Consider the following 46,806-nt stretch of genomic DNA (forward strand, 5'->3'; position numbering starts at 1 on the left):
TACCGCTTCATGTACTTGCTTCCCACCTGGTGCTACTTCCTCTGGAACCTCAGGTCCCAGTCTCCAGGTGTCCACGATCAAGGGGAAGGTTCATCAAGGACGGAGGCAGCGACTTCGCCAACTGCGAGACGTGCGGCGGCGACGCCGTCGTCGGCGTGCGCACGGCCGCCTCCCCCGATACGGACTCCTACATCTGCTTCAGCTGCGGCGCTGACTGCGACGGGATCTGCGGGTACTGCGGGAGCGGGGGGCACCTCGTCATGGAGGACATGTGCGACAACTGCTACGAGATACGTCTCGCAAAGTTCTGACTCGCGGTCCTGCCGTGAGTAGCCAGCAAATCCCAGATCAGCGCCCGTGGGCTGCCATTCGACTGGTACGAGAGGAATCGCAGTGAGTAGCGGATACAGCCCCCAGGGATACCGGCTGGAGCCGACTACGGCTCCCCCTGCGCCCTCGCCGATCTCGCTGCCCCCGGCACACGGCGAGAATCGGCCCTTCCTCAGCAGGCGGTCGGGCGGTCACCATCAACGGTGCGATCGTCGGCCTCGTCCGCGACGACCGCGACCTGATCGAATTCCTGAGGTGGGCTGGCCTCGACGACGCTTGGGACATTCTCAACGACCCGCACTGGATCGAATGGCGCGGCGGACGGGCCCACCGGTACGAAGCGGCGTAAGAGCGGGCATACCCCGACCCTCCCGCGGGGCGTTCGGGAGGGGCGGCGGGCCGCGCCAAGTACGCAGCTCCTGGCGGGACCCCGAGCGGGGGCCTCGGCCTGGGGGCTTCGGGGATCCCGCGCGATCAACGATGCACCTGTTTCGGCCACTGGGGTAGAGGTCTGACCGGAAAAAGCTGGCTGGTGAGCTCAGTACTGTCCCGTCGCCCGGGTTTCCGCAGTGACCTGGTCGCGGAACTCGGGACAGCCAGGAGTCTTCCGTGCTGGCGAACCGACCGCCGGGGGTGTGCAATTCACGGTTCTTCGGGCCGATTTCCCAGGTCACTGTCTCGAACCAGCGCTTGGCGCCCCGGCGGCGCTTGGTCACCACGACCTCGACGGCGCGGTCTTCCAGAATCCGGTGACTGGCAGGAAGCTCCTTGATCGTCTCGCCATTGCGTTCGGTGACCGCGGCCAGCAACACCATCAGGGGGACCAGGTCGTTCCAGACGCGACTCCGATTCCCTCGACGCCGCGACCCGCGTGGCCGCCGTCACCAGGCCGAGCGAGCAGATCGAACTGTCCACGGTGTTCGTCGCCCCTCAGCGCGAAGACCCAGGAATGCACGCTCCTGGAGAACAAAGTCAAGGCCGCCCACACCGCGATCGCCGCCCACTTTCACGACAACGAAGGGCTACGGCAGCAGCTCGACAAGACCACCACAACCGTGATCACGCCCATCCGCCCCCGCGGCCCCGGCAGCGGCAGTGACCGACTATGGCCTCAGCAGACCGATCAACATTTCTCGGGGATGTGTCACTTGAGGACGTCTTCAAATACTTTGCGGTACTCGGCGGTGTGTTCGTGCTCACGCCAGGACCAGGCGATGCGATACGAGATCTGCTGGGCAGTGGCTTCGACGGCCTTGGAGCCGGCCTGCACCTCCGCCCAGAAACGGGCATTGCAGGCCTGCCGTTCCAGCATCGCGTCGACGAGCACAGCCCGCTCAGTACCAGCCAGGCCATAGGCGTCGGCCAGCACGCGCACCTGAGTCGCCTGAGCGTCCACGGAGGGAGCCCCGGCCTTCGAGGAAACACACCACAGCCAGGACATATAACCGACATCCTCCAGCGGACTGCCCGGCGCAGCCATGTCGAAGTCGATGAAGGCGACCGGGATCTTGTCCTGAAAGACGGCGTTGTTCGGCCCCAGGTCGTGGTGGCACACCACCTGATGCTGACCAGCAAGATCACTGCCCCGGGTGGCCTCATGCATGGCACGCGCCAGGACACCGGCCGCAGCAACCTGCGCGTCGGTCAACGGCCGGAACTTGGCCGGGACCCAGCCCGGCACATAGCTGAAGGTGTCCCGGCCTTCCTGATCCCGACCGAGATATCGCGGGGCCCCCGTGAATCCTCGACTCTCCAACAGACCAAGCAGGGAGGCGACGAACGGAGAGGCAGCCGAGGCCGGTCTCCGGACCGTGTCACCGATACGGACGACGCCGTGGGTGATGCGGCCTCCCGTCAACGGGACGGCCTCATCAGAAATCTCGGGCATACCACTCGTTCCTTACGTAGTCCATGAAACGGCGGCCGCATCGACCGTTGCCTCGGCAGGTCGCCCACGCGCGATGGGGACTCGCGTCTCGAAGCGATTGCTCCAGCTGTGTCAGGCGGCTGCTGAGGCGTGATGTTCCCTGGGGCTTCGCGAGCGACAGCACTTCCCAGGTCCAGCGCTTGGCTCGTGATCGACAGACGCGGCCGGTTTCCGCGGGGTGGGTCCGGCCGGTTCGTCCCCGGCGTCGGCTTCGGTCAGGCGGAGCTGCAGTGTCATGACTGCGTGGTCGGACAGGCCGCTCTCGCGGGGTTCCTGGTGGTAGTCGCAGGCGGTGACCTGGGCGGCATGGGAGCAGGTGACGTAGATGTGGTCGAAGCGGAAGCCGTTGCCGCTACAGCCGTACCAGGAGTGGGCGGCTTCGTCGCGGTGCAGATGACGGAAGGCGTCGGCGAGGCCAGCGGCCAGGAAGGAGTCGTAGAAGCCGTGCGGTAGGTGTTCAGAGCAGGACGGACGGGAGGGTGTCAGGTGTTGAGGACGGTGAAGGCGACGGAGGGGAAGCGGCGGCCGTTGACCTGGAGGGCGAGGGAGTAGGAGCCCGGTGAGACCTTCCACCGTGCGGTCGAGCGCAGCGGGTGCGCCTTGGCGAGCCGCAGTTCCTGGCCTGGCTCTGCTGTGGCGCGGCGTAGGAAGGAGACCTTCTCGCGCGGCTGGCCGTTCTGCCCCGCGGTGGCGATCACGATCATCACGTGGACTGGTGCCGTGGTGGTGGCGGTGAGAGAGGCGGAGAAGTTCAGGGCGTCGCCGTCGCGGAGTTCGGTGCGCTCCAGGGTGAGGGGGGTGAGCGCGATGGGCGCGTCGTGGGCGTAGCCGAGGATGGCGTAGGCGGGCGGCCAGCCCTTCTTCAGCCAGTTGCGCAGGGAGCCCCGGGCGATGAAGGCGAAGTGCTCGTCTGCGAGTCGGCCCGACTGCTTCCACCGCTGAAGGGTGGTCAGCACGAGGTCGGGCTGGCTGGCGGCGATGTCGCTGAGGTGGTTGGCGACGGAGGTGCGGACATAGAGGTGAGTGTCGTCGTAGAGCTGCTCGAGGACGGGCAGTGCCGCATCGACGGGTAGCTGGATTCGTGGGGCCCACGGCAGCAGGGGTCGGGTGGCCTCGCTCGCCAGTCTGCGTACCCGGAAGTCCTCGTCGCGGGTCCACGCGCCGACCGCCTTCATTGTCTCGTCGGGGAAGTCGGCGAGAAAGTGCCGCACCGGGAGCTCGGCGGAGAAGTATCCGGTCATGCGCGCAAGCGCTGCGAGCGCCTGATCCAGGTGCTCAGCGGTACGCAGGTAGCGGGAGACGTAGTCGGAGTGGGGCGAGTAGAGGTGCAGGCCGAAGTCGTTGGTCACGCCGGCGGCCTCGGGCGTTGGCGGGAGGGAGCGCAGCAGGATGTTGAGCGCGTCGGGGCCGGTGACCGGAAGGTGGGCGTGCAGGCCCTCGCTGGTGCGGGCGATCCGGGCGCTGAGCTCCAGCCGGGGAAGGTCGGCCGTCACCGACTTCACGAAGCTGTTGGCGTCGAACTCGGGGCAGGCCGAATGGACTTCGCGGCCGATACGTTCGATGCGCTCGGCGTTGAGGGCGGTCTCTTTCAGGGGAACTTTCACGGTCATGGGCAAACCCTAGGGCTGGCTACGGGGCCGACGTCGTGTTCTCGCCGCGGGTTATCGGGCGGTGTGAACACGAGGTTTTCGGCTATCGGACGGCGGCGCGGTACAGCAGCCGGCGGTGGCGGGAGCTGTCACAAGGGGAGGCGGTGTGGAGGGTGGCGAGGTTGTCCCACACGACCAGGTCACCCTGGCTCCAGCGGTGGCTGTAGACGTACGGCGCGCTGATCGTGTGCTCCAGCAGCTCGTCGAGCAGGGTGCAGCTCTCCTTCTCGGAGTGTCCGGTGATGCCGCTGATCACCATGGAGCCGAGCAGCAGCGACCGAGCGCCGGTGACGGGGTGGGTCAGGACGAGCGGGTGCTCGACCCCTGGATGGTCGGCCAGGCTTCCGGCCGCGATCGACGACTGGCCGCCGCTGGCCTCGCTCTGCAGGACGCCGAGCTGCTCGATGGAGTGCACGGCGCGCATCCCCTCGATCCGCTGCCGCATCGCCGTGGGCAGGCCGGAGTAGGCGCGGGTCGCGTCGGCGAAGCGGGTCTCGCCGCCCTGGCCGGGGGTGATGACCGAGTACAGCAGGGTCGCCGAGGTCAGCTCCGACTTGAAGCTGTTGTCGGCATGCCACTCCTCCTCGTTGTCCCCGTCGTAGATGCCGACGTGCTCGCCGTCCTCGACGATGTTGCTGATGACGGTCAGGCCGGGAAAGCCGCCGACGGCGTACCGGCGGTCGACGCTGGTGTCCACCGTTCCGAAGCAGGAGGCGACGGTCAGGAGATCGGCGTGGGTCAGATGCTGGCGGGGCACGATCAGCATCCGATGGTGATGCAGGGCTAGCGCCAGCTGGGGCGCGAGGTCTTTGGCTTCGGTCGCGAGGTTGCAGTCGACGACGGCCCCGAAGCCGCTGTCGTCGAGCGGGCGCAGCGACAAGGACATGGCGGCTCCATTCCAGACGGTGGTGTCAGCGGTCAGAACTGGGGGGACTGCTGGAAGACGGTGATGTCCTTGATGCCGGAGGCGGCCATGCACAGCCGCTCGATGCCGATGCCGAGTCCGACGCTACGGGCCGGCACGCGCCCGGCGTCGATCGCCTTCCACGCCAGGGCCTGCTCGTCGTCGTACAGGTCCACCGCGCGAGCTCGTTCGACGAACGCGGTCCGGTCGGGCTCGTCCTCGTAGCCGTGCACGACCTCGATGCCGTCGACCAGGAGCTCGAAGCGGTTGAGGACGGCGGCCGTGCCGGGCGCGAGGCGGGCGCACGGCTCGTCCCCGCCGACCGGGTACTCGGTCAGGAACAGCGCGGCGCCGGTGCTCTGGGCCTCCAGCTCGCGCTCCACGAACTGCCCGAGCACCGTCTTGAACGGCACGTCGCCCCCCATGTTCAGGTGTGCGGCCATCTGCGCAGGCAGGTCGCCGAGAGGTTCGCGGCGCAGGTCGATGCCGAACTGGTCGCGGATGTGGCCAGCGACGGAGACCCGCTGGGGGGTGTAGCGGATGTGCGGGCCGATCAGCTTCTCGCCGAGCGCGATGAGGAACTCAAAGTTCTCGTTGGCGGCGTAGAGGTCGAGCATCTGGAACTCGGGCGCGTGCAGCTCGTCCGGCTTCTCGGGCCGAAAGCACGGACCGATCTCGAAGACCCGCCGGTGGTGCTCCAGGTTCACCCGCAGGGCCGGGCCGATCATCGCCCGCAGGAACCGCCCGCCGTCATGGTCCACCGGGAGACGGCGTCCCGGGCCGAGGTCGGCCCTCCGCATCGTCGGGGTGGCCACCTCGACGAAGGTCTCTGCGCGGAGCGTGTCCCGCAGGCTGAACAGCAGGTCGGACTTCATGACGACGGGGTTGAGCACAGATGCTCCTCAAGGTCGTTGTTTCCGCCGGAAGTTGGAAGGAAGCCGGGCCCACGGCGATCTCGTGCGCGGCTCCTCGGCGGGGCCACAAACTAGCCGCGCCCACGCGAGCAGCAGAAGCCCTCCCACCGGCCCCGCTGGGTCCAACGGGCCTGATATGCCGCCCATTCAGGACCAGACTTCGGCGTTTTCGCAGCTCACCCAGTATGTGCGCGCAACGGGCACGCAACGGTCCAGTGCAAACGGCGCAACGCCCAGAGCCGTTGCGGCCCTCTTCGGCGCAGCCCTAGCGTGACTGGCCAAGCGCCCGGCGCGACCGCGCCACGCAACGCTCCTCCACGGATGGGCAGGACGCGCTCCGGCGCGGCCTTCTCCACCGGCGTGCGCCTGCGCCCACGGCGTGCCGAGCCGATGGTTCAGCACCTCACCGGAACCGCTGCCCGGCAGCTCCACAGCCCGATCACCCGGAATCGCGGATCACCCGCGACCGAAGAGGGAGAACTCGATGACCGCTACCGCCGGAATGACCCTGGACACTGGCGTGAAGGCCGGGATGCGCCCGGATGCCGCCGACCTGAAGCTCGGGATGCGCCCCGACGCCCCCGCGCTGAAGGCCGGGATGCGCCCGGATGCCGCCGACCTGAAGCTCGGGATGCGCCCCGACGCCCCCGCGCTGAAGGCCGGGATGCGCCCCGACGCCCCCGCGCTGAAGGCCGGGATGCGCCCCGACGCCCCCGCGCTGAAGGCCGGGATGCGCCCCGACAGCGCCCTCATCGCCGCCTGACCTGCGGCTGAAGCACCCTCTGTCGTGCTCCGGCGCGCTCGCCCACGGCGGGTCGCCAGTGTTGCTGCCCGCCCGCGGGCGCGCCGGAGCCCGACCCACCCCACCCGCACCGCATCGACTGGAGGACCTGATGGGCAGCCCCGCCGCCAGCAGGACCCGCAACGGCACCGGTGCCTCCGGCCCCGTGCGCAAGGCTCTCGGGCAGCAGCTCATCACCGACCTGGAGAAGCTCTGCGGACGCCCGACCATCGGCCTTTGGGACGTCACTTGGGACCTCCTCGCGATCGCCGTCGCAGCGATCGCCGGCCACCTCATCGGCCACGTCGTCGGCCCACTGCTCGCCGTCTGCTACATCGGGGTGCGCCAGCGCCACCTGTCCAACCTCGGGCACGAGTGCGTGCACTCCAAGCTCATGGCCACCCGCCGCGGCAACCGGTTCATCGGCTACATCCTGACCGGCCTGCTCGGCGAGGGCTTCGAGCCCTACCGCAGCAGCCACTACGTCCACCACGCCAAGCTCGGCTCCGACGACGACCCGATGTTCCAGTCCTACCGCGCCGGCGACATCCGCGCCGCGGGCCAGGCGCCCAGCCGCCGCTCCTTCGTCCTGCGGGTCATCGTGCGCAACGCCCTGTGGCGGCTGCCGAAGACCGCTGTGTTGACCCTGGTCACCCGCGCACCGGGGGAGACCTGGCGGGCCCTCGCCGCCCGGGCGGTGCTGTGGGCAGGCGTCGTTGCCGCGCTGTGGCCCGTGGACGGTGTTCCGTACCTCCTGCTCTACTGGCTGCTCCCCCTCGTTCTGGTGCGGCCCGTCGTCACCTGGATCACCGATCTCGGCAACCACGCCGGGCTGATCGAGAACGACGACGTCCTCCTGCAGACCCGGGGCTGGACCTCCCACTGGCTCACCCGGCACCTGCTCGGCGGCCACCTCGACGACATGTTCCACCCCATCCACCACTGGTGCCCGCAGATCCCCTGGCGGCGCCTGCCCGAGGCCCGCGCCCTCACCGCGCAGCGCCTGTCGCGCTTCGGCGAAGTGCCCTGGTGCTCCGGCTACTTCTTCCGCCGGCGCTCCACCCCCGACCAGCCGTGCGTGATCGAGGACATCATCGCCCGTCTCGCCACCCCCGGCGCCGCCTGCACCCCGCACCGGCACGCCTCGGCCGCCTGACCTCGCCCCGAACCCGCCCACCGAACCCCGTACGGCACCGACCCTCCCGGCACGCACCCGCGCGCCAGGACAGGGCCGTGCCGTCGCCCGCCGCCGAGGAGGCGGCCCACCATGCCCCAGCCCGCTCCTGCCCCGCCGCCGGCCCTGAACAGCTTCGACGAGTTCACCCGGCTCGAAGAAGTCGTCCTCGGACGCGCCGATCACTACAACGCCCACCACACCGACACCTCATGGCGGCTGTTCTTCTACGACAACGTCGCCCCCGTCCTCGGCCGGCACACCAGCCCGTCGCAGGACGAGCTCCTGCCGATCCCCAACCAACTGGTCGACGAACTCAACGAGGACATCGCCGGGCTGGCCGACGCCCTGACCGGCTGCGGGGTGAAGGTCCTGCGGCCCGCGGCGCCGGGCAAGGACGCCGACATCCGCTCCCCCCACTGGGACGCGAGGGCTACCCCGCCGCTCAACGTCCGCGACCAGACCATCATCCTCGGCAACACCATCGTCGAGACCGCGCCCCACGTCCGCGCCAGAATCTTCGAGAACGACCTGCTCAAGCCGATCTTCTACAACTACTACAGGCCCGGGACGAACTGGCTGAGCATGCCGCGGCCCGCCCTGGCACGCGACTCCCTGGACACCGGCTACTTCACCCGCCAGGACCTGGACGTCAGCCGCGCGACCGACCGGGAGATGGCCGGTGCCATCGAGGGTCTGGGCCTGGAGATGGTCTTCGACGGCGCGCAGTGCATGCGCCTGGGCCGCGACGTCCTGGTCAACGTCGCCAACCACAACCACGAACTCGCCCTGCGGTGGCTCAAGCAGAACGTCCCCAGCCAGCGGTTCCACCGCCTGAACGCCATGGCCGACAACCACATCGACAGCGTCCTGGTCGCGCTGCGCCCCGGCCTGATGCTGCTGCGCTCCCCGGCCTACCTGAAGTACCTGCCCAAGGCCATGCAGTCCTGGGACGTGATCTACGCCCCCGAGACCGACGACAGCAACTTCCCGGACTACAGCGACCTCGGCTTCGTCATCCCCATCGGCAGCCGGTACATGGACATCAACCTCCTGTCCGTCGACGAGAACACCGTCGTCGTCAACTCCCTCTACCCGGAGCTGATCGAGGTCCTGGAGTCCCGCGGATTCACCGTCGTCCCGGTCCGCCACCGCCACCGCAGGCTCTTCGGCGGCGGCTTCCACTGCTTCACGCTCGACACCGTCCGGCGCGGCGGCCCCGAGGACTACCTCAGCTGACCATGGCGCCCCGCCACCGCACCCCCGTTCGCCCGCCCCGACGTCAGGAGATCCTTGATGGACACCACCTACACCTGGCCGCCCGACCAGGCCTTCTGGACCGGCACCTTCCCCGACAGCACCACCGGACGGACCACGCCCTTCCTGTTCAAGGGCATCATCCCCGCCACCGCGGCCGGCCCGGAAGACGTCCTGGCCGGGTTCGAGGCCATCCGCCGGGCCCATGCCGCCGACACCGACATCAAGGCGCACGCACGCGTCTACGTCGGTGAGGACCGCCGCGACGACCTCCTGCCCCAGGCGCTGACCGCCCCCACCTGGAGCGGAGGTGTGGACGCCTTTGTGCCGTGGATGCAGGACCTCGCCGATGCCGAGCGGTTCTCCCTGGTCATCAACAACCTGGAAACCGTCAGCCCCGCCCTCGCCGCTGGCCTCGGCACCTTCCTGAAGAGCCTCATCGACGGGTGGGGCCTGCCGCTGGGCGGCGCCGAACAGGTCGCCTTCGCCGGCAACTACGCTGGCACCGCCTTCGGGATCCACGAGGGCTACGAGGACGCCTTCCTCGTCCACCTCGGCCCCAACGCCAAGAACTTCTACTGCTGGCCCGCCGAGCAGTACGAGAAGCTCACCGGCGGCAAACAGCCCACCTACGGCGACTACCAGGCGCTGCTGGAGGAGGCCGAGCACTTCCTGCTGGAGCCGGGCGACGCCCTGTTCCTGCCCCGCCGGGTCTTCCACGTCGGTACCCAGGACACCTTCTCCGTCTCGGTGGCCATGCCGCTGTACACCTACCCGTACGCGCAGCTCCTGCAGAGCCGCATCATCCCGGACATCCTCGCCCGGCTGTCCGGCGACGGACCCGACGACCCGCTCAACGAGCCCTCCACGATGGCGGACACGGCCGCGGGGCCCGGCGCCGTCGCCGACCGGCTGGCCGGCGTCGGCCGCGAACTCCTGAACGTCGCCGCCGACCGCGTCCGCGGCGCGGCCCGCGAGCACGCCGAGCAGCGGTGGGCCACGCTGCTGAGCAACGGCGGCTGGGAACTCGTCGAGGGCGACCTCGCCCGTCAGGAGGCCGCGAACGCCTTCGCCCCGGAGCAGGTGACGCCGGGCGCCGAGATCGCCCTGATCGCCCCGTACCAGGTGACCACCCTCAACGGCGCCGACGTCACCCAGGTCCTGCTGCGCGGCCACCAGCCGGGCGTCGCCCTCGACGGCGCGGGGCTGGACCGGGACACCGTCGCGGCCCTCAACAGCGGCGACACCCTCGTCCTGCCCGACCACGCCGAGCTCCTCGAGGCCGTCCGCGCCCTGGGAGCCACCGGTGGCCTGCGCCTGACCCCCCGCCCCTCCGACACCAAGGACGCCGACGCATGACCCCCGACAACAGCCTCGTCCAAACCTACTTGAAGGCCCACCCCGAGACGCAGAGCGCCGTCAACGGCACCCTGCTGGGCAAGTTCTCCTCCGGCACCGCCCTGGTCACCGCACACCTGGCCCCGATGGTCGACTGGGCGTACGAGCGGATCGCCGAGAAGGTCGGCGCCGCCGACCTCAACGAGCGCCAGGCCCGGATGTACATCGAGGAGCTCTCGGTGTTCGCCCGCTACAACGCCCAGTTCCTCAAGGCGGCCGCCACTGCCGTGGAGGGCTTCTGCCCCGAGCTCGCGCACGAGCTGCGCCGCAACCACCTGGAGGAGGGCGGCGAGCGCGGCAAGGTGCCCGCACACTACGTCCTTTACACCAACGCGCTCCTGTCCGACCTCGGTCTGCTCGTCAACGGCCACGTGCCTGCCCGCGAGACCGAGACGCTGGTCGACCTCCACCAGTGGATGGTCGGCTCGCACATGCCCAGCTTCATCGCCGGCGCCTACTACGCGACCGAGGCCGTGGCGATCGCCGAGACCGAGATCCTGCGGGACATCACCAACCGTTACGGCGAGTTGACCATTCAGCGCAGCGGCAGCGAGCTGAAGAACCTGCACTACTACTACGAGCTCCACCTCGACGAGGGGCACGAGGCCGCCCAGGTCGGCGGCATGAGCGTCGAGGCCGCCCACATCGAGGGCCTGGCCAGGTTCATCAAGGAGAGTGAACTCTTCCACATCGACCTGCCCCAGGCCCTCGACGGCTGGCTGACGATCACCGAGGGGATGACACACTGGTGGGCTCAACTCGCCCACCGCGCCTCGGAGATGAACTGATGAACGCCACACCCGACATCGTCGCCGCATCCCAGGAGCGCTCCGGCGGATGCCTGTGCGGACGGATCCGCTTCACCGTCAAGGGCAAGGCCGTCTACCCGCACACGTGCAGCTGTACGCACTGCCAGAAGCTCGGCGGCGGCCCAATGATGTGGTGGGCCGGCTTCGCCCCCGAGGACGTCACCTGGGCAGGCGGCGTCGAGCCGACCTGGTTCGAGACGTTCGAGGGCGAGGCCAAGCGCGGCTTCTGCCCCCACTGCGGCAGCCGCCTCGCGGCGATCGACAGCGACGTCCCCGAGCTCGGCATCGTCGTCACGGCCCTGGACGACACCAGCGGAGACGACCTCGTCCCGGTCAACCAGTCCTTCCGCGACGACGCCGTGCACTGGCTGCCCCAGGTCCCCGACACCCAGAACAGCCCCGTCGGCTGACACCCGCGAAACCTCCGGGGGCCGACAGCCCTGACCTGCCGGCCCCCGGATCCCGCACCCTCCTGGGACCGTCTACGCCGCGTCCGGCTCGCCGTCTGACCCGTCCCGCACCCCGCCCAGGAGAACCCATCGTGCTCACCCCCCACGTCACCAGCGAATACGGCGCCCTGCGCCACGTCGCCATGCGCTACGCCGGCGACGTCACCCCCGACCTCGAAGGCCCCGACGTCCACCCCGTCCTGACGCGCCAGAAGAGCACCAGTTCCTGGAAGCCGTACGACCCAGCCACCGTCCGCACCCAGCAGGACACCCTGATCGACCTGCTCCGCAGCCGCGGCACCACGGTGACCCTCCTCGACGCCGCGCCGGGCTGCCCGGTCCAGCACTACCCCCGCGACATCGGCTTCGTCATCGACCACGTCCTCGTCACGGCGCGCCTGAACTCCACGCACCGCCTCCCCGAGACCGACGCGCTGGCACCGCTGCTGACCGGCGCCCCACACGTCGCCCACCTGGACGAGGGAACTATCGAGGGCGGTGACGTCATCCTGCACACCGGCACCGTCCTGGTCGGCCTCGGCGAAGAGACGTCCCCCGCGGGCGTGGGGGCGCTGCAGCGGGCGCTGGCTCACCACGGCGTCGACCGCGAGGTCCGCCCGGTCCACTTCGCCGTCGACGGCATCGTCCACCTGGACGACCACTTCACCATCGTTGCTCCCGGCACCGCGCTCATCCACCGCGCCGTCTTCCCGCACGCCGAACTGCGCTGGTTCGAGCAACACTTCGACCTCATCGATGTCACCGACGAGGAGGCGCGTGCCGTCCAGGCCAACGTCCTGGCGATCGCTCCGGAAACCGTGATCGTCGCCGCCGGCAGCGACCGCATCGCTACGCAGCTCGCCGCACGCGGACTCGAGGTCCTCACCGTCGACTACTGCGAGGTCACCCGGATCCCCGGCTCGCTGCGCTGCACCACCCTGCCGCTGACCCGCGCTTGATCCACCCGCGTTCCCGCCCGGCCGCCGCGCCGCCGTGCGGTCCTTCGCCCGCCTCCTGGAGCTGCCGTGTCCGACCCGCTGTTGCCCGTCCTCCTCGCCGTCCCGGTCGTGGTCCTCGCCTGCCAGGCCGGCGGGCGGGCCGTCAGGCTGCTCGGCCAGCCGCCGGTCATCGGCGAGATCCTGGCCGGAATCCTGCTCGGCCCCTCGCTGCTCGGCTGGCTCGCCCCCAGCATCCAGCACCACCTCTTGCCGCCCTCGGTTCTGCCCATTACCTCCGCCCTGGGCAACCTCGGCCTCCTGGCGTTCCTCCTCCTGATCGGACTGGAACTCGACCTCCGCAGCCTGGGCACCACCCGCGGCGCCGTGGCCGCGGTCAGCCTCACCGGGGTCCTGCTCCCCATGGCCCTCGGCGCCGCACTGGCCGCCGCCCTCTACCCGCACTTCGCCCCCGACGGCGTTGGCCGCCTGCCGTTCACCCTGTTCGTCGCCGTCGCCCTGAGCATCACCGCCTTCCCGGTCCTCGCACGGATCCTCGCCGACCGCGGCCTGGAAACCACGCCCCTGGGCACCTTCGCCCTGGCCTGCGCCGCCACCGACGACGCCCTCGCCTGGTGCCTGCTCACTGCCGCCGTCGCCCTGGCCACCTCCAGCACCGCCCTGTCGGCCCTGACCACCCTCGCCCTGACCGCCACCTTTGCCGCCGGCCTCACCCTTGTGCGCCCCCTACTGCGCACCCTGATCGAGCGCGCCAGCCGCACCTCCGACGAACTCGTCCTGGCCCTCCTCTTCGCCGGGCTGTGCCTCAGCGCCTACACCACCGACCAGATCGGCGTGCACCCCGCCTTCGGCGCCTTCCTGTTCGGCGTCACCGCCCCCCGCGGTCTCCCAGCCGTCGAGCGCAGCGCCGCCCGCATCCGCGCCGTCGTCCTGCCGCTCCTGCTTCCGCTGTTCTTCGTCGATACCGGCCTGCACACCGACTTCTCCACGCTGCCGGCCGGACAGTGGGGCTGGGGCGCGGTAATCCTGGCGGTCGCCGTCATCGGCAAGTGGGGCGGCGCGACCGGCGCAGCCCGACTCACCGGCTCTGACTGGCGCTGGTCGGCCGCCGTCGGCACGCTCATGAACTGCCGCGGCCTGACCGAACTCGTCGTGCTCGGCATCGGCCTCCAGACCGGCGTCATCAGCGAGCCATTGTTCACCCTGCTGGTGGTCATGACCGTCATCACCACCGCGGCCACCGCCCCGATACTCAGGCGCGTAGCCGGCGACGACCCGAGAATGACCCCGGCGGCACCGCACGACGATCCGGAGCGCGATCCCGCCCGGGAGGTCACCGGATGACCTCGCCCCCGAACCCGGTTCTGGAAGCGGTCCTCAGCCGGCGCAGCACCCCCCGCCTGACCGAGCCCGCGCCCGGCCGCGAGGACTTGGAGCGCCTCGTCCAGGCCGCGGCCACCGCACCCGACCACGGGCGACTGCGGCCCTGGCGGCTGGTCGCGGTGACCGGGAACGAGCGGGCCCGACTCGGTGACGTACTCGCCGAAGCCGCCGCCTCACCGGAGCAGGCCCGGCGCGCCGCCACGAAGCCACTGCGCGCCCCGCTGCTCCTGTCTATCGTCCACTGCCCCGTGCCCGACCATCCGAAGATTCCCGAGTGGGAGCAGCTGGCCGCTACCGCGGGCATGGTCACCACCCTGTCGCTGCTCCTGCACGGCCACGGCTGGGCGTCGATCTGGCGCACCGGCGCAGCCGTCCAGGCGCCCCAGGTCCGCAAGTACCTCCGCGTCACCAACGGTGAGCAGCTGCTGGGCTGGCTGTACGTCGGCACCCGTTGCACGTCTGGCGCCTCCACTGAACGGCCGCCGTTCGACACCACAGCCAAGATCACCTGGCCCGACGGTGCCGGTGGCTGAAACCTTTGCACAACACGCGATCACACAGACCAGGCCTGACAGCCCCCGCGGGCACCAAGCCAACCCACACTGAGGACCACCGCGAAAGGTGGATCATGTACAACATCAAGAAGATCGAGACACACGGGCGCTCCCTGCGCGTGCGCGTGGACCCCGAACCCGAACGAGAGGGCCGCCCCGCACTGTGGCCGAGCGTCGGGGAGTACCCCATCTACGACCCCTTCCTCTACACGACCATGACCACCGACGACGAACGCAACGAGCGCTTCCGCGCTGCGCTGTCCCAACTGGCCCCGGACAGGAACATCTTGGACATCGGGACCGGCCAAGACCTTCTCTGGGCGCGCGAAGGTGTGCAGGCAGGAGCCCAGCACGCCCTAGCCATCGAGGTCATCGAGGACGCGTTCCACAAGGCGGCCGCAAACCTGTCAGCCTTCTACCCACAGGACCAGATCACGCTCCTGCTCGGCGAGTCGACCAACCTCCAGTTCGCGCCCAGAGCCGATGTCTGCGTAGCGGAGATCATCGGCTCCCTGGCGGGCGCCGAAGGCGCGGCAGCCGTCCTGACCGACGCCCGGAACCGCCACCTGAAGCCCGGGGGATTGGTGGTGCCGCACCGTGCGGTGACCCTGGCCGCAGCGGTCCGCCTGTCCGACCTGCTCCCCGAACAGCCCGTAGCGTTCGCCGAGGCATCCCTCCCGTACCTGCGGAGCATCTTCGACTGGCACGGCATGCCCTTCGACGTGCGACTCAGGGTCGAAAACCCATCTGCGGGCGCGCTGCTCTCCGAGGGCGCGCCCGTCGAGGTGCTCGACTTCAACGGCGATCTGCGCACAGAGCAGCGCCGGACAACGCGCTTGGCCATCACGCGCCCCGGCCACATGGACGGCGTGCTCACCTGGCTCAATCTCTGGTGTCTGCCGGACGAAGAGCCACTTGATGCCCTGCACATGAAGACGAACTGGGCCACCATCTACTTGCCGCTCTTCGAAAGCCCCGTGCCGGTCGCTGCTGGAGACGTCCTGGAGCTCACCTTCGCGGCAACCCTCAGCGACGACGGCATTCATCCGGACTATCAACTCAGCGCCGCCCTGCACACCGCTGACGGGCGAGAGCACCACGGTGCCCTGGCGTCCCCGCACCACGGTGGTTCCTTCAGGGCCTATTCGATCTACCAGCGCCTCTTCCCAACAAGCTGACCGGCTTCCGGTGTAGGCGTTCTCCGGGACTGCGCCGGGCTACGACACAGCGGCCTCGGTCCCAGGCCGGCGGATGTGTCCCCGGCGCGTGCCGAGGAGGTCAGAAATCGCGCAGCGGCTCGCCTGCATTCAGGTGATCGAGGCGTTCGGAGAGCCGCCGGCTCACAAGGTGCTGGGCCGCCTGAGAGGCACGCTTCGCCACCGCTGCGTGCTCGGCCGAGTCACCGCGCAACCGCGCCAGTTCGGCCTCGGTGATCAAGAGTTCTACCGTGTCTCGCATCCGGTCCGACGGAAGGGCCGACGCCTCCTTCAGGGCCTGAATCCCCTGCTCGGCCAGCCCGGCCACAGCGAACGCCCACGCCGCCTGCCCCTCCAGCTCACGGAGATCGAACCACTCCAGCCAGGCCGGGCCAGTACTGCTCCGAGCGCAGGCGAAGAACTCGCGGGCCCGCTTCACCGCCGTCACGACATGGGCCGACTGTCCGTTCAGCGCCCATGCTCGAGCGTCGGTCACGCACGCGTAGGCCCTGACGAGCGGCGGCGTGCCCTCGGCCGCCAGCACAGCACTCCGCGCGTGAGCGAGCACATCCGCCCGCCCGCCCTGCGTCGCCGCCAGTCGGGCTTGGTGGATGTGGACCCGGGTGATGCGGGCGCGGTCGCCGATCGCCTGGGCCAGCCGCATCGCCTGAAGGTCGTAGCGCTGCGCCAGGCCAGGGAGCTGGTCGTCGTAGGCCATCGAGGCCATCGCGAGGACCGCGTCCCCCACGCTGCCGTACAGCCGGCGCCCGGTCCGCGCGGAGAAGCTCCCGTTCAACATCGGTGTGGCGTGCGTGTCCATCATCGACGCGAACACACCGCGGAACTTGCCCCCGCCGTGCTGGGAGTCCAGCTTGCCGTACAACCGCGTCTGTTCGTCCAGCAGGTCGATGTCCGCCGCAGTGACCTTGTGCTGCCCGTGGCCACCGATGACGGCGTCCGCCGGCATCACGAGGGCCTCTCGCGAGGCGGGACCGAACACGCTCGGCGAGAACGCGCTCTTGACGACGTTGCGCCGGCGCATGGCGTCCAGGGCCCACAGCTTCGAGAGCATACGTACGGCGTGGGAGACGTCCAGGTACTCCAACGACTGCGCAGCGACCAGGCCGGTGTCGGACGGCCAGCCCAAGCTCTCCGGCGTCACGGTCCGGTGCAGCGCTGCCGACAGCACGTGGCACGCGGCGGCCGCGAGGTCATCGCCGGGAGTCGCCCCCTTGCACCACCGTGAGACGGTGCTCGGGACCACCGTGTAAGGCAGACGGATTGCCTCGCAGCGCGCGGCGATCCGGCGTGCGAATCCGCTGATCGACCAGTCCAGAGTCTCCAGGTGTTTGAGCAAGACCTCGTTGCGCTCCGCCTTCTCCGATCTCGGACTCATTGTCGCGCCGCCCATCCCGGTGGGGTCAGAGAATGAATCGAAGTGGCACCAACTGGGACCTGTGCGCCCAGGTGCCTCCGCCTGCTCCGGTATCGACGCACCGGAGGATGCGGTGGTCGAAGAGGTCCTCCTCGACTTCGGCCACCTTGAGCTCGCCCATCGCCGACAACAGGTCGGCGATACTGGTTGCCGCGCATAGCCGCGCGGGGTCGGCGGCGCGTCACCTGATGACCTCATCGAGCTGGGCCAGCTGGGAGATTCCAAAGGTCCCGTTTAACAGGTACTCGGGCGCTGCTGTGGTCAGGCGGCGGCCGTCGACCAGGACGGCGCGCATGCCGGAGCTCCACGGCCCGATCACGTACTTGTCCAGCCGGTCGCCGACGAACTCGATCTTGCTCGGAGGTACTCCGGCCGCCGCGATCACCCGCTGGTAGAACCGGTCGAACGGCTTGGCCGCGGCGACCTCCACATAGCCGGAGCAGGCCATGCGCTGACAGCCCAGACCTGCTGCGGCCAGCGTTGCGCTGCGGAACTTCGGGGGACGGCAGGTGTTGCTGGCCAGCATCGCCAGGTAGATGAGCGTTGCGCCGCCCATGCGGGCGACCGTGTCCCGGGGTCGAGGATCAGAGTGACGGTGACTCGCGGGAGCGGTCTGGCCAGGCTCAAGGGTGGTTGTACTCATGCGGTTTCCTTCGTGTCGGGCCGACCGAGTGCCCCTGGGCGCGTGGGGGCGGGGAGGCGGGCGCGCGTTGGCCTGCAGATGGTTGTGCCCGGCAGCTTCACAGCTGGGATGAGATCATCTGGGCGCTGTGTCCTGGCTAAGTGTTGTTGCGTGGGAATCTGCCCCAGGGTGCGCAAGGGAGAGCGGTACAGGACGAGGAATGGCACGATGAGCAGGGCGGCACCGGCCGCGAGCGTGGGTCGTAGGCCGATCCAGGTGCCGAGGGCACCAGCGACCAGTGCGGCCATTGGCCGGGACAAGGCCGTCAGCCAGGTGGTGACCGACTGCATCCGGGCCTGCATGACCACCTCGGTCACGGACTGACGGATCGACCTCTGCGTGATGCCCGTCGCGTTGGTGCATGACGTCTGCGCAAAGAGCGCTGCGCCGATCGCGAACTGCCAGCCGCGTCCCGGTGCAGCGAGCAGCAGCGGAATCTGGGTGAGCGGGACCAGAGCCAGAGCCGCGAGCATCATGGGTCCGGGCCCGTACCGTGCGGACAGTCGGGGGGCTGCCGCGGCCCCGGCGGCCGCCCCGAGCGCGCCCACTCCCAGGATCACACCGAAGGCCGTGGAGCTCAGCGTCAAGATACGCAGGAGGTAGAGCGTCCAGAGTGTGCTGAGCAAGCCCAGGCCGAACGTAAGGGTGGCATTGACCAGCGTCAGTGTGCGCAACGCGTGGTCGCGGAAGACGTACCGGACTCCATCGCTGATCTCGGTGGCTAACCGCCCCGTGGGACTGGTCCGGGTCGGCTCGGGGGCTGTGATGCGAACGGTGCACCATGCACTGACCAGGAAGGACATCACGTCGGCCGTTAAAGCTCGGACCGGCCCGAGCAGTCCAATCAGGCTGGCGCCCACATTGCTGCCAGCGCTAGCGGCGATGGCGAAGAGGAAGCCGAGCTGGCTGTTGGACTTTTGAATCAGCGATCGGTCCACGAGAGTGGGCAGGTAGCTGATGGCTGCTGCGTCATGCAGCATGCCTGCTACTCCCTGCACCGCAGACAGCCATTAGGTGCGTCAGCGTCAAGGTTCCGAATGTACTGACCAGCGGCAACGTGACCATGGCCACCGCGCTGACGAGGTCCCCGGCGATCATCTGACGGCGCTTGGAGTAGCGATCGGCTAGAGCCCCGGCATGCAATGCGAGCAGGGCGGGGGGTAACTGTCCCAATATCGCCAGTAGAGCCACTTGCGCGGTGGAGGCGTCCAGCTCGACCACGGCTAGCACGGGGATGACCACCTGGGACACGGCGCTGCCCGCCACGTTGGCCGTCTGTCCCGTCAGATAGCGCGTGAAGTTACGGTGCCACCACAGTGGCCCTCCATTCCACTTGCGTCCTGGTGGTGGCCCAGGTGCACCGCGGGGCCGAATGAGGTCGGCCGTCATCTTTGCACCTCTATTCCTGGAGTCTGAGCTGACTCATCGACACGGAGTAACCCGGCACCCATCGCGCAGATAGGCGATGTAGGTGCCGGCCTCCGCGGCCAGGGCCGCTTCCACGCGCCTGCGCAGGCGCTCGGGAAACCGAGCGAGGGCCTCCTCGTCTGCGACAAGGGCAGCACCATCGATCTCGTCAGTCTGAAGCGCAAGATCGTCCGTCGTTTGCACGTGCTCAGGCAGCGTGAATTGGTAGATGAAGGTGATCAGCGGCCGGCCGTAGACTGAGGCTGGCGTCGTGTCCACGGCCAGGAGGCGGCCGAGCGGGACACCCGTCACCCCGAGCTCTTCAAAGAGTTCGCGCAGCAGGCCGTCTTCCGGATCCTCGTCGTCGTTCATCCCGCCAGGCAGGTCCCATCCTGCCTTGTAGGGCGGGTCGAGAATGAGCATGCGCCCGTCGGTGGTGCGGACGATGGCGTCGGCCGCGGCCAGAGGTCCCGGATGCTTTGCCAGATAGGCAACGAGATCCGGGGCGGCGTCTGTTGTGTCCGACAGTGGGGGCGGAGCGGTCGTGTTCTCCATGAGTCCGATTTCTGGTGCGGGTTGGAAAGGGTGAGAAGCGGAAACGGCCGGGGAGCGTTGCCCTTGCCCAGACGGCGCGGAGCGGATAGCCAGGGGCAGAACCAGGGGCTATTTACCTGGCCGGGACGAAACGGGTCGAGCCGGTGAGGCCAAGGAAGCGGCGTGACCGTGCGGCGACGGCATGCGGTCCTCAACGAGCGCAGTAAGACTGGAGCTTGGCCTCCGCTCGGCCGGGCGTTGCAGCAGATGCACGGTCCGGCCTTCTGCCAGGTGATGGCTCCGTATGTGTTCCCAGCCGAGAATGGTGCACCAGCGGTCGGCCAGCCGGATGCCCGGCACACAGACACGTACCCACTCGTACTCTGATCGGGCCGCGTAGTCGACGGCCCAGTAGGTGAGGAGCCAGCTGAGACTGTGCTCCGGCGGAGGTGCCGTAATCACCCGGGCCAGGCCGATCGCCTGCTGCGCCATTTCGCGTCGAGTCCAGCCCACGTACTTGGGCTGTTCGATCAGCGTGGTGGTCGCCACGACGTCCCCTTCCCACGTGACAACCAGCGGACGAGCCGTCGTCCTTTCGGCCGCGGTCAGGTCTCGATACCGGATGGGGCCGGTACCCGTCCGGGCCGCCCACCGGGCTCGATTGACCCGCAGGATTTGTAGCGCGGGCAGGTCGGCGAGCTCGGCCGGTCGTATTACGTACACAGGTACTCCTTGCAGGGGTGCGGCCGTCGACAGGCCGATGGATCCCGCCTAGTTCGAGGTCCTGCATACGGCTTATGGGCGCGTCGGGCGGTGCCGGCCTTCGGCCGCAGGACCACACGGCGGCGCGGACGACAAGACGGCGGATGAGTCGACCCCTCAGCACGGTGCTTCTACCACTGCAGGTTTGCTGGCTGCCGACGGGCACTGGGGCGCCAGCGATATGCCTCGCGAATCGGCAAGTCCGAGCTGTGTCGGAAGAGTCAACTCCAGGTGCAGATGCCCGGTTTGGGCCGCCTTGAGGGCGCGCGCGCTTCCGATCAAGGTCAGCATGGAGAAAGCCTGCGGAAAGTTGCCCACCTGCCGCTGCAGCCTGGGATCCCATTCCTCGGCGAGCAGGCCCAGATCATTTCGCAGGGACAGCAGCCGCTCGAAGAGCCGGGTTGCCTCATCACCCCGGCCGATCAACGCCAGAGCATCCACCAGCCAGAACGAGCAGGCCAAGAACGCGCCCTCGTCGCCTGCCAGGCCGTCGACACCGGCGTCCTCGCCCTTGGTCGGGTAACGCAGGAGGAAGCCGTCCTTGGTGGAAAGCTCCCGCTGGACCGCCTCGATCGTGCCGATCACACGCTTGTCTGTAGGCGGAAGGAATCCCAGCAGCAGACCCTGGAGTACGGACGCGTCCAGCTCTCTGGATCCGTAGTACTGGGTGAAGGTGTTGCGCTCCGGGTCGTAGCCCCGGTCGCAGACATCACGGTGGATGCTGTCGCACAGCTCCCGCAGCCGCTCCAGCGGCCCTTCCGCGTCCCCGGACTCGATCAGCTTGATGGTGCGGTCCACGGCGACCCACGCCATCATCTTCGAATGGACGAAGTGGCGGCGCGACCCCCGGACTTCCCAGATACCCTCGTCCGGCTCGGCCCACTTCTTCTCCAGGTACTGGACGAGTGTGAGCTGCAGCTGAGCTGTGGCCGGAGTACCGAGGCCGGCCTGCCAGGCCAGGTGAAGTGCCTCGATCAACTCTCCGTACACGTCGAGTTGCAACTGGCCGGCCGCGCCGTTCCCGATCCGGACCGGGGCAGAATTCTCGTAGCCGGGGAGCCAGGGCACTTCGCGTTCGGGCAGGTCGCGTTCGCCTTGGAGGCCGTACATGATCTGCAGGTTCTCCGGGTCACCGGCGACCGCACGATGTAGCCAGTCGATCCAGGCGCTGGCCTCCTGCCGGTAGCCCGTGCGCAGCAGTTCGGCGACGGTGAGCGCGGAGTCCCGCAGCCAGGCGTAGCGGTAGTCCCAGTTCCGAGCGCCTCCGATGTCCTCGGGAAGTGACGTCGTCGGCGCGGCAATGATGCCGCCGGTTTCCCGGCTGCAGAGCGCCTTGAGGGTGATCTGCGAGCGGACGACCGCGCCTCTGTAGGGGCCGGTGTAGGTGTTCTGGGTGACCCAGTCGGCCCAGTACTGATCTGTGGCAGCCAGCGCACTCTCGGGATCCGGCAGGGCCGCGAGCTTCTGGTGTGAGGGCTGCCAGCTCAGCGTGAACGCGATCCGGTCACCCTTGTTGACTGTGAAGTCCGCGTACGCAGCCCCGTCCGCGCTGACCAGGTCCACTGTGGTGTCCAGCCAGACAGAGTCCGCGTCAGCCACAGCGTAAGTGCGGCCGTCGACCGCCCGTACCCACGGTTTTAACCGGCCGTAGTCAAACCGTGCCTTCAGTTCGCAGCGCATCCGTACGTGGCCGCGGATCCCTTCAAGGATCCGGATCATCTGTGGCGGGCCGTCATGCGGGGGCATGAAATCGGTGACCCGGACAGTTCCGCCGAGAAGCGTGTCCCACTCCGACTCCAGAATGAGGGTGTCCCCGAGATAGCGACGACGGGTAGCGGACGGAGGTTCCGCGCCCCGCACCCACGCCGGTGCCAGCGTCCAGGAGCCATGCTCCGTGGTGCCCAACAGTTCGGCGAAAGCGGCCGGCGAATCGAAGCGCGGCAGGCACATCCAGGCCAGTGATCCGGTCCGGGAGATCAGAGCACTGGTCCTCCCGTCGCCGATCAGTCCATACTCCTCAAGGCGGCTCATTCGACTTTCCATCTCTGTGTGAAGAGCCGGGAACCGGCTCGGCGGGGTCTGCGGCAGGCCCGTAGGGCCTGCGAGAACAGGTGTGCGTCGAAGCTGTCGCCGTCCGGGACAGCCACCGAGCAAGAAGGCGCACGCGGCGCGATGGCGGGTCTCTCATCGGGTCGGCGTCAGATCAGTCCCTGCCGCATGGCGTAGGCCACCGCATGCGTACGGTTCTTCAGCTGAAGGCGGGTCATGACGCCATGCAAGATGTTCTTGATCGTGCGCTCGGAGTAGGCAAGCTTGGCGGCGACGTCCGCCGTGTCGTATCCCTCGGCGATCAGCCGCAGCACATCGACCTCGCGCGCTGCCAGGCCCGTCAAGCGCAGACCGCGTGGGCCCAGCACCGCTCCCTGGAGCCGGCCGACCTCCCCCAGGAGACGCCCGAGGAGGTCAGGGGGCAGAAAGCCGTCTCCTTTGGCCACAGCGCTGATGGCGTCGACGAGGCGATCCGGTGTGGCCTCGCTGCGCCGCACTACTCCGAGGACCTCGCACTCGGCCGCGTTGACGAGCTTCTGCTCGTCGATCTCTGTGATGACCAGGAGAAGCCGGGTTGTTCTGGTGCGCTGGAGACGCCGGAGGGTCCGCAGTGTGTCCTCTTCAACCGCGTCCGCGACCACCAAGGTGACGTCTGAGGGATTCGCATCATCGTGAGTGTGCACGGTGACTTCGGAGCGGGGGCGTAGCTGGCTGGCGACTCCTGTTTGGGAGATGGGGTCGCTGGCGAGGACTGCTACGGATGTCCGCGGGTTTCCGGTTCTGGGGGGAGAGGACATGCCTCCGGGGCCCTTCCTGGGGTAGTCGAGATGCGCTCAGCCGCTGATGCCTGCGCGGCGAGCTCGGAGCAGTGACGCGGCGAGAATCACGGACGGCTGCGTCACGATCCCGAAGAAGATCCGCAACGCCACCAGAACGGTCCGGGGCATCAGGCGGCCCCGGCGTGCACGTACGCCCGGCCGAACTGTTCCTGCGCGGCGTACAGCAGCAATTCGCGCGTGGCCGCGGATGTGGTGAGATCCCACATACCGGACACGAGGGCGGACAGGCGCCCGTTCGGCGGCAGGTAGACGACACCGTCGTGCTCCGGCCGGGCAAAGGCCAGCCCGGCCGCCATCCTCAGCTCGACCAGATGGCCTTGCGGCGCGGCGATCCGGCCGGGCACCACACGCACCTGATCACCCTCCAGGTCGAGGAGGTACCGCAGCTGCTGCGCCATCACCTCGGGGGATACGTGGTGAGTATGGAGGATGCGCTCGTCCAGGACGCAGACCGTCTGCGAGGACGGCAGCGGAGCGCCGGGAAGAGCGGACGGCGGGCATCCGACCGCGCGGGCGTACGCGGCGGTCTGCAGCGGCGGCGGAATCAGGGCGGTCGAGAGCCACCTCACTTCTCTCGCCTGCCGGGCGCACCCGGCCAGTCGGCCGTGATGCCCGGGGGCTGAATCGCGGACTGTCCCCACCTCGACCGCGTCGTGCCGGGTCTGTGCTGCGGGCGTGTGGGCCAGTGTCCGCAGCGCCTTCGCGTCGTCGGGGCAGCGGTAGAGGTGGCACAGGCGGTGGAGGTCCTTCGAGGTAATCCTGCTGTGGCCGGCCTCCATCGCCAGCAGCGTCTCCACGCTCACCGAAAGGAGCTCTGCGGCTTCTTCGGGCAGGATGAAGCGGCGCTTGCGGGCATCCCGCAAGTTCCCGCCGACCACCCGGGCCACCGGGTGTATCTCGCTCGTCATATGCGCCTTCCTTCACCGTGCCAGCCCTTACGCGAGGCAACCTGATGTCCCATAGGGATGAAATGTGAACCGTGTGTCGTATCAGCTCGGGTCGATGCGCAGGCCACTGGCATAGAGCCGGCTGAGCTGTGGCACGTCTGCTCGCTCCGGGGCCAGGGTCTGTGCGGTAGGAGGCGGGGGAGTCATGGAGGTTCCGATCAGAAGGGGCGGAAGGTCGCTGCGGCGATGATCGAGACGAAAACCGCCAGGCCGGTGACGACATACGCGATCAGGAGATTGCGGCTGGGTCTCACAGTGGTCCCGTCGTGTCATGGCCGGTTGAGTGGTGGTGTGGAGCCGCCCGTCCGAGCGCTTCACGGGAGGTCGCAGGATCGGGCACCTCACGCGCTGCATCGATCGTGTGCGCCCAACCGTCGGACCGGTGGTAGTTCACTTCGTCCTCGCATGGGCGGGCTGTTCAGGGAGTACGAGTCGGCACTTGCGGGCATCGCGCAGGATCGCACCCACGACGAGAGCGGCCGGACACGCTTCCTGCCGGGTCATGTCGGCCTCCCGACCACCTGAAGCACACCCTGATCCGTGGCCGGTGAGGGGTCGAGGACCCTCGCGATCAGGTCGTGCTTCCACAACGGCAGGTGCGCGGGCACTGCCCAGTAGGCGCCGTCAGGTGTCGTGCGGCGCCCGGGCTCGGGCAGGCGCACCACACCACCGCGTGCCCACAGCCGGCCCACGGCTCCGTGCCGAGTCGGCCCGTCGGAACCAGCTTCGGTGACCAGCACGGCTGTGCGAGCGGCGGGCAGCCCCAGGACAGGACCCCACCGGTCCTCATCAGTTCGCTCCAGCAGGGTGCGGCATGCCTCGGGAGTGATCCGGACGAAGTCGTAGCAGTCACCGACCAGGTGCCGGCCCGCCAGACCGGTGCAGTCCGCCACGAGTTCGGACTCGGGTTCCCATCGATGGCCGGAGGGGACGAGCTCCAGTGGGTCTTCCGGGTTTCGACCGGAGTGGGCGGCACGGCGGGGGAGCGGAGCGGTGAGACGAGTCTCCAGGCGCGGTGGCGTCAGCCTGGCCTGAGCATCGAGGATCTGGCGCGCCCAGCCTTCGACAATGAGCTGACAGTCGGTCAGGCCACGGGCCCGCAGCTCGCTGAGGCACTCCTGCACGCGGTACTGGGGCAGGCCGGTCACTGACGCGATGTCGCGGACCAGGCGGTCATCGGGCGTGTCCAGGGCCAGTGCCCGCCACACGGTGCGGACGTCGTCCGGCACATCCCGCTCCTCGGGCTGCCCTGAGGGCAGCAGACGCTGCAAGCACGCCTTGTGCGTCAGCGTCCGGACCGAGCGGGCCTTCGCCGACAGCAGGCAGTCGCGCAGATACGTACGTGCGGTACCGGGAGTGACATCCATGCGCGCCCCGGCCTGCTCGACCGTCAGCCCCTCCACGGCCATTAGAGCCAGCAGTTGGCGCTCGCGAACGTGGAGCGTCATCGGGCCGGCCCCTGCGCGGGCCACGACCGACAGGTGCTCCGGCGGGGCCAGCACCGTGGTCTGCTCATCCAGAAACCCGTACTGCCAGCCCGCGACGACCAGACGGCAGTCCGGCATCCCCGTGCTCCGTACACGCTCCAGCTCCAGCTTGACGTCACGCACCGGCAGCCCGGTCTGTCGGCTGATCGCGTCCGCCAGATGACGATCCGGTACGTCAAGTACCAGCCCCCGCCACACTGCGGCCAGGGCCTTGGACTGATCCGGGGCCCGCACTGGTGCTGGCCGGACGAGCACCTCTGCGCGCAGAGCCTCGTGTATGAGCGCACGGTGAGCCTTGACGCCGGCCACTTGCGCACATGCGCGCAAGTGTGTGTACACCGTTGACTTGCTGATGCCTGTCCTTCGTACGGAGCCCTCGGCGCTCAGACCGGAAGCAAGTAGCTCCAGGACCCGGTGGCGGATGGGTTTGAGGCTCCACGGACCGCCGCTGCCACCGTGGCCGGCTCGTGGACCGCCAAGGTCTGCTCCCTCCTTCCCGGACAGGACACCATGGCGGAAGCCGAGCCGGATCAGCCCGTGCCAGGAGGTCTGGTACTGCTCCGTCAGCTGGTCGAGCGCGGAACGGAGCTCGTCCGGATCCACTCGGGCCGAAGCTGCGAGCTCCGGGACCAAGGTCCGGTCCGGCACGTCCAGACGCAGTCCGGCCCACACGAGCTCGGTCAACGGGTCCAGAACGAGCTTCGCGGCCCGTTCCGGACGGTTGGCCAGCTGGCGGGACTCGAGCACATAGACCAACGCTCGGAGGCTTCTCACCTGCATCATGGTGCGCGCTCTGTCGATATGGCGGTTCACCGAAGCGACGCTGATATTGAGCGTCCTGGCGGCCTCGTCGGGTGTGGCGCCGTCGGCGATTGCTTCGCAGACTTCCTGGGTACGGGGCGTCAGAACCCCGCTTTGTGCGTGCATTACGGTTTCCCCTGCTGTACGGCGAGATCAGCGACGAACGCAGGGTCCGCGACGGGGTAACGGTCGTCGCGGCCCGGTGTGCGGTAGGCGATCCACCCGTCCGGGCCCTTCACTAGATCTGGCACCGGAGACTCCTCGTTTGCGGTCATGGCGATGTAGGGCACGTGCCGGGCCTTGAGAGGGCTCGGCGGCACGCCTCGATCGGCCCGGACGTCATGTCCGACGGGCTCGCGAGCCATCAGCGGATGTCTGTGCGCCCGCAGACAGTGCATGGAGCCAGTCGCTTCCTCGGGGTTCATCCGCTTATCGGTCATAGTGCTGGTGCTTCCTCCTGTGCGGTGGTTGGGCCGGCTGTCTCCCGAGACGGGCGGGGGTGGGAGACAGCCGGGGCGCTGGGCTGCAGGCGGAACCGCGGGGGACGGCTCGCCGACAGATGCTGCGCCGCCTTCTCCGGTGCCGGCTTCGTGTACGGCCCTTTCGGCGGCCGCGCCGGTCAGAGAGGCCCCGTGGATGCCGCGTCTGCAAGGACTCTCTCCATTGCGGGCACGGCTGGCTGGGGGCGGTCAGTGACGTCCGAAGTCGGGATGGAGCGCGATGGCCGCGTACGCGCCCGAAGCATGGTCCGGGAGGTGAACATGCGGATTGCCCTGGTGGTACCGGGATATGGGAACGACTCCTGGCTCTCGTAGAGACCATGGGGCGAGCAGCTCCGCGATCTCGTTGCGGGTGCGCGGATGGAAGGGGAGCCCTACATCCGAGAGGTGCCGGGCTGCGGCTGTCGCTTCGCGCGTTCGGAAGTCGGCTGTGACGTGGGTCATGGAAATTGCGCTGCCTGGCGGAGCCCAGGCATTCACCTGGTCGAGCACGAATCGGGCTTCGGCCATGCTCCTCCAGGGCAGGGCATCGAGGGCCAGCACGCCTACCGGTTTCCCGGGGTCCAGACTCTCCACAGCCGGGGCTCTGAGCACGCTGAATGTTGCGGAAGTCCGCGTGAACGAAGGAGTGACTGCGAGGGCTCACCGAAGCGCATGTGCGGGTGCGTCCGGCCATCGTGCTTTCGGTGTCGACGTGGACGAACCTGGCTTCTGGCGCTGCTGCGCAGACTGGTTCGTGTGGTCCGGCGTATCCGTTGCCAATGGGTAGCAGTCCGCAGCCCAGGTCCGGGAACTGTGTGATGCCGTGCTCTTGCGCAAGTGCCGCGACCGTCAGGTGCCCATGAATACGGTTGATCAACAGGGTTGTTTCAAACCATGGCGCTGCTTCCGCTACACGGTTGGCGACCTGCCTGTCGGCGGGGTAGTTGTGCCGTCCGCCCAGAAGATAGTCGGTGATCCGGGCCGAGGACGGGGTACCGGTCCAGTTGCGAGCTGTCCTTTCACGGTCGTGAGGGGCTGCGAGCCTCATGCTGGTGGGGCGCGCACCTGCACGGCCGAGTCCTTGCAACGGTTCCGGCGCCTGGGATGCACGAGCGTGCCTGGTGGGGGTCATGCGGCGGCCCATATCGAAGTCCTGGGCAGCGGTGTCCGGAACCGTGCGGACCATAAGCCGGGGGTGTCGCCCAGCGCCGTTTGCCCCAGACGCAGGATCTGGATGTCACCGGTGCCTGCGGGCGCGCAGGTGTGTTCCGCGTCGCGGAAGAGCCGCTCGACTGGACGGCTGGTCATGAGGCCAGCCGCTCCGTGTACGTCCATGGCGGCGCGGGCGGAGTCGCGCACCGACTCGACGTTGACGAGCTTGGCATTGATGAGGTGATCGTCGCACGGCAGTCCCCGATCCAGGCACGCGACGGCTTCGTACGCGACGCTCTGGGCTGTGGTGAGGCGCGACGTCATCACCCCCAGCTTCTCCCTGATGGTCGGCAGTTCCGAGAGAGGACGGCCGTAGAGCGTGCGCTTTTGCGTGTAGCCGACTGTTTCCTCTACGAGTGCCTGGTGGATACCGAGTGCCACAGCGGTCAGATTCGGCCGTCCGTAGAGCACGCTAGAGGAGTAGGCGACACTGAGGCCGTCTCCCAGATCACCAAGAAGGTTCTCGGCCGGTACCCGGCAGTCCTCCAGGATGAGTTCGCCGAAGGAGAACCCGCGCAGTCCCATGGAGGGTCTGTGCTCGCCAAGGGATAGGCCGGGCCGGTCGGACTCGACCAGGAACGCCGAGAGGCTCTTCGGCCCGGCCTTCTTCGAAGTGCGGACGACAATGCCGTGGAGGTCTCCGATGTGGGAGTTGCCGATGTAGCACTTGCGGCCGTTGAGTATGTACTCGTTGCCTCGGCGCCGTGCCGTGGCCTGCATGCCCAGGACATGGCTGCCGGATTCCGGCTCGGTCACCGCGATGGTGGGAAGGCAGGATCCGTCGGCGATCCGTGGGAGCCACATCTTCTTCTGCTCGTCGTTCCCGAAGTGGATGATCTTCGCCGCCCCGAGCTGCGACGCCTGCACCATCGCACCCACCGCACCGGACACCCGGGACAGCTCTTCGACGATCAGCGTCTTGGCGAGATGGCCTGCACCCATCCCCCCGTACATGGGGTCGATGGTGGCGCCGATCCACCCCCGCTGAGCCATCACGGACGCCAGCTCCCGCTCGACGGTACCGCTCGATTCCATCTCCGCCACCTGCGGAGCAACTTCGGACTCGGCGAAGGCCCGCACCGCCTGGCGAAGCTGCTTGTGCTGCGGTGTCATGTACAAGTTGGACATCGTGTGCTCCCCTCCCTGTTGATCGCTCGTGACGTGCGGTGGCGCGGGTTCGGGCTACGGCTGGATGCCGGCGCGCCGGTACAGGAAGTTCATGACGTCGTCGCGGCGCTGCTTGATCAGGGCGAGGGATTCCCGCCCGGTGCTCAGGCCTCGCTCCACAGGGCCCACGAAGCACACCGTCCCGAGCACCGTGTCGCCGTGAAGGAGTGGAGCGCCGGCGTAGGTGCGGATTCCGATCAGGTCGACGACGGTGTTCCCGGCGAACCGCGGGGAGGAGAAGACGTCGGGCAGGACCAGGGCCTTCTTGCGGTCGACTACCTCGGGGCAGAACCCGTGGCCGAGGGGCATGCTGCGGCCGACAGTCGGCAGCTCGCTGTCGTCCCCGGGCGTGTGGAGTCCGAAGAACTGCTGCTGGTCCCCGAAGATGTTGACCATGGCGTAGGGGACGCCTGCCTCCTGGGCCAACTGCGTGGCGAACGCGTCGAGCTCCGGCTCGGGGCCGGTCAGGCCGAAGGCGCGCAGCACGGGGTCCCGTTCGGTTTGCGGCGTACCCGAGTGGGGGGTGTCGGTGGGGAAGGTCATGCGAGGGCTCCAGAGGTGAGGTGACGGCGGCGCCGGAGGCTGTGTTCGACGAGGCGGATCAGAACGGTCATGGCGGACGTGCGCTCACGGACATCGCAGGTGAGGACCGGGACTTCGGGGTCGAGCTCGAGCGCCTGGCGTACTTCGGCCGGCGTGTAGCGGTAGGCGTCGTCGAACTCGTTGACGGCGACGACGAACGGCGTCTTGAGCTGCTCGAAGTAGCTGACCGCGGCGAAGGAGTCCTGCAGGCGCCGGGTGTCTGTCAGGACGACCGCGCCGACCGCGCCGTACGAGAGATCGGGCCAGGCGAACCAGAAGCGCTCCTGTCCGGGCGTGCCGAAGAGGAAAAGGATCATGGGGCGGGGCGGCTCGTCGAACGTGATCCGGCCGAAGTCCATGGCCACGGTGGTGGTGGTCTTCTCCGCCACGCCGGTCAGGTCGTCGATGTCTCGCCCGGCGTCGGTCAGGACTTCCTCCGTCATCAGCGGCTCTATCTCGCTGACTGTGGCGACCATCGTGGTCTTGCCGACGCCGAAGCCGCCGGCAACCACGATCTTCAGCTCCGCCACAGGGAGCGCCGCGCCCCCAGGTTCAGAGCCGAGTGTGTAGGCCATGAAGAAGTGCCTCCAGTAGGTGTACGTCGGGATCGGCTCCGGCGCCGACGGGGTTGGTCCGAGCCAGCGCATCGCAGTCGAGGAGGTCCCCGACCAGGACCTTCACCACTTGCACGGGCTGGTACGTCCGGGCGGCGAGTTCGGCAACGGAGCAGGGAACGCCACTGCAGTGCAGCAGCAGCGCCTCCCCCTCAGGACTGAGGTGGGCCGCCCCGGGGGCGGCCGGTCGGGTGATCAGGCAGGTGGTGAGATGCAGCGTGTGGTGCGAGCGGGTGCGGCCTCCGGTGATCGTGTAAGGACGGACGTCCGCTAATGAGCTGTCGGCCCATCCGCCAGCCTCCACGTCACAGCCCCTGCCCGCTGAACGAGTTGGGCCGGGCCTCCACGACCAGGTGCTCATCCAGGCCCCCGATGAAGGTCGCCATCACGTAGCCGACCTGGCCGGGGTCCGCGGTGGGCGCGGTCACGACGGCCAGGACGGTGTTCACCGCCTTGTTGTCCGTGAACTCGGCGCCAGCGCTCATCACGAAGAGGCTGCCGTCGTCATGCTCGACGACGACCTGGCGGATCCCGCCCTGCGTGTTCCTGAACTGCTGGCGCCCGAGCGAGTACAGCCCGGAGATGACGGCTGCGAGGTTGTCGGCGTCGTCGATCGGCTGTTCGGTCCACGCCAGCTTCAGTCCGTCACCCGAAGCGAGGAGGGCGCGGGTCGTGCCGGGTGCCTTGTCGAGGAGCCCGGCGAGCAGTCCGCTCAACTGATCTCGGGCGGACGTGACAGGGGTCGGGAAGCCGTCGCTTTGCATGGATTTCTCCTGTTCAGGGATGGGGGGCTGAGCGAGGGGCGTCTCAAACGGCGGGTGGCTGAGACTCGGGGGAGTCTCCAGGCGGTCTGCGGGAGCGGAAGTTCGCCATCAGCCCGCTGGTGGCGCGTCCCGCAGGTGCTTGCTGAACCAGAGGCGGGATACGCGTCTCGGCCGCGCCGCGCCGGGGCAGTTGCGGTCGGCTTCCGTTCTGACTGGGAGAGGCTGCGGGTGCGCTTTCGCCCTGCAGAGCAGGACGGATGCGCCGGGGCAGCTCAGCGGTGTCGTCCAGGTGAGGCACCGTGTGCTCCCGTCGCGCCGGGCCGGGCATGTGCGCGGAAGGACGTGGGCTTTGAGGAGGGGGCTTGGGCGAGTGCTGCCGGTCGGCGGGGACGAGCAGCTCCTTGGGGAGGACCACGACGGCCTGCGTCCCACCGACGATGTTGGGCCCCAACTGAATGGTGATCTTGTGTCGTTTCGCGAGGAGGGCAGCGACCAGGAGGCCGATCTTGCCTTCCCGTAGGCGGGCGCGAGGGTCCTCGCTCTCCGGCGCGGCCAACAGGCGGTTGAGTGATTCCCTCTTCCGCCGCGACATGCCGGCGCCGCGGTCGAGCAGTTCGATGGCTATCCCGTCGGCGGCCTCATGGGTGTGGACCTCTACTCGGTCACTCGAGAAGCCCGTCGCGTTCTCCATCAGGGCTGCGAGCAGGTGCACCACGTTCGGGCTGACGTATCCCGGCAGTGCGGCAGCCGTGTGCTGGGACGAGGCCACGCGCACACGGTGATACTCGGGGATCTCCGCGACGGCGCGCCGGATCGCCGTGGCCAGCACCACAGGTGCACTGTCACGGGGAGGGGCGTTACCGCCCAGGACAGCGAGGCTCTCGACCGCGCGCCGGATCTGGGTCAGCAGGTGATCGACCCGGAACAGCTCGGCCATCAGCTCCGGGTCCTCGATGTCCCTTTCGACCTCGGAGATGACGGTGATGCTGCGGTTGACCAGACTCTGCAAACGCGGCGAGATCGACTTGAAGATCTCGGCGAGCTCCGCCTGCGCGTTGAGGTGCTGGTGCTGGCGGGTCGCGGCCAGCATCACCGTCTTCCACGCCTCGTCGAAGGCCTCGTCCAACAGGACAATGGCGTCAGCGCACAGGTTTCCGGTGCGTGACGGGGCAGCGGTCGGCGAGAAGTTGGTGTGTGCGGTGCCCTGCTCAGCTTGCTCCGCTGCCCAGCGGACGTGCTGTCGGCCTCTACCGATGGCAGTGACGACCTTATCCAGAGCCTGAAGAGCGGCGTCTCGCTCTCCGCGGACTTCCCCCATCCGGGTCAGGCCGCGGCGCGCGTGAAGCGACCGTGCTCCGGTCCACCACAACGTGCAGGCGGCTGCGGCGACAGCTGTCGCGATGCCGAGCGGGGTGGGCAGTACGTCGAATCCATCGAGCAGCCAGCCACCGGCCACCACCGCTCCCGTGAGAGCGCTCCCCGTGAACGCGGGCGGAAGGGCCACGCTGTCACTGGCATGAGCGCGGTGACGCCGGCTGGAAGGCATCGCGACCTCGACTGTGTGATCAGACATGGCACATCTCCCGAGTCCGAAGTCCCATCGGCTGCCGGGCGACGTTCCGCATCCGGGCACGCATGAGGCTGAGGCTGTCGTGCAGTACGACCGCGTCAGTGGTCGGATAGGTCAGCGATTCAGGTGGTGCGACCCAGAAACGGTGGTGGCAGAGCGACTGGGGCCCCTGGGGCGAGCACCGTAGTGACGGCCCGGGCTCGCATGCCGAGTGCGCGGCCCTCCACACGTCGGCGGTACCGCATGTGACCGGCACGAGCAGCCGTCGGTGCGTCATGCAGCACAGCAAGGGGCCGACTCGGTTCCCGCAGTCGATCATCTCGTCGAGTGCGGCCATGCCGAGGCCCATGCTGACGCGTACGACATCGAGCGCGAGCGGCAGCGCCAAAGGCGGCGGGGCCTCGCAGAATTGCAGCCGCCAGGGGTGGCGAGTGCTCAGTAGGGGAGTCATCAGCTCTCCGGTCAGGACGGGACAGGCCCGTCGGGAGGTTTCGGTCACCGCGGCCACCGGGCGGCCGCGGCTGTGAGCAGGGCGTTCGGCCCATCCGGCCGAAGGGAGGGAGGCCGGAACCGAAGCTGGGTGCGGCTGTCGTTTGCTCACCGCTGCGAACCGGGCACGGGCCGGGACCCGCCCATATGATCGAGCACTGACTTCAACTGGAGGGCCAGCCGCCGCAGATGGACGCGCGACTGCAGGAAGTCGTCGGTCGGCGGTGCCTGCGCGGCCAGCTCCCGGACCGCGACCAGCGCCTGTGTCCACGGTCCCGTCCGCGGCCCCTCGGCACCGAGCTCCATGAGATGGCCGCGCAGCCGGAGCAAGAGGTCCTCCACATCCTGCTGCCTCTTCGGAACGGGCGCTTCGTCATCGATTACCAGGCCGATAGTCTCCCCGGCGCGCATGACCATCGACTGGGAAACAACGGGCCGCTGCGCCGCAACGTACACATTCCGCACCACGCCGCTGGCAGCACCGACGGCCGACAGACTGCTTCGCCCGCGCCAGGCCTTCCAATGGGTAGAACGGCAACGAACAGACATGAGAATCCTCAAATGCGACGCGAAGGGAAGCAGGAAGAAGGGGAGGAGGCCACCGGGGCCGGTGAGGCTGGGCCGCAACCCACGGAGGACGGCTTACGGACCGCCACGCACCAGCCCCGGTGGCCGGTCTGAGGGGCTACGGCGTACGGCCGCCGAACAGCCGCAGCGCGTCACGTACGCACCCGACGAGTTCGGTGCCATCGAGCAGCGGACAAGGGGCCTCGGTCCGGGCGTCCCACGGTGGGGTGTCCCATCGCCAGCCGGATGAGGGTGGAAGGATCAGACGTCCCCCTGCCCCGGATTCGACCCGGACGTTCTCCATCCCGGCAAAAACCCTGCCGGTCCCGGCCCGGATCAGGAGTGTGGCCTGGTCCTGAGACGCGATCAGACAGGGCACTGGCCCCATGTCCCGTCGTCCGAGCAGAACCATGGCCTCCATCCCGACCACGCGTGGAACCGTCACGGCATCCATGGCGGAACACGTCGTGCTCAGAAGGCTGCCCCGATTGGTCTTCAGCTCGGCGGCAGCACGGTGCCACGGAAGGAGCGTCGTTTCGACGAGTAGGGGCCAACACAGAACCCGGTCATATGCTTCGATCACCGCCCCCTTATCCGAAGCCTTCGGAGGCCAGCTCGCAACCGCCTTCATGGCGTCCTCCTGCAATCGCCGCCGCTGGACAGGGACCCCATCGGCGACACCTGCGTCTCGATGGCATCCAGGACCGCAGGCGAGCACTGTCCCGACGAACTCTCAGCGGCCAGGGCCGCAGCAGCCGCCGCCCCGCTGTCGGCACCACCGGTACGGAATCCGGGCTGGAGAGGGAATCGAGGTCTCCCCAGGGCGCGCACACACAATCGCGGGCCGCTGAATGCCGCACGGGCATGGAGGTAGCGGTGGTTGTCGATGAGGTAGCCCTGTCCCGGCGAAAGAATGATGGTGTGCCGGTGGGCTGTGATAGCCGCTCTCAGGTCAGCCAGGAAGCGACCCACCACAGGACTGAACTGGGCGAAGTCGTCCTGCCGGTAGCGGATCGAAGCTCGGCCGCCCGGGTGATGTGTGAAAACCTGGCTGGGGCGTCCGCCGCCGCCGCCGTAGAAGGCGGTCCCGGGCCGGCTCAAGAGATCCACGGCCTCCGGGACCATGGCCGTGAGGTGATCGTGAACGGCCTGCCCGTCGGTGAGGAACACCTCGCCTCCGCGCACCGGACGCCGGAGACAGACCAGGAGCATGAGCCGCGGCGGCTCCGGAGCGCTCGATCCCTCGGTATGGGCATACAGCTCGCCAGTACCGAGACCCGCCAGCCCCGGCCGCCGCGCCCCCTGCCCGATGTACTGGATCGTCGTAAGGCTGTCCGGATCGCTGTGACGATGAGGAACCAGCGCCATGACCCGCCGGGCGAACGCGAGGACCGACGCCCGGGATCCCAGCCCGTCCACCATCACCAGGCCACGCTCGCGCACCTGCTCGGCGATCCGCCCGTCGGCATGACCTATCTGCGGCTGGGTAGTGCGCCTTTGGATTCCGGTAGTAGGGGTACACGTCAACATGGATGTGCTCCTCTGCAAATCGGACGCGGTTCGACCAGGGTCCGAAGAGCAGGGCACCTGGTAAAGCGACAGATTGTCGACCCGGACAATTCGGGTAAGAAGTCCGAGGGTCGGTAGCCGGCTGCTACGGTCCGGGAACCCGGTCCACCCGTCGCACCCTGGGAAATTGCATGTCGTATCAACCGTCGCTGTGGCCGGTCTCGGTCAAGACCGTGGCTCTGGACCACAAGTCGCGTGTTCTCCTGCTGCGCAACGAGCGCCAGGAGTGGGAACTGCCCGGAGGGCGCCTGGAGATCGGCCCTCCGTCCGGGTCGAACGCCGCCGACCACAGCCCTGAAGCAGCGGTGGAGCGAGAACTGCGGGAGGAAACTGGCTGGGACGTCAAGGCCGGAGACCTCCTCGACACCTGGATCTACGAGCCGCTCCCCGGGCGCCGAGTCCTGATCGTCACCTACGACTGCACGGTCCTCACACCGGAAACGCCCCCGGTCGTCAGCCACGAGCACTCCCGCGCCGGCCTCTTTGCCGAGCACGACGTACCCGGGCTGACGATGCCTGACGGCTACAAACGGTCCATCGCTGCCGTGTACGCCGCCCGGAAGAAGAGGTGACAGGACATGACCGGGCACAATGTGCGGGCCATGCGGCCATCCGTCCGGCACGCCGCGTGGCACTGGGCCACACCGGAAGCGCAGACCGTCCTCGCCACCCGAGACCTCGCGGCCATCCTCCGCTTCCACCGCCGCGTGCACGGCCAGAGCCAGACGGAAACTGGCGCCCTCATCGGCTACGACAAGACTTACGTTTCCGCGATCGAGCTCGGCAAGCGCCGGCTCACCGATGTCGCTGCTCTGAGGCACATCGCCGACCGGCTCGACCTGCCGCCACATGTCCTCGGCGTCACCGATCCTGCGGACACCGACTTCCAGGCCATGGTCCAGTTCGGCCAGTCCACCGTGCGTCTCGCCGAGATCGCCCGGCAGACCGGACATGCTTCGGAAGCCGTTGCCGAACTTTGGCCGCTCGTGGCCCGGCTGGAAGCCCGGGCACGAGACGGACACACGGAACGCGAAGCACTTCGACTGCTTGCCGACGCCCGCCTGGGACTCGGTACCGCCCTGGGCAACGTTCTGCCCGAAGAACGTCTCGCCACGGCCGCGCACTGGACTGCCAAGAGCCTGAACGTCGTGACCTTCCTCGACGACCCCGCACTGACAAGCACGGCACTGCGCATGCACGGAAATGAACTGCGCAAAGCGGGACTCATCGGCGCCGCCGTCAACCGCCTTGTCTCCGCTGCGTCCCTTGCCCCCGACCGCATGAGCCGCGCAGCGGTCCTTCCCCTGCTCGCCCGCGCGGCTGGCGCCCTCGGCAACGCCCCCCTCTTCGACCGCGCCATCCAGGAAACAAGGATCCTGCTCGACGAGGTCGACCACACCAGCCTCGTCAACCCCGTCGCCCTTCACGAAATCGAGCTTCGGGGCCTGATCGGCACCGGCCGCGCGAGCACAGCCATACTCCGATCTGAACAAGAAACACCGGCACCGACCATGGCAGCCGCACCCCAGTGGCGCGTCATCGAACTCACCACCAGCGGCAAGGTCCGCCTCCTGGGCGGAGACACACGCGGCGCCGCGGAGTTGCTCACCCAAGCCGTAACACAGGCACAGGCCCAACGACTTCCACATCAGCTGCAACGCATCATCCGCACTGGTGGTCACGCCCTGGGCGAGGTCAGAAGCGCCGCCACGCACGCCCTTTTGCAGCTCCGGACCGAGTTGGCCGCGTAGCACACGCATGGCAGTCAGCACGTGCTGTGTCGCAGCCGCGTGCACCACGCCCTCTCCGAAATGGCCTCCGCGGACACCACGCGACTGCCCGCAGCCTGGTTGTACGGCGGCAGTAGGCACGAGCCTTGGGTCGGTGTGGATGGACAAGCATCGTCGTGGCAATCCCACTACCGCCCTGCGCCACACCTCGCCGAGATGGCCCCATGCCGGTGGCAGATGCCGGGCGGGCGACAGTGGCGCGACAGAGCTGTACCCCAGCGAGTTGCTGAGGTGAAGAGCGGAGGTCATCGTGTACCTCCTGCCGTAAGAGCTTCGTGCCCGGATTCCTCTACAATGTGGGTGTCAGCCGGTTTGAGTAGTTCAAGAAGGTGCCGCGTGGCGTCGGTGAGCGCGTCGATATGAGCCCGGGATTCTGAGAGATCACTGGGTGTCTCCTTCCCACTCAGTTCACGAGCGATGTCGATCCGTTCATGCACCGGCTCTTTCCCCGAGGGGAAGTCCATGTGAAGGGCGTGCGTCAGCTCCATAATGTGCCCGCGCAGCAGCATAATTACGCCCTGGACCTCGTCCGGCCCAATTGAATGGGTGCCCTTGTCGAGGATTTCGCGCACAGTCTGCCGAGCCATTCGCACAGACCGCTGCTCGCCCCGGCAAATGTCATTCGAAATGACGGTGGAGGGCGCCACGCATACGGGCGGGGCGACGGGTGTAGGTGGCTTCGTAGCAGTCACTGGGAGGTCTCCCGCTGTCGTCTTGCCCGCCTGGTGCGGTGGGGCGGGGCGGAAGCCGAGGTGTGGGCGCTGACTCGATTTCGGTGAGTGATGGGTGTGAAGTTTCGCGACCCGCGGCTTGCAACGACCCCAGTTCGGCCATGCAGACCCGTCAGGTGTTGAATCAGCACGGTTTTCACTCCTCACTACGTTGCGGACGGCAAGGCTGCTGGAAGAGAGACGCGGATCGGGCAATGTGCAGATTGTTCTGCAGGCTGATCTGAGAACGGATGCGGGAGCGGTTCTCTCCAGGTTGGACGGGGGAGCAGAAGCTGGAGAGAGCCGGTCGGGAAGACGGTGGGCCCGGTGGCTGGCCGTTAGGTCTTGATGCCCAGAGCTGCCAAACAGGGCACATCTTCGGTTTTTGATTCGCCCCTGTATTCGTGATTCCACTGGCTAACGGGCACCAGCCCAGGCGGTACCAGCTTCAGCCCAGAAAGGAGCTGTGCGATCTGCCCGCTGCTACGGATCCGTGCGGTTTGGCCGTGCTGGGTCAGTTCACGCTCTACTGATCGCATCGTGGCGTCCATGCCGTCGTCGCACATGTGGCTCAGTACGACAGCGCTACCTGGGGCGAGGGCGTCTTGGAGCTCTCGCATGATTCTGAACGGATTCTCGTCATCGCCGATGAAATGGAAGACAGCCGCGCAGAACAATGCGACAGGGCGATCGAAGTCCAGCTTGTAGCTGACTTTCTGAAGGAGCTCCTGAGGATTGCGCAGATCCTCGTCCACGAACGAAGTCGCTCCCTCCAGCTCACTCGTTAGCAGCGCTTCGGCGTGAGCCAGGACCGCGGGATCGTTGTCGACGTAGACGACTTGCGCGGTCGTCAGCACTTGCTGCGCCGTCTCGTGAACATTCGGATAAGCCGGCAGGCCGGCGCCGATATCTACGATCTGCCCGATTTTCAAGGCGCCGGTGACGTACCGCGCTGCGCGGTGAACGAATGCACGATTCTCTCGAGCGATCCACTGCGGGTCCAGGCCCAGTTCCTTCATGCGGTTCAGGATCTCAAAGTCTTTCGGATAGGCGTTCTTGGCCGCCTGTCCACCCTGGTAGGCGGCATAAAGGCGAGCAGAACTGACCGGCCGAAGTGGCGGCTGCCTGTCGAGCATGTCACTCCTCCCCGAACACGGCGTCTCCTGCGGTGAGATCGCCAGTCAGGCGTTCCTCCGAAACGCTGCTGATGGACCTCCCGGTGGCTCGCAAGTGTGCATCGGGTGGTGTCGTTTCGCCAATTCATGGGGGAATATTCCCCCATGAATATTTCATATTCATGGGGGAATATCGGTGATGGGCTGGGGCAGCGTCAAATCAGGCCCCTGCTACGAACGGTGACCGCAGCACGATCCCGGGTTCACTGAAGGGCGCAGACGTCGCGCCCAGCCGTCGGAGGACACATGCTCACCCGGATCACCTTTCGAAGCCAATCAGACAATCACTGCCCCATGCCTAGGAATCATCGGCGAGACTGAGCGGGAGCAAAGGTTCGAGGAGGCGACGGGACATGGCGGCCGGACGGCGCTGCGAATGTGGCACACCCCTGAGTCAGTACAACAGCGACAAAGTGTGCGCTGGATGCGTCAGGGCCGGCAGGGCGCAGGCGGCGAGCCCGCCACATCTGTCGCCGCCGCAGCTTCCGCAAGGCTTCTGGGAGAGCCCTGCCGTCCTGTCTGCCATAGAGACACGAGACTTCGGACGGCTGAGCGAAGAAGTTCGCCGGCGGGCCGGGCTGACGCAGATCGGCCTCGCGCAACTCGTGGGACTGACCCAGGGCTTCATCTCCAAGCTTGAGAGAGGGACCACTCGACTTGAAGTGCACGAGAAGGTCCTGCGCTTCTTAGAGGCCCTCGGCGCTCCGGTGTCGCTCAGACCAGGTCTGCCCCAACCACGCCCCCATATATCAACCGGAATCCCGTCAGCACCAGGTGATGGCCCGTGCGACCTGCGTCAACTGGCCGCCATGGCCGCTGCAGAATCCCTGGACTTCGTAAGCCAGTACTCAACGGGCGCAACCCCGCCCTGGGACGTGGACGAGATCCGCCGGGAGATCGCAGCGATCGCCACGGAGTACGTACACAGCCCCCTCGAACCTGTGTTCACACGACTTCTGGCCACCCGTGGCAAGCTCTTCACATTACTCCGTGGACAGCCGAAGCCTGGCGAAGCGCTCCACCTGTTCTTCCTGACCGGAACTGCTTGCCTTCTTCTGGCTCACGCTAGCCAGAACCTGGGCGATGAAACGGCGGCCATGGCGCAGATCCGAACGGCGTGGACTTGCGCTGATCGGGCAGACCATAACGGCCTCCGTGCATGGGTGAGGGGCACTGCAGCACTGATCGCCGAGTGGTCTCCGCAGGTCCAAGCCGCCTTGACTCACACCCAGAGTGCTCTTGCTTACGCCCCGACCGGTGAGTCCCGCATCCGGATTGCGGCCATCCAGGCACGGGCGGCCGCTCGCGTTGGTGACCAGCAACGCGCTCGCTCCTCTCTGGACGTCCTGCGCCACGCCAGGGAAGAGTGGCCGGATGCGGACGGGCTCGAACAGTTCGGTGGTCTCCTGCGCTTCCCGACCGAGAAACAAGCCTTCTACATCGGCGGAACGTACACGCTCCTGGGAAACTACGAACGTGCCGAGCGGCACGCCGCGGAGGCGATCGCGCTTTACGAACAGGGAGCACCCGAGGCGTATTCCTACGGTGATGTAGCCCTGGCCCGGCTCGACATCGTCACCGCACGACTCGCCCTGGGGGAGGTAGAGGGCGCGTCGGAGGAACTGAAGAAGATCCTCGAACTGCCTGCCCAACTACGTATCCGGCAACTCGGGACATCAGTACAGAGAATTGCCAGACTCCTCACGGACAGCAAGTTCGACGGAAATCGAACGGCCCGCGAACTGGCAGATGCCGCAGTCAGCTACCGAACCATGGACACACAACCGAAGGCACCGCTCCAATGACACACGGCATCGAAGAGCATGCGGCACGCAGAGCTGCCCGCATGAGTGGGTTGCGAAGCAACCAGATGACTAAGTTGCACCAGCACGCGACCGCAGTCTTCCTCCTCCCGGCAGAACGCATCGTCGCGCGCGTCAGCCCGGTCGAGCATCTCCCCAGGCTCACCACCAGCGTGACGCTCACTCGCTGGCTCACAGGCAACGGCGTCTCAGCGACGGAACCCGCGGACCTCCAACAGCCCGTACTCGCTGAAGGGCACGTCGTCACCTTCTGGCGCTACTATCCGCAGCCCACCACGAAGAGCGCCCCCAACGCCGGGTATCTCGGCCGCCTTCTTCGGAAACTTCACCACCTTCCGCCACCACCCATCAGGCTGCCGAAGTGGACGCCACTCACCTCCTTCACCCAAACGCTGGCGCACGCGAACTCAGTGCCCGACAACCAGAAGGATTGGCTCGCCACGCGCGCGCACGAGCTCATTGCTGCCTTCGACGAACTCGACTACGCCCTGGTCCCCGGCCTCGTCCACGGTGACGCGTACCCCGGCAACTGCCTCTGGGATGGCGACCATGCGCTCCTCGGCGACTGGGATGAGGCGGCCGTCGGGCCACGGGAAGTCGACCTTGCCAACACCTACCAAGGCCAGCGATTCGGACGAACCGCTGCTGAACTCGAAGCGTTCATGAGAGCGTATGGATACGACATCACAGGCTGGCCTGGTCTACCCACGCTCATTCGCATCCGCGACATGCATACACTCAGCTCGTACATCCGCCGCGCCGACGTGGGAAACGCGGCAGCAGCTCACGAACTCGGTCGGAGAATAGCCACTCTTCAACGAGATGACACTGCCGCAATCTGGAAGGCAGCCTGAGTAGCTCCTGATTTGGCTTTTCCGGAGGGGAAGCCCTCTTACAGCTAGTTGAGTTGGCCGGACCAGCGGGGTTCGGTGCGGCTACTGTGTGGTTCCTCCGGAGCAGCGCTTCCCCCGAGGTTGCGCTCCGGAGTATCCGTCGTGGCCAGCCGGTGCAACGAATCCAGGCGACCTAATACGCACGGTTCGGACGAAGTGCACGCAGTGCCACATGATGACCCAAAAGGTATGGCAAGTGGCTATGGACGGGGGATAGAACAAGCTGTAGCTTCCCTCTACTTTCATTCCGCACGCTGAGCCTGTCCCTTCCTGGCAGATCAGCGCCCTACGCCATCACCGAGCGACCGGTGAAGCTGAAATCAAGGAGCCGAGCATGGTGATCGCAAACCTGGGCCAGGTAGTTGCGGTTGCCCGCTCCCGAGCAGCCCTCAATCCCTCACACGTCGCAAAGCGAGCCGGAATCTCCGAAGCGCAGTACCTGGCGCTTGAAGCGGGATCGGCCTGGCCGGGCACAGCCGCAGCCGAGGCAGTCATCGACGCCCTGCAGATCCCCGACCTCCAACGTGCGAGCGTCCAGGCTGTGGATACCCCACTCGACAAGTACCTCCAACGCGTCCTGCACGCCTATGGCATCCCCGCCCTCATCGTTGACAGCAGCTGGCGCACGGTCGAGGCCAACGCCTTCGCTCAGGAACTGCTGCCCGGCTCAGCAGCGCCCGGCTGGAACCTCATGCGATGGCTTCTGCTCGACCACGACGCCAAAGCACGCCTGGCCAACTGGGACGAAGTCGCACACGCTTTCGCAGCCGCGCTCCGCTACGGCCTGGTCGTCGCCCCCGATGACGCGGAGCTCCTCGCAGTGCAGGCAGCTGCCGACCCTTCGCTGCGCGCCGGCGATCTGGGCCAGTACGACTGCCCCGACGGGCAGGTGTTCGTGTGGAGATCCCCCGACGGGCCATACCAGGTGTCGGCTTGCCTGCTCACAGTGCCCGGGAGACGCCCGGACCTCCAGCAGATCACCTTCGTACCCAGAAGTATCGAGCCCGCTCACACAGACACCGACGCAGCGGAAGGCCCATCGCTATGGCACGGCCCTGTCCTTGCGGGCATGCTGACGTGCGGACTATGCGGTCACCTCCTGACAAGTGAGCGACCGGCCGCATACAGCTGTCCCACCGGCTGCTTGCCCGAGCTCGCCTCGGCGGAGCTCGAACTACGCATCGCCAACGAAGCGGTACCGCGAGCTTTTCCTCCCGGCGCAATCCGGAAACTCGCTCTCGCGCAGGAGATCCTCACCGCAGCGGGCGTCGACATGGCGCTCAACGTCCCCATCTCTGCTCAACACGCGCTGTCCCAATGGCGCAGCTCGATGACGACCGCTCAGCGTCGAGGGATCCTTGACTTGGCGTTCACGTCAGTAATCGTCAGCCCCGGAACGGGCCTCGCGGACGACTCACCAGCGGTAGACCTCGCCTTCTCCTGGAGGGAGCAGAGCTGAGGATGGTGCCACAAGGCGGGCCTCCCGGTTCACACAGGGGGCCGTCGGTGCAGGCAAACGTGGCCAGGGCAACCGCCTCCGTCACGGTGGGGCCACCTGAGCCCCGGCTGGTTGCCCCGGCTGGGGAATCGTCTCAGGTTCCGCGGGGCATTGGACCAGTGTTCGGGCAAAGGATCTGAGCCACCAGGACCGGCGGGACCCCGGCGAGCAACCGCGGCCCGGACCGCCAGGCGTGAAGGCTTGCCAGCATCCATGACACGCACCCCGCACAGGGCCACCACCACTCCCGCCCGGACCTGCGCGATGCCACCATCGAACCTCCAGCCACCAGGAATAATCACCGCCCAATGTCGTTGCCACGCCCTACAGTTGGCCCGCCGACCGCGCACGGCGGTCGACGCGTTCAATGGGGAGCTCACGCACTTGCGCATACGAAGACTCGCGGGGGCGATGGCACTCGCCACGCTCACCGCTTCAGTGACCCTGCTTGTCAGCCCGAGCCCGGCCCAGGCCGCAGACAGCATCGTGCTGCCGGTGCACTCGCACTGGCAGACCCTCGCCGATAGCGATCACGTCTACGTCAGTTCCCCCGGCGACAACGCCGTGGTAGCCACCGACCACAACGGCCAGGTGATCAAGGTCGTCGAAGGACTCGACGGCGCCCGCGGCATGAGCCTCACGGCCGATGAGTCCACCCTCTACGTTGCCCTTCCAGAGGCCGACGCGATCGCTGAGATCGACACCAATACTCTGACCGAGGTCCGTCGCATCCCCACAGGGACCGACACCGAACCGGAGAATCTCGCGCTCGCCAGCGGCAAACTGTATTTCTCCTACCAAGCAACCCCCTTCAACGGCGGCATCGGATCGATCAGCGTCGCCGAGGCCACCCCCGTCGTCGGCCTGGACGATGACCCGCAGTGGTACAGCAAGCCCCGGCTCGCCTCGTCGCCAACCGCGCCTGACCGGCTCGTCGCCGCGGACAGTGAAGGCTCGCTGGGCATGCGGGTTTACGACGTGAGCTCCGGCACCACCCAGGAGATCGCCTACACCGAAGACGTCGGCAGCGTCGAGGACCTGGCCGTCACCCCGGACGGACACAGCGTGATCACCGCGCGCGGCGGCACCTACTACCACCAGCAGTGGCGGCTGTCGGACCTGACTGAGGAATCCCAGTACGACACCGGCGCGTACCCCAACGCCGTCGCCATCGCACCCAATGGCACGGTGGCCGCAGGCGTTGCGGCCTCGGGGAAATGGGACATCTACGTCTACCGCCGCGGTGAGACCACCCCGTATCGCACCATCGATTTGTCGTACGGAGGACTGGAACTACTGCGACGGGGTGTGGCCTGGGCACCGGACGCCAGCAAGCTGTTCGCCACCCGCTTCCCGTACAGCGGCGAGGTCATCCTCGACATCATCACCGACGTTCACAAGGCGAACAGCAACATCACCCTCACCGCCCCAGCGTCACAGCCTCTCGGCGAGACGGTGACTGTCCACGGGCAGCTCAGCTCTCTGGTGCCGTTCCCGAAGAGCATGGTCGTCACCGTCAAGCGATACGACGAACAGATCGCCACCGTGAAGGTCAAGGCCAACGGCACCTTCACCTTCACCGATCGCCCCACGATGGCGGGCTGGCCTATCTACACCGTCACCTACGCTGGTGACGCCAACCACGCATCCGGCACGGGCACCGTCCAGGTAGAGATCACCGACTAGGCGGCTGATCCATCTCTGGGGGCCGGGCGCGCAACGCGGCTGGCCCCCAGACCTCGAAAGGCCCTAACGGGGGCGGGGCCCACGGCGGCGCACGGATCCCCCCACCTGCGGGACCCGATACTTTCGATGTCCGGTGGAACCCCGGCCCCCGCCGCCTTGGGCCGGGCTCCCCGACTTGGCCTTCTGTACCGGCCGGACTGGCTCGAGGCCAGCGGCGGTCAAGATGGACAGGTCCAAGGCCCATCGCTGTCGATTTCGTTGATTCCACAGCAGAAACGCTGCTCGGACGTGGTTGTCCGCCTCCGCCGCGCTCATACCCGTCACCGCAATGAGGTGGGCGAGCGCTTCGTGTTCCTTGCCGAACCTCTGGGCCCGCCCAAAATGAGTCGCGGTGTGGCACATCGTGCACAGGCATACCAGTCTGTGCAGGATCTGCTTGCCAGCACGGGCATCGAACTGCCAGCGTTCATGTACCTCCAGCCAACGCTTCACAGCCGCACTCCTGGTTTGCCCGCATACCTCGCACCGGTGGCCCGCGCGCCCCACGGCCATGCGACGCACCCGCTCCCAATCGCGCTCACTGAGGCAGTCTCGGGCATTCTTGAACCAGCAGTCCGAAGGGACCAGATCCACGAACAGTCCTGAGCCGAATGCGCGGTCTTCACCAGGAAGTACGTCAGGAAGATCCGGCAGAGCCGCCCACCGCTGCAAGTCCGGCATGTTCGGTTCCGGCGCGTACCACCGTCTGGCCACCGGATCCCACGAGGCGCCGAAACCACTGGCCGCGTCCTTCTCGGAGTATGGAACGTCCAGCCACTCCCTGCCCTTGCCTGGCGCGCGTCCGCTGTCGTTCACACCTGTCCTCTCCCCAAAGTCGACGGGCTTGCCTCGCCGTCTATCCGCGCGCCGCCAGGGTTTGCAGCCAAGCGGCAGTCAGGCGGCCTCGGGTCGCGTGGCCACGTTGGGCGGGCCAGCGTCCACAACCTTCTTGCGGTAGGTCGGGTCCGTGCCCCAGACGGTTCTGGACTTCTGTTTGTGGTAGCCATTGGTGCACTCGCCCAGCCACATGCGACCGATCCGTTCCACGCCGCGCGACCACGCGTCGTGCCACAGATAGGGGCCGGCCTGCGCATCCTCTTCGTTGTTGTACGCCGACTCCCAGCCGGTCCACAGGGCTGTCAGCTCGGCGACCACCGAACCGTGTTCCCACCAGCAGCCGTGGGGCAACTGTTCCGTGGTCAGCTCGTACTGGTCGGCCATGCGGATAACCCAGGCCGTGAATTCTGCCCACATCTCCTTGCGGTCGTCGTCCTTGACCTTGTGCCAGGAGACCGGCGCCCCGGCGACACGCGCGCCGGGACTCTCGCCGTCCTCTCCAGTTCCTCCGCCCTTGGGGCCACCGCGGACGGACCCTGCGTCCTCAAGCCGGGCGAGCCGGGCTGCGAATCCGGTGAGCTCACTGTTGATGGATTCCAGGGCATCGAAGAGTGGCCCGAGCGGATCAGACATCCCATGCCGTTTGACGTCAAGTGGCATGGGGGTGTGCGTGGTGTGACCAGGCGGTCGCTTCGTCGTAGGGGGTGCGGGTCTT

47 protein-coding genes and 2 pseudogenes are annotated in these 46,806 nt (G+C 67.6%); 19 read left to right on the forward strand and 30 right to left on the reverse strand.

The annotated features are described in order from the left end of the window. On the forward strand, window positions 1-311 hold a 311-nt coding region (locus ACFU8W_RS42900; protein ID WP_384049947.1), incomplete at its 5' end, for a hypothetical protein. Between the two features lie 1,163 nt (window positions 312-1,474). Here ACFU8W_RS42900 and ACFU8W_RS42905 read toward each other — a convergent pair. Further along, entirely contained in the window at window positions 1,475-2,218 is a 744-nt protein-coding gene (locus tag ACFU8W_RS42905; protein ID WP_384049950.1) for an aminoglycoside phosphotransferase family protein, read from the reverse strand. 186 nt (window positions 2,219-2,404) lie between these two features. On the opposite strand from ACFU8W_RS42905, the gene ACFU8W_RS42910 reads away from it, so the two are divergent. After that, window positions 2,405-2,710 (forward strand): hypothetical protein, encoded by a 306-nt coding sequence (locus ACFU8W_RS42910; protein ID WP_384049953.1) that lies wholly within the window; start codon window positions 2,405-2,407, stop codon window positions 2,708-2,710. 29 nt (window positions 2,711-2,739) lie between these two features. Here the strand turns inward: ACFU8W_RS42910 and ACFU8W_RS42915 are convergent, their stop codons facing one another. The 3 genes from ACFU8W_RS42915 to ACFU8W_RS42925 form a co-directional block, all read right to left on the reverse strand. Then, window positions 2,740-3,867: a hypothetical protein gene (locus ACFU8W_RS42915; protein ID WP_384049956.1), complete on the reverse strand. Its 1,128-nt coding sequence runs from the start codon at window positions 3,865-3,867 to the stop codon at window positions 2,740-2,742. Between the two features lie 82 nt (window positions 3,868-3,949). Continuing rightward, window positions 3,950-4,792, reverse strand: a complete 843-nt coding sequence (locus ACFU8W_RS42920) for a TauD/TfdA dioxygenase family protein (RefSeq protein WP_384049959.1) — start codon at window positions 4,790-4,792, stop codon at window positions 3,950-3,952. A 32-nt stretch (window positions 4,793-4,824) separates the two neighbouring features. After that, entirely contained in the window at window positions 4,825-5,703 is an 879-nt protein-coding gene (locus ACFU8W_RS42925; RefSeq protein ID WP_384049961.1) for an amino acid--tRNA ligase-related protein, read from the reverse strand. A 505-nt stretch (window positions 5,704-6,208) separates the two neighbouring features. On the opposite strand from ACFU8W_RS42925, the gene ACFU8W_RS42930 reads away from it, so the two are divergent. From ACFU8W_RS42930 to ACFU8W_RS42975, 10 genes are all read left to right on the forward strand, one after another. After that, window positions 6,209-6,487 carry a hypothetical protein gene (locus ACFU8W_RS42930; RefSeq protein WP_384049964.1) on the forward strand — a complete coding sequence of 93 codons (279 nt, stop codon included), beginning with the start codon at window positions 6,209-6,211 and terminating at the stop codon, window positions 6,485-6,487. A gap of 130 nt (window positions 6,488-6,617) precedes the next feature. Further along, window positions 6,618-7,661, forward strand: a complete 1,044-nt coding sequence (locus ACFU8W_RS42935) for a fatty acid desaturase family protein (protein ID WP_384049967.1) — start codon at window positions 6,618-6,620, stop codon at window positions 7,659-7,661. Window positions 7,662-7,772: 111 nt separating this feature from the next. Further along, window positions 7,773-8,918 carry an inosamine-phosphate amidinotransferase 1 gene (locus ACFU8W_RS42940; protein ID WP_384049969.1) on the forward strand — a complete coding sequence of 382 codons (1,146 nt, stop codon included), beginning with the start codon at window positions 7,773-7,775 and terminating at the stop codon, window positions 8,916-8,918. A 57-nt stretch (window positions 8,919-8,975) separates the two neighbouring features. After that, complete coding sequence (locus tag ACFU8W_RS42945) at window positions 8,976-10,295, forward strand: JmjC domain-containing protein (RefSeq protein ID WP_384049972.1); 1,320 nt, start codon at window positions 8,976-8,978, stop codon at window positions 10,293-10,295. After that, window positions 10,292-11,122: a DUF3865 domain-containing protein gene (locus ACFU8W_RS42950; RefSeq protein WP_384049975.1), complete on the forward strand. Its 831-nt coding sequence runs from the start codon at window positions 10,292-10,294 to the stop codon at window positions 11,120-11,122. The genes ACFU8W_RS42945 and ACFU8W_RS42950 overlap by 4 nt, the downstream gene beginning before the upstream one ends. Then, window positions 11,122-11,553, forward strand: a complete 432-nt coding sequence (locus tag ACFU8W_RS42955) for a GFA family protein (protein ID WP_384049978.1) — start codon at window positions 11,122-11,124, stop codon at window positions 11,551-11,553. Before ACFU8W_RS42950 ends, ACFU8W_RS42955 begins: the two co-directional genes overlap by 1 nt. Before the next feature lie 131 nt (window positions 11,554-11,684). After that, window positions 11,685-12,551, forward strand: a complete 867-nt coding sequence (locus ACFU8W_RS42960) for a dimethylarginine dimethylaminohydrolase family protein (RefSeq protein ID WP_384049981.1) — start codon at window positions 11,685-11,687, stop codon at window positions 12,549-12,551. A 66-nt stretch (window positions 12,552-12,617) separates the two neighbouring features. Beyond that, window positions 12,618-13,892, forward strand: a complete 1,275-nt coding sequence (locus tag ACFU8W_RS42965; RefSeq protein ID WP_384049984.1) for a cation:proton antiporter — start codon at window positions 12,618-12,620, stop codon at window positions 13,890-13,892. Next, window positions 13,889-14,464, forward strand: a complete 576-nt coding sequence (locus tag ACFU8W_RS42970) for a nitroreductase (RefSeq protein WP_384049987.1) — start codon at window positions 13,889-13,891, stop codon at window positions 14,462-14,464. The genes ACFU8W_RS42965 and ACFU8W_RS42970 overlap by 4 nt, the downstream gene beginning before the upstream one ends. Window positions 14,465-14,559: 95 nt before the next feature. After that, complete coding sequence (locus ACFU8W_RS42975; RefSeq protein WP_384049989.1) at window positions 14,560-15,663, forward strand: class I SAM-dependent methyltransferase; 1,104 nt, start codon at window positions 14,560-14,562, stop codon at window positions 15,661-15,663. Between the two features lie 100 nt (window positions 15,664-15,763). Here ACFU8W_RS42975 and ACFU8W_RS42980 read toward each other — a convergent pair whose 3' ends face one another. The 22 genes and pseudogenes from ACFU8W_RS42980 to ACFU8W_RS43085 form a co-directional block, all read right to left on the reverse strand. Then, window positions 15,764-17,077, reverse strand: coding sequence for a transcriptional regulator (locus ACFU8W_RS42980; protein ID WP_384049992.1), 1,314 nt, complete (start codon window positions 17,075-17,077; stop codon window positions 15,764-15,766). 220 nt (window positions 17,078-17,297) lie between these two features. Further along, complete coding sequence (locus ACFU8W_RS42985) at window positions 17,298-17,672, reverse strand: HAD family hydrolase (protein WP_384049994.1); 375 nt, start codon at window positions 17,670-17,672, stop codon at window positions 17,298-17,300. 83 nt (window positions 17,673-17,755) lie between these two features. Next, window positions 17,756-18,778, reverse strand: coding sequence for an MFS transporter (locus ACFU8W_RS42990; protein ID WP_384049997.1), 1,023 nt, complete (start codon window positions 18,776-18,778; stop codon window positions 17,756-17,758). Next, a complete protein-coding gene (locus ACFU8W_RS42995; protein WP_384050001.1) occupies window positions 18,768-19,187 on the reverse strand; it encodes an MFS transporter in 420 nt (139 codons plus the stop codon). The genes ACFU8W_RS42990 and ACFU8W_RS42995 overlap by 11 nt, the downstream gene beginning before the upstream one ends. A gap of 33 nt (window positions 19,188-19,220) precedes the next feature. Next, window positions 19,221-19,760 carry an NUDIX domain-containing protein gene (locus ACFU8W_RS43000; RefSeq protein WP_384050004.1) on the reverse strand — a complete coding sequence of 180 codons (540 nt, stop codon included), beginning with the start codon at window positions 19,758-19,760 and terminating at the stop codon, window positions 19,221-19,223. Between the two features lie 108 nt (window positions 19,761-19,868). Then, a complete protein-coding gene (locus ACFU8W_RS43005; RefSeq protein WP_384050007.1) occupies window positions 19,869-20,288 on the reverse strand; it encodes a hypothetical protein in 420 nt (139 codons plus the stop codon). Between the two features lie 330 nt (window positions 20,289-20,618). Continuing rightward, entirely contained in the window at window positions 20,619-22,532 is a 1,914-nt protein-coding gene (locus ACFU8W_RS43010) for a glycoside hydrolase family 15 protein (protein ID WP_384050010.1), read from the reverse strand. A gap of 167 nt (window positions 22,533-22,699) precedes the next feature. Next, a complete protein-coding gene (locus ACFU8W_RS43015) occupies window positions 22,700-23,347 on the reverse strand; it encodes a LuxR C-terminal-related transcriptional regulator (protein WP_384050013.1) in 648 nt (215 codons plus the stop codon). 149 nt (window positions 23,348-23,496) lie between these two features. Continuing rightward, on the reverse strand, window positions 23,497-24,297 hold the full coding sequence (locus ACFU8W_RS43020; protein WP_384050016.1) for a Scr1 family TA system antitoxin-like transcriptional regulator: 801 nt from the start codon (window positions 24,295-24,297) through the stop codon (window positions 23,497-23,499). Window positions 24,298-24,836: 539 nt separating this feature from the next. Further along, the gene (locus ACFU8W_RS43025; RefSeq protein WP_384050019.1) at window positions 24,837-26,750 is read right to left on the reverse strand and encodes a LuxR C-terminal-related transcriptional regulator; all 1,914 of its coding nucleotides are present in this window, start codon (window positions 26,748-26,750) and stop codon (window positions 24,837-24,839) included. Then, a complete protein-coding gene (locus ACFU8W_RS43030; protein WP_384050022.1) occupies window positions 26,750-26,875 on the reverse strand; it encodes a hypothetical protein in 126 nt (41 codons plus the stop codon). The genes ACFU8W_RS43025 and ACFU8W_RS43030 overlap by 1 nt, the downstream gene beginning before the upstream one ends. Before the next feature lie 438 nt (window positions 26,876-27,313). Next, window positions 27,314-28,292 (reverse strand): annotated as a pseudogene (locus tag ACFU8W_RS43035) (SAM-dependent methyltransferase). Beyond that, window positions 28,235-29,446, reverse strand: a complete 1,212-nt coding sequence (locus ACFU8W_RS43040) for an acyl-CoA dehydrogenase family protein (protein WP_384050025.1) — start codon at window positions 29,444-29,446, stop codon at window positions 28,235-28,237. The pseudogene ACFU8W_RS43035 and the gene ACFU8W_RS43040 overlap by 58 nt, the downstream one beginning before the upstream one ends. Before the next feature lie 54 nt (window positions 29,447-29,500). Beyond that, window positions 29,501-30,028 (reverse strand): GAF domain-containing protein, encoded by a 528-nt coding sequence (locus tag ACFU8W_RS43045; protein ID WP_384050027.1) that lies wholly within the window; start codon window positions 30,026-30,028, stop codon window positions 29,501-29,503. Next, the gene (locus ACFU8W_RS43050; RefSeq protein ID WP_384050030.1) at window positions 30,025-30,642 is read right to left on the reverse strand and encodes an ATP/GTP-binding protein; all 618 of its coding nucleotides are present in this window, start codon (window positions 30,640-30,642) and stop codon (window positions 30,025-30,027) included. The genes ACFU8W_RS43045 and ACFU8W_RS43050 overlap by 4 nt, the downstream gene beginning before the upstream one ends. After that, window positions 30,620-30,985, reverse strand: a complete 366-nt coding sequence (locus ACFU8W_RS43055) for a DUF742 domain-containing protein (protein WP_384050033.1) — start codon at window positions 30,983-30,985, stop codon at window positions 30,620-30,622. Before ACFU8W_RS43055 ends, ACFU8W_RS43050 begins: the two co-directional genes overlap by 23 nt. Window position 30,986: 1 nt before the next feature. Further along, window positions 30,987-31,445 (reverse strand): roadblock/LC7 domain-containing protein, encoded by a 459-nt coding sequence (locus ACFU8W_RS43060; RefSeq protein ID WP_384050036.1) that lies wholly within the window; start codon window positions 31,443-31,445, stop codon window positions 30,987-30,989. A 43-nt stretch (window positions 31,446-31,488) separates the two neighbouring features. Continuing rightward, window positions 31,489-33,018: a hypothetical protein gene (locus tag ACFU8W_RS43065; RefSeq protein ID WP_384050039.1), complete on the reverse strand. Its 1,530-nt coding sequence runs from the start codon at window positions 33,016-33,018 to the stop codon at window positions 31,489-31,491. After that, window positions 33,011-33,466 carry a hypothetical protein gene (locus ACFU8W_RS43070; RefSeq protein WP_384050042.1) on the reverse strand — a complete coding sequence of 152 codons (456 nt, stop codon included), beginning with the start codon at window positions 33,464-33,466 and terminating at the stop codon, window positions 33,011-33,013. The genes ACFU8W_RS43065 and ACFU8W_RS43070 overlap by 8 nt, the downstream gene beginning before the upstream one ends. A 146-nt stretch (window positions 33,467-33,612) precedes the next feature. After that, the gene (locus tag ACFU8W_RS43075) at window positions 33,613-34,053 is read right to left on the reverse strand and encodes a DUF6415 family natural product biosynthesis protein (RefSeq protein ID WP_384050045.1); all 441 of its coding nucleotides are present in this window, start codon (window positions 34,051-34,053) and stop codon (window positions 33,613-33,615) included. 136 nt (window positions 34,054-34,189) lie between these two features. After that, on the reverse strand, window positions 34,190-34,516 hold the full coding sequence (locus ACFU8W_RS43080; RefSeq protein ID WP_384050047.1) for a hypothetical protein: 327 nt from the start codon (window positions 34,514-34,516) through the stop codon (window positions 34,190-34,192). A 182-nt stretch (window positions 34,517-34,698) separates the two neighbouring features. After that, window positions 34,699-35,601, reverse strand: coding sequence for a TauD/TfdA family dioxygenase (locus ACFU8W_RS43085; RefSeq protein WP_384050050.1), 903 nt, complete (start codon window positions 35,599-35,601; stop codon window positions 34,699-34,701). Window positions 35,602-35,771: 170 nt separating this feature from the next. Here ACFU8W_RS43085 and ACFU8W_RS43090 point away from each other — a divergent pair, with 170 nt between their 5' ends. Together ACFU8W_RS43090 and ACFU8W_RS43095 are read left to right on the forward strand one after the other, a co-directional pair. Continuing rightward, window positions 35,772-36,212 (forward strand): NUDIX domain-containing protein, encoded by a 441-nt coding sequence (locus tag ACFU8W_RS43090; protein WP_384050053.1) that lies wholly within the window; start codon window positions 35,772-35,774, stop codon window positions 36,210-36,212. A 6-nt stretch (window positions 36,213-36,218) separates the two neighbouring features. Continuing rightward, window positions 36,219-37,391, forward strand: coding sequence for a helix-turn-helix domain-containing protein (locus tag ACFU8W_RS43095; protein WP_384050056.1), 1,173 nt, complete (start codon window positions 36,219-36,221; stop codon window positions 37,389-37,391). Between the two features lie 284 nt (window positions 37,392-37,675). Here the strand turns inward: ACFU8W_RS43095 and ACFU8W_RS43100 are convergent, their stop codons facing one another. Continuing rightward, a complete protein-coding gene (locus tag ACFU8W_RS43100) occupies window positions 37,676-38,002 on the reverse strand; it encodes a hypothetical protein (RefSeq protein ID WP_384050059.1) in 327 nt (108 codons plus the stop codon). Between the two features lie 476 nt (window positions 38,003-38,478). Further along, on the reverse strand, window positions 38,479-39,276 hold the full coding sequence (locus tag ACFU8W_RS43105) for an SAM-dependent methyltransferase (RefSeq protein WP_384050062.1): 798 nt from the start codon (window positions 39,274-39,276) through the stop codon (window positions 38,479-38,481). Window positions 39,277-39,668: 392 nt separating this feature from the next. Here ACFU8W_RS43105 and ACFU8W_RS43110 point away from each other — a divergent pair. From ACFU8W_RS43110 to ACFU8W_RS43130, 5 genes and pseudogenes are all read left to right on the forward strand, one after another. Next, window positions 39,669-40,022 (forward strand): annotated as a pseudogene (locus ACFU8W_RS43110) (helix-turn-helix domain-containing protein); the annotation flags it as partial. A gap of 102 nt (window positions 40,023-40,124) precedes the next feature. Further along, window positions 40,125-41,120, forward strand: a complete 996-nt coding sequence (locus ACFU8W_RS43115) for an XRE family transcriptional regulator (RefSeq protein WP_384050078.1) — start codon at window positions 40,125-40,127, stop codon at window positions 41,118-41,120. A gap of 65 nt (window positions 41,121-41,185) precedes the next feature. Beyond that, window positions 41,186-41,992, forward strand: a complete 807-nt coding sequence (locus ACFU8W_RS43120) for an aminoglycoside phosphotransferase family protein (RefSeq protein WP_384050064.1) — start codon at window positions 41,186-41,188, stop codon at window positions 41,990-41,992. Window positions 41,993-42,365: 373 nt separating this feature from the next. Next, window positions 42,366-43,490, forward strand: coding sequence for an XRE family transcriptional regulator (locus ACFU8W_RS43125; RefSeq protein WP_384050066.1), 1,125 nt, complete (start codon window positions 42,366-42,368; stop codon window positions 43,488-43,490). Window positions 43,491-43,913: 423 nt separating this feature from the next. After that, entirely contained in the window at window positions 43,914-45,215 is a 1,302-nt protein-coding gene (locus ACFU8W_RS43130; RefSeq protein WP_384050069.1) for a hypothetical protein, read from the forward strand. 63 nt (window positions 45,216-45,278) lie between these two features. Here the strand turns inward: ACFU8W_RS43130 and ACFU8W_RS43135 are convergent, their stop codons facing one another. Continuing rightward, complete coding sequence (locus ACFU8W_RS43135) at window positions 45,279-46,070, reverse strand: DUF5710 domain-containing protein (RefSeq protein WP_384050072.1); 792 nt, start codon at window positions 46,068-46,070, stop codon at window positions 45,279-45,281. Between the two features lie 78 nt (window positions 46,071-46,148). Beyond that, entirely contained in the window at window positions 46,149-46,724 is a 576-nt protein-coding gene (locus tag ACFU8W_RS43140; protein WP_384050075.1) for a hypothetical protein, read from the reverse strand. Window positions 46,725-46,806 lie beyond the last annotated feature (82 nt).

The organism is Streptomyces sp. NPDC057565 (genome assembly GCF_042801455.1).
Classification (GTDB): Bacteria; Actinomycetota; Actinomycetes; order Streptomycetales; family Streptomycetaceae; genus Streptomyces; species Streptomyces yanii.

Bases quoted from the DNA above. Each gene is read 5' to 3' on its own strand.
- ACFU8W_RS43010 (WP_384050010.1), bottom strand. From the start codon at position 22,532: ATGAGCCGCCTTGAGGAGTATGGACTGATCGGCGACGGGAGGACCAGT.
- ACFU8W_RS43115 (WP_384050078.1), top strand. From the start codon at position 40,125: ATGGCCGCTGCAGAATCCCTGGACTTCGTAAGCCAGTACTCAACGGGC.
- ACFU8W_RS42950 (WP_384049975.1), top strand. From the start codon at position 10,292: ATGACCCCCGACAACAGCCTCGTCCAAACCTACTTGAAGGCCCACCCC.
- ACFU8W_RS43075 (WP_384050045.1), bottom strand. From the start codon at position 34,053: ATGTCTGTTCGTTGCCGTTCTACCCATTGGAAGGCCTGGCGCGGGCGA.
- ACFU8W_RS43125 (WP_384050066.1), top strand. From the start codon at position 42,366: ATGGTGATCGCAAACCTGGGCCAGGTAGTTGCGGTTGCCCGCTCCCGA.
- ACFU8W_RS42980 (WP_384049992.1), bottom strand. From the start codon at position 17,077: ATGAGTCCGAGATCGGAGAAGGCGGAGCGCAACGAGGTCTTGCTCAAA.
- ACFU8W_RS43060 (WP_384050036.1), bottom strand. From the start codon at position 31,445: ATGCAAAGCGACGGCTTCCCGACCCCTGTCACGTCCGCCCGAGATCAG.
- ACFU8W_RS43020 (WP_384050016.1), bottom strand. From the start codon at position 24,297: ATGACGAGCGAGATACACCCGGTGGCCCGGGTGGTCGGCGGGAACTTG.
- ACFU8W_RS43070 (WP_384050042.1), bottom strand. From the start codon at position 33,466: ATGACTCCCCTACTGAGCACTCGCCACCCCTGGCGGCTGCAATTCTGC.
- ACFU8W_RS42940 (WP_384049969.1), top strand. From the start codon at position 7,773: ATGCCCCAGCCCGCTCCTGCCCCGCCGCCGGCCCTGAACAGCTTCGAC.
- ACFU8W_RS43085 (WP_384050050.1), bottom strand. From the start codon at position 35,601: ATGTTGACGTGTACCCCTACTACCGGAATCCAAAGGCGCACTACCCAG.
- ACFU8W_RS42985 (WP_384049994.1), bottom strand. From the start codon at position 17,672: ATGGGCGGCGCAACGCTCATCTACCTGGCGATGCTGGCCAGCAACACC.
- ACFU8W_RS42905 (WP_384049950.1), bottom strand. From the start codon at position 2,218: ATGCCCGAGATTTCTGATGAGGCCGTCCCGTTGACGGGAGGCCGCATC.
- ACFU8W_RS43050 (WP_384050030.1), bottom strand. From the start codon at position 30,642: ATGGCCTACACACTCGGCTCTGAACCTGGGGGCGCGGCGCTCCCTGTG.
- ACFU8W_RS42915 (WP_384049956.1), bottom strand. From the start codon at position 3,867: ATGACCGTGAAAGTTCCCCTGAAAGAGACCGCCCTCAACGCCGAGCGC.
- ACFU8W_RS43105 (WP_384050062.1), bottom strand. From the start codon at position 39,276: ATGCTCGACAGGCAGCCGCCACTTCGGCCGGTCAGTTCTGCTCGCCTT.
- ACFU8W_RS42995 (WP_384050001.1), bottom strand. From the start codon at position 19,187: ATGACGGCCGACCTCATTCGGCCCCGCGGTGCACCTGGGCCACCACCA.
- ACFU8W_RS43065 (WP_384050039.1), bottom strand. From the start codon at position 33,018: ATGTCTGATCACACAGTCGAGGTCGCGATGCCTTCCAGCCGGCGTCAC.
- ACFU8W_RS43095 (WP_384050056.1), top strand. From the start codon at position 36,219: ATGACCGGGCACAATGTGCGGGCCATGCGGCCATCCGTCCGGCACGCC.
- ACFU8W_RS43120 (WP_384050064.1), top strand. From the start codon at position 41,186: ATGACTAAGTTGCACCAGCACGCGACCGCAGTCTTCCTCCTCCCGGCA.
- ACFU8W_RS42930 (WP_384049964.1), top strand. From the start codon at position 6,209: ATGACCGCTACCGCCGGAATGACCCTGGACACTGGCGTGAAGGCCGGG.
- ACFU8W_RS43000 (WP_384050004.1), bottom strand. From the start codon at position 19,760: ATGGAGAACACGACCGCTCCGCCCCCACTGTCGGACACAACAGACGCC.
- ACFU8W_RS43090 (WP_384050053.1), top strand. From the start codon at position 35,772: ATGTCGTATCAACCGTCGCTGTGGCCGGTCTCGGTCAAGACCGTGGCT.
- ACFU8W_RS43040 (WP_384050025.1), bottom strand. From the start codon at position 29,446: ATGTCCAACTTGTACATGACACCGCAGCACAAGCAGCTTCGCCAGGCG.
- ACFU8W_RS42975 (WP_384049989.1), top strand. From the start codon at position 14,560: ATGTACAACATCAAGAAGATCGAGACACACGGGCGCTCCCTGCGCGTG.
- ACFU8W_RS42990 (WP_384049997.1), bottom strand. From the start codon at position 18,778: ATGCTGCATGACGCAGCAGCCATCAGCTACCTGCCCACTCTCGTGGAC.
- ACFU8W_RS43140 (WP_384050075.1), bottom strand. From the start codon at position 46,724: ATGTCTGATCCGCTCGGGCCACTCTTCGATGCCCTGGAATCCATCAAC.
- ACFU8W_RS42945 (WP_384049972.1), top strand. From the start codon at position 8,976: ATGGACACCACCTACACCTGGCCGCCCGACCAGGCCTTCTGGACCGGC.
- ACFU8W_RS43045 (WP_384050027.1), bottom strand. From the start codon at position 30,028: ATGACCTTCCCCACCGACACCCCCCACTCGGGTACGCCGCAAACCGAA.
- ACFU8W_RS43025 (WP_384050019.1), bottom strand. From the start codon at position 26,750: ATGCACGCACAAAGCGGGGTTCTGACGCCCCGTACCCAGGAAGTCTGC.
- ACFU8W_RS42935 (WP_384049967.1), top strand. From the start codon at position 6,618: ATGGGCAGCCCCGCCGCCAGCAGGACCCGCAACGGCACCGGTGCCTCC.
- ACFU8W_RS42955 (WP_384049978.1), top strand. From the start codon at position 11,122: ATGAACGCCACACCCGACATCGTCGCCGCATCCCAGGAGCGCTCCGGC.
- ACFU8W_RS42970 (WP_384049987.1), top strand. From the start codon at position 13,889: ATGACCTCGCCCCCGAACCCGGTTCTGGAAGCGGTCCTCAGCCGGCGC.
- ACFU8W_RS43015 (WP_384050013.1), bottom strand. From the start codon at position 23,347: ATGTCCTCTCCCCCCAGAACCGGAAACCCGCGGACATCCGTAGCAGTC.
- ACFU8W_RS42920 (WP_384049959.1), bottom strand. From the start codon at position 4,792: ATGTCCTTGTCGCTGCGCCCGCTCGACGACAGCGGCTTCGGGGCCGTC.